We start from the raw sequence: 55985 nt of genomic DNA on the forward strand, positions 1-55985 counted from the left end.
CGTGCCGTCGTCCACGACCGCGATCCGGTCGGCGAGCCGGTCGGCCTCCTCCAGGTACGGCGTCGTCCGCAGCCCGCCTGTCCGGACAGGCGGGAGCGGCGCCGCCCTTTCCCGTGTGGGGCCTTGTCCCCTTACTACCGCTCCCGGTCGGCCTCACCACCGGCCCGGCCCGGTCCGGCCGACCGACCGCTGCTCGCCCTGCCCGCCGTCCGACGTCCTGCTCGCCCTGCCCGCCGTCCTGCTCGCCCTACGACGTCCCGCCCGCCGTCCGACGTCCCGCCCGCCGTCCGACGTCCCGCCCGCTGTCCGACCTCCGCCCCGACGGGAGCCCGCCCATGCCCCGCCGCCCCACCGGCTGGACCCTCGCCCTGGCCGTCGCGCTGCCCGTCGAGGCCGCCACCACGCTCGCCCTGCCCGCGACCCTCGCCGGAGCCGTCGACGCGGCGCTCGACCGGAGCGCCGGGCACACGGCACTCCTGCTGCTCGCGCTCGTCCTCGGCGCCGCCGCCGGCGCCAACGCGCTGGCCGCCGCGGCCGGACCGGCCTGCACGGCCGAGGCCACCGCCGCCCTGCGCGGGCGGCTGGTCCGTCACCTGCTCGCCCTCGGGCCCGGCGGACGCCTGCGATCCGGCGGCCCACCGCCCGGCGACCTGACCGCACGGCTGGCGGGCTCCGCGGCCGACGCCGGCGGCCGGCTGCCCGCCCTCCTCGGCGCGGCCACCGCGCTGCTCACCTCGCTCGGCGCGATCATCGGACTCGGCCTCCTGTCACCGTGGCTGGCGCTCGCCTTCTTCGGCGGCGTCGTGCCCGGGGTGGTGCTGATCCGGCTGTTCCTGCGGGAGGCCGGGCAGGTCTTCGTCCGCTACCAGGAGGTGCAGGCGGAGCTCGCCGCCCGGCTGACCGGCGCGCTGACCGGGCTGGACAGCATCCGGGCGGCCGGCGCCGAGCGGCCCGAGGCGGCCCGGATCCTGGAGCCGCTGCCCGCACTGTCGGCGGCCGGGCACGCGCTCTGGTCCGCACAGCGGCGGACGGCCTGGCAGGCGACGCTGCTGATCGCCGTGGTCGAGGTGGCGGTGCTGGCCACCGCGGGCACCCTGGTGGCGGCGGGCGCGCTGGCGCCCGGGGCGCTCGCCGCCGCGGCCGGCTGGGCGGCGCTCGGGGCGGGCCTCTTCGAACAGGTCGAGGCACTGGTCGGGGTCGCGCACGCGCGCGCCGGGCAGTCCCGGGTGGACGAGCTGCTGGCGCCGGCCCCCGCCCCGGCCGGCGCGTCCGCCCTCCCGGCGGGCGGTACCGGCGAACTCGCCTTCCGGGGTGTGCTGGTGCGGGACGGCGACCGCGTCCTGCTCGGGCCGCTCGACCTGACCGTGCCCGGCGGCAGCACGGTCGCCCTGGTCGGCCGCTCCGGCAGCGGCAAGTCGCTGCTGGCCGCCCTGCCCGGACGGCTGCGCGACCCGGACGAGGGCCGGGTGCTGGTGGACGGCGTCCCGGTGACCGAGCTGACCGCCTCCGAACTGCGCCACGCCGTCGGCTACGCCTTCGAGCGGCCGGCGCTGGTCGGGCGGACGGTCCGCGAGGCGCTCGACGGCGCCGGCCCCGACGAGGCGGCGTCCGCCCGGGCGGACGCCTTCCTCCGAGGGCTCCCCGCCGGCTGGGACACCCCCCTCGACGACCTGCGGCTCTCCGGTGGCGAGCTCCAACGACTCGGCCTGGCCAGGCTGTTGGCCAGACCGGCGCGCGTGGTGGTGCTGGACGACGCCACCTCGGGCCTCGATCTCGCCACCGAGTACCACGTCACCGAGGCGCTGGACCGGGCCGCCCGGGGGCGGACCCGACTGGTGGTCGCCCACCGCGAGGCCGCCGCCGCCCGCGCCGACCTGGTCGCCTGGCTCGACGCCGGCCGACTGCGGGCCCTCGCCCCGCACACCGACCTGCTCGCCGACCCCGACTACCGCGCCACCCTGGCCGGCGCCGCGCTCGAAGCGGCCGGTGCCTGATGGGCCGCCACAGCGCCCCGCGCGCCGCCCCGATCCCCGCGCCGGCCGGCGAGGACCGGCCCGCCGAGCCGCACGCACCGCACGCGCCGTACGCCGGAGCACCGCACGCCGGACACGCCGGACACGCCGGAGCGCCGCACGCCGGATCCGCCGAGGCGGCCGCTCCCCCGCCCCGCACGAAAAGTCGGCCCGGTCAACTTCCCACTCCGCGGTGGTCGCCCGGCTGGCTCCTGCTCGGACGCCGGCTCGGCGCCACCCGGGGGGCGTTGTGGCGGCTGCTGGCCTGGTCCGGAGTGGAGGCGCTGCCGGCCCTGCTGTCCGGGCTGCTGGTGTCGGCCGCCGTCGACCAGGGGTTCCTGGCCGGGCGGCCCGGGGTGGGAGTGGCCTGGCTGGCCGCCTTCGGGGCGGTGACCGCCGCGCGCGCCTACGCGGCGCGGGCCGGGTTCCCGTACCTGGCGGCCGTGGTGGAGCCGCTGCGCGACGCCCTGGTGGAGCGCGTCGTCCGGGGCGCGCTGGCCCGCCCGCACGCGGATCCGGCCGAGGTCGCGCGGCTGACCGAACAGGTCGAGTCCGCACGGCAGTTGACCGCCACGCTGTTGCGCACCCTGCGCGGGGTCGGGGTCACCCTGGCGGCCGCGCTGGTCGGCCTCGCCCTCCTCGCACCGGCCGCCCTGCCGCTGGTACTGCTCCCCCTGCTCGCCGCCGGCGTCCTCTTCGCCCGGCTGCTGGGCCCGCTGGTCGAGCGCCGCCGGGCCGTCGTCCTCGCCGAGGAACGGCTGACCGCCGAGGCCGGCCGGGCCCTCCACGGACTGCGCGACGTCCAGGCCACCGGGGCACAGCAGCGGACGGCCGAGGCGCTCGCCGCCACCGCGGAGGAGAGCGCCGCCGCCTCCCGCGCCCTCGGCCGCGCCGCCGCGCTCCGCTCGCTGGTCGTCGCGCTCGGCGGGCGGCTGCCCGTCCTGGCGGTGGTCGCGGCCGCGCCCCGGCTGCTCGGCGACGGCGGCCTCAGCGCGGGCGAACTGCTCGGTGTCGCCACCTATCTGCTGCAACAACTCGACCCGGCGGTCCGGACCTTGGCCGGCACCGTCGGTGGCTGGCTGCTGAACCTGACCGTCGTGCTGGACCGGCTCGCCACCAGCTACCCGGACCACGAAGCGGACCCGAAGCCGGCCCCTTACCCGAAGCCGGCCCCTTACTCGGAGCCGGCCCCGGAGCCCGCCGGCGCCGAGCGGCCGGGGCCCGCGCCCACCATCCGCCTCACCGCCCTCCGGCACGCCCACGGCCCGCACGCCGCCCCCGTCCTCGCCGGCCTCGACCTGACGACGGCCCCCGGCGAGCACCTGGCCGTGGTCGGTCCGAGCGGCACGGGCAAGTCCACCCTCGCCGCGTTGCTCGCCGGCCTGCTCGCCCCGCTCGACGGCGAGGTCACCGTCGACGGCCTCCACCCGCACCTCCTCCCCGGCCCCGAACGCGCCCGCCTGGTGGCCCTGCTCCCCCAGGAGGCGTACGTCTTCCCGGGCACCGTCCGTGCCAACCTGCGCTGGCCCGGCCCGCCCGAGACGACCGGCCCGCCTGCACCGACCGGTCCGCCTGCACCGGCCGGTCCGCCTGCCACGACCGGTCCGACCGACACCCGGCTCCTGGACACCGCGGCCCTGCTGGGCGCGGACGGGCTCGTCGCCCGGCTCGGCGGGCTCGACGGCGTGATCGCCGATCCGGGCAGGCTCTCGGCCGGCGAACGCCAACTGCTGGCGCTGGTCAGGACGTACCTCTGCACCGCGCCCCTCGTGGTGCTCGACGAGGCCACCTGCCGGCTGGACGCCGCCGCGGAGGAGCGGGTCGAGCGGGCCTTCGCCGCCCGCCCGGGAGCGCTCGTCGTGGTGGCGCACCGGATCAGTTCGGCGCTGCGGGCCGACCGCGTCCTGCTGCTCGACGGCGGCCGGGGCGTGCTCGCGCGCCACGGCGACCTCCAGGTCCTGTCGCCGCTCTACCGCGAACTGGTCGGCCACTGGCTGGGCTCGGCGGGACCGCGGGCAGCCGGGCCGTTCGCCGGGCACCCGTCATGATCTCGATAGGATCTCGCCCGTTCCGGCCATTAGGGTGGCCGGGGCACGGGCCGAGATCACCGGCTCCGGCGCAGCTCAGACGCCTGGTCACACACCTGATCACGCACCTGATCACCCGCCGGACCGCGCCCGCGGTGCCAGCCGGCGCCGAAACACCCGCACCCTCGCACGGAAGACGATTTTGATGTCCGACACCCTCACCGACACCACCGGACCCGCGATCACCGGGACCGCCACCGCCGGGACCACGGCCGAGGACACCGCGTCGCACGGTCGCCACCGGGGCCCCTCCGCCGCCGACGACAGGCCCGAGGCCGACCCGCACGGCCGGCACCGCCTCGGTCTGGGCGCCGAGCAGGGCTGACGCAGGCCTCGCAGCCGTTCGCGGCTGTTCGCCGCAGGGCCCGCCGGGTGCACCGGCGGGCCCTGCGGCGTCCCGGCCAGCTGCCACGGCAACCCCGCGGGCGGCCCCGGCGGCCGAACAGCCGCGCCGCCGCTCAGTCCAGCGTGACGACCGTCCGCAGCGCCTCGCCGCCCCGCATCTGCGCGATGGCCTCGTTGACGTCCGCCAGCCCGACCCGGTGCGTCACCATGCCCGCGAGGTCGATCCGCCCGGCCCGCCACAGCTCCACCACCAGCGCGATGGTCCGCGGCACCGGCGCGCCGCCGTACAGCGAGGGCAGCAGCCGCTTCTCGCTGAAGAAGAGCTCGCTCATGCTGAACTGCGCGAGGTCGTCCCGCGCCCCGGCCCCGATCACCACGACGGCGCCCCCGCGCCGGACCGCGTCGTACCCGGCCCGGACGGTGGCCGAGCGGCCGACCGCCTCGAAGACGTAGTCGAACCCGCCGCCCGGCAGGCCCTTCGCGACGGCCTTCAGCTCCTCGGGCGCGAGCGCCTCGGTGGCACCGAAGGCCAGCGCCCGCTCCCGGCGCGAGGCGACCGGGTCCACCACGGCGATCCGGCCGGCGCCGCAGACCCGCGCGCCCTGCACGGCCGCGACACCCACCCCGCCCGCGCCGATCACCGCGACGGAGGCCCCCGGCTCCACCCGGGCGGTGTGCACGGCGGCACCCACGCCGGTGGTCACCCCGCAGCCGATCAGCGCGGCCAGCTCGTACGGCAGGTCGGCGGGGACGGTGATGACGGCGGCGCGGTCGACCACCACCTCCTCGGCGAACGTGCCGGTGCCGTAGAAGCCGGAGGCCTCCACCGGCTCCGCGGGCCCGACCGCCGACTCCCCGCCGCCGAACCGGAAGCCCGGCGCGCCGAGCCGGCGCAGGCTCGCCACGCAGAGGTGGCCCCGCCCGCGCTCGCAGTGGACGCAGTGGCCGCAGGGCGCCATCCAGCAGAGCACCACGCGGTCCCCGACCGCGACGCCGGTCACGCCCTCGCCGACCTCCACCACGTCGCCGGCGCCCTCGTGGCCGGGGACGAACGGCGCGGGCTGCGGCAGGACGCCGCTCATCGCCGACAGGTCGGAGTGGCAGAGGCTGGCCGCCCGCAGACGGACCCTCACCTTTCCGGGGCCGAAGCCGACCGCCACCACGTCGTCGCGGACGTCGAGCGTGTCCTGGCCGGTCTTGTGCAGGATGGCTGCGCGCATGGAACTGCTCCGGGTTCGCCTCGGATCGGTGGTCGGGCCGATTCTGGCACGACGCGCGCGGGCGGAGTAGAACATGTTCCATTCGGCCCCGCCGCTTCCGGCCGGTGGAACGGCTGAGCGCCGGGACCCTCGCCCTGGCATGATCACCCGCCGTGCCCATACCCGCCGCCCCCGAGGCCACCACCAGCGAAGCCCCCGAGCCCGACGCCGCCACCGCCGACGCCACCGCCCCCGCGGTGTCCGCGCCGCAGGCCTGCCCGCACTGCACCGCCACGATCGACGCCGATCCCCGGTTCGCCGTCTGGTGCCCGCAGTGCGAGTGGAACCTGACCCCCGAACCGGCGGACGCCCCCGCCACCACCACCCGCCGGGCCGCCGCGGACGCCCGGCGCGAGGCGGTCGCGACCGCCCGCACCGACGAGCTCTTCGAGGACGTCGCGGCCGGCCGTACCGCCACCGGCGCGCAGCGGGCCTGGCTGGCCGCGTCGGCCATCGCCACCGCGGTCCACCTGACCACCGCGGCCCTGTGCGCCTGGGGGCTCTGGCTGCTCGTCACCGGCAACACCCCGCTGCGCTGCCTCGGCGCGGTCGTCCTCGCGGTGGTGGTCCTGCTCCGGCCGCGGCTCGGCCGGGCACCGCGCGACGAGGGCGTGCTGGAACGCACCGGGGCACCCGCCCTCTACGGGCTGGCGGACCGCGTCGCCGCCGAGGTGGGGGCCGGGCCGGTCGGGGTGATCCGGGTCGACGACGCGTTCAACGCGAGCATGTCGGTGGTCGGGCTGCGCCGGCGGTCGGTGCTCACCCTCGGTCTGCCGTTCTGGGAGGTGCTCGGCGAGCAGGAGCGGGTCGCCCTGCTCGGACACGAGTTCGGCCACCGGGTCAACGGCGACCACCGGCGCGGGCTCTGGCTCGGCTCAGCGATCAACGCGCTCGCCCACTGGTACGACCTCGCCCGCCCGCGCGGCCACTACCGGGACGTGGTGGAGCTGCGGCTGCTGTTCCAGATCACCGACCTCGTCGCCGGCATCCTGCTCGGCGGCCTCGCCCGGCTGCTGCTCGCGGTGGTCCTGCTGCTCGACCGGCTCACCTCGCGCGCCGGGCAGCAGGCCGAGTACCACGCGGACACGCTGGCCGCCCGCGTCGCGTCCACCGAGGCGACCCGGCACCTGCTGCGGACAGGGCTGCTCGACGAGACCGTCCGCACCGCGACGGCCCGGGTGCGCGCGGAGCTGCGGAGCCGGCCCCGCGCGGCCCGCCGCGGCCCGGCGACCGCCCCGGCGGAGCCGGTGATCACGCCCGAGGCGTTCTGGGAGCGGCTGCGCCAGCACCTCGCCACCGTCCCGCCGCTGGAGCACGAGCGCCTGCTGCGCCGCTCCGCCCTGGAACGCGGGGCCGTGGACAGCACCCACCCGCCGACGCACCTGCGGCTCGCGCTGCTCGACCGGCGCCCGGCCCTGCCGGCCACCCTCAGCACGACCCCCGCCGAGGCCGCCGCCATCGCCGCCGAGCTGGCCCCCCACCGCGTGCGCCTGGCGCGCACCCTCCTGGCCGGCTGAGGAACAGCGTGACCCCACCGAACGGGACGCCACGGCCTACCGTCCAGTAGGGTCCGACGGCGAGCACGAGCACCAGAACACCCGGCAAGGGAGCTGCACCATGTCCGACCTCCTGGAGAACACGCACCCCGCACCCGAGGTGCTGGCGGCCTTCGAGGGCGCGACCGGGTTCATGCCGGTGGACGAGGGCCTCGCGCTGTACGCGGCGGCGCTGACGGCGGCACGGCGGACGGGCCTGCCGGTGCTGGAGATCGGCACGTACTGCGGGCGGTCGGCGATCCTGCTGGCCGCGGCCGCCCGGGCGGCGGGCACGGTGGCCCTGACCGTCGACCACCACCGGGGCTCCGAGGAGCAGCAGCCCGGCTGGGAGTACCACGACCCGACCCTGGTGGACCAGGAGGTGGGCCGGATGGACACGCTCCCCCGGTTCCGCCGCACCCTGCACGCGGCCGGGCTGGAGGACCACGTGGTCGCGCTGGTCGGCCGCTCGCCGCAGATCGCGGCGCTCTGGGGCGGCCGGCTCGGCCTGGTCTTCATCGACGGCGGCCACACCGACGAGCACGCCACCGGCGACTACGAGGGCTGGGCGCCGCACCTGGCTCCCGAGGGCCTGCTGGTGGTGCACGACGTCTTCCCCGATCCGGCGGACGGCGGCCAGGCGCCCTACCGGGTGTACCTGCGGGCGCTCGCCGAGGGCTTCGAGGAGATCTCGGTCACCGGTTCGCTGCGCGTCCTGCGCCGGGCCGCCGGCTGACCCGACCGGTCGCGAAGCCCGACCGAACCCCGTCCCGGACCCCTTCCCGGACCGGTCGCGAACCCCGCCCGAACCCCGACCGAACCCCTTCCCGGGCCTCTTCCCGACGGCGTGCCGACCGGCGCGCCGGGCACCGTCCTCGAACGCCGGAATCGAACGCCAGCGCGGCCCGACGAGATCCCCGGACCGGCCCCACAGGCGATCACGGATGCTCTAACGTCGTGCCGGGGCTGTCGGGCGGGGGTTCGAACGGTACGGTGTCCGCGCGGCGCACGGGCGCCGGGGACAGCGGCACAGCACCAGGCAGAGCGACCGGGCAGACGGTGGGGGCCAGCACGATGACCGACCAGCAGAACACCGCTCCGGCGGTCTGGGACCCGACCGCGCGCGGCGGCGCCGGCGGCTGGGTGCGCGGGCCGCAGCAGCCCGCCCCGGGAACGGCCCAGCCCCCCACCGCCCAACCCCCCGCCGCCCAGCCGGTGCCGCCCGCGCCCGGCCGGCCCGGTGAGGCGCCGCAGGCGCCCGGCCGGGCGCCCCTGATGCAGCAGCCGCCCGCAGCGGGCGGCGTCGGCGACCAGGGCCCACCGCTGGCCGCCCGCCCGTACCTGGCCACCGGCGGCCAGGGGTACGACGCCCCGACCGCGCCCGCCTTCCCGGCCGCCGCCCCGCCGCCCGCCGGCCCGCCGACGGCGGCGCCGCCCGCACCGGGCTTCCCGGAGCACGCGGCCCCCCAGGGCCCGGCCGGCGGCTACGGCTACCCGCCGGCGCCCCAGCCCCAGAACCAGCCCCACCCCCCGCCCCAGCCCCCGTACGCCGAGGCCCCGTACCCCCAGCAGTACCCCGGGTACCCGGCCCAGCCCTACCAGCAGCCCTACCAGCAGCCGGACTACGCGGCGGGCTACGAGGACCTCGACGCCGAGGACCGCCCGGCCAACCGGCGCGCACCGCTGCTGATCGCCTTCGCGCTGCTGTTCGTGCTGGCCCTCGGCGGCGGCATCCTCTGGGCGGTCAAGGGCAAGGGCGACTCGGCCGACCGGGCCGCCGCCACCACCTCCTCGGCGGCCGCCACCGACCCCGGCACCACCGGGAACCCGCCGCCCGCCCCGGCCCCCGACGGATCGACCGGTGCCCCGAGCCCCACCGACACCGCGTCCGCGTCCGCCTCCGCGAGCCCGACCGCCGGTGCGGGCGGGCCCAACGCGCAGGCCCAGGCCAAGGCCCTGGACGAACTGCTGACCCAGGGCGAGAGCGCGAAGGCGCCGATCGGCAGCGCGGTCGCCAAGGTGAGCAGCTGCCCCGCGAAGGCCGACATCGACAGCGCCGCGCAGGTCTTCGACAGCGGCGCCAAGCAGCGCGACCAGCTGATCGCCAAGCTCGCCACCCTGGCCGTCACCGACCTGCCCGGCGGCGCGGACGCGGTGCAGTCGCTGAAGTCCGCCTGGCAGCTGTCCGCCGACATCGACCGGGCGTACGCGAGCTGGGCCCGCGCCGTCTCCGCCCAGGGCTGCTCGGGCTCGGCCCCGAACACCGCCGACAAGAAGCACGCGGACGAGCTCAACCCGCAGGCCACCCAGGCGAAGAAGGACTTCGTGGCGAAGTGGAAGGCGATCGCCGACCCGTACGGCCTGACCGCGCGCACCCAGGACAGGATCTGAACCACCCGTGACCCGCACCACCTCCGGTCCGCACGACGAACCGCCCCGCCGTTCCCGCCTGCTGCGCGCCTCCACCGTGGCCGCCGTCCTGGTACCGCTCTGCCTGGCCGGCTGGCTGGGCTGGCAGGCGGTCGCCGACCACGGCCGGGACGGCTCCGCGTCGCCCGCGGCATCGCCGTCGGCGCCGGCCCCGGCCCCGTTCGCGGCCCCGGTGGACGCCTCGCCGTCGCCCGGCGCCCCGGCAGCCTCCCCGGCCACCGGCCCGTCGGCCCCGGAGAGCGCCGCCACCGGCACGACGACCGGCACCCCGTCCTCCCCCGCGACCACCACCGCGTCCTCCACCGTGCTGGCCGGGCGCACCGTCCTGCTCGACCCCGGCCACAACCCCGGTAACGCCGCCCACACCACCGAGATCAACCGCCAGGTCGACATCGGCAACGCCCGCAAGGAGTGCGACACCACCGGCACCTCGACCAACGCCGGCTACAGCGAGGCCGAGTACTCCCTGGACGTCTCCCGCCGGGCCCGCGCGATCCTCACCGCCCGGGGCGCGACGGTGGTCCTGGTCCAGGACGGCGACCGGCCCTGGGGCCCGTGCGTGGACGAGCGCGCGAAGGCGGGCGCCGCCGCCCACGCCGACGCGGCGGTCTCCGTGCACGGGGACGGCGGCCCGGCCGGCGGCAGCGGCTTCCACGTGATCATGCCCGCCAAGGTGGTCGCCGGAAAGGCGGACAACACCGCGATCGTCGCGCCCTCGCACCGGCTCGGCCTGCTGCTGCGCGACAGCTTCCACGCCGCGACGGGCGAGCCGTACGCCGACTACATCGCCAGCCAGGGCCTGGACACCCGGTCCGACCTCGGCGGGCTGAACCTCTCGGCCGTGCCCAAGGTGTTCATCGAGTGCGGTAATATGCGCAATTCGACCGATGCCAAGCGGATGACGGACCCTCAGTGGCGCCAGCAGGCCGCCCAGGGGATCGCGGACGCACTGACCGCGTTTCTGACCACGCGGTAGGCGGCCGGGGCCGAACCGCCCGCCCCACCGAAAGGTGGACAGCAAGAGGCCGGGGCCGCGCAGTTTGCAACGACTTCGCCCCATTCCCGAGCCCGCTGTGCACCCGCGACGCGGTTGGCCCTAGGCTTCTGGTCCGTTCGGAGTTTTCCGGGCCGGTCAACCCGACCGCGAAGAACCGCCGTCCACGACACACCAACGAGGGGAACGTTAGTGAATCTGCGCGCTCTCACCAGGGGAGACGCCGCCGTCGCAGGTGCGGCCGTCCTGCTCTTCATCGCCTCCTTCCTGCCGTACTGGACCGTGGACTGCAGTGGCAGGTACTGCGGCGACACGTCGCAGAACGCCTGGGACAGCGTCCTGTTCCCCGTGCTGCCCTCGGTCTTCCTGCTCGGCATCCTCGCCGCCGTGCTGATCCTGGTGCAGCGCTTCCAGGGCGCCGCCGCCGCCACCCGCCAGGTGCTCGGCCTGCGGCTGGACCAGTGGGGCATCGCGTTCGCCGTGGCCGCGCTCTGGACCTCGATCTGGGCCCTGGGCGGTGGCCCGAAGGGCCTGGACCACGGCTTCGGCGCCTGGCTGGCCGTCATCTCCCTGCTGGTGCTCGCCGGTGCGGCCGCGGCCGGCCCGCTGGTGCCCGCGCTGAAGGCCCCGCTGGTCACCGACAAGCCGGCCGTCCCGCAGGGCTACCCCGGCGGCTACCCGGCCCCGCAGCCCGGCCAGCCCGGCCAGTACGGCTACCCGGCCCCCGGCCAGGACCCGCAGCAGGTGCAGTCCCCCGCGTTCGGCGGCCAGCCCGGCGGCTACGGCTACCCGGCCCCGCAGGCCGGCCAGCCGCAGGACGCCGCCCAGGCCGCGGCCCAGCAGGCCGCTCAGCACGCCGCCACCCAGCAGGCCGCCCACCAGGCGCCGGCTCCCGCCCAGGCCCAGCCGGCCCCGGCGCCCGACTTCGCGCCGTTCTGGTTCGCCGTCCCGGCGCCGCGTCAGCTGGCCCCGAAGGACAACCCGGCCGGCGCTCCGGTCGGCGACCTCGTCCCGGGCACCTGGTACCTGGCGGTCGAGCAGCGCGGCGCCGCGCTGGTCGCCCAGCTCCAGGACGGCACCCAGGGCGTGCTGAACGACACCACCGGTATCCAGCGCGGCTGACACACCGGCAGGCGACACCGAAGGGGCGGGACCGGATCACTCCGGTCCCGCCCCTTCGTCGTCGGTCCGCCCGGCCGCCCGGGCCGGACTCAGCAGCAGTCCTGGACCACCAGGCCGGTGGGCAGCTGGTCGCCGCCGAAGACCGTCACCGTGGCCGGATCGCCGCCGAGCGCGGCGACGGCCAGCAGCAGCGCCCCCGCCGTCCAGGTGGTGCGCTCCTCGGGCCAGATGGCGTCGTCCTCGAAGACGTAGCCGGTCCAGTACGAGCCGTCGCCGTGCCGCAGGTGCTTCTGGATCCAGCGCAGGATCTCGACCGCGCGGTCGGACTCGCCGACCGCCCAGAGCGCCATGGCCAGTTCGGCGCTCTCGCCGCCGGTCACCCAGGGGCGGTCGCTGACGCAGCGCACCCCGAGGCCGGGGACGACGAAGCGGTCCCAGTCCCGCTCGATCCGCTCCAGCGCGGCCGGGCCGCGCAGCGCGGTGCCGAGCACGGGGTAGTACCAGTCCATCGAGTAGCGGTCCTTGTCCAGGAACCGCTCGGGGTGGTGCGCGATGGCGTGCCGCAGCCGGCCGGCCGCCAGCTCCCAGTCGGGCTGCGGCTCCTCCAGGTAGTCGGCGACGGCCAGGCCGCAGCGGAGCGCGTGCAGGATGCTGGAGGAGCCGGTCAGCAGCGCCTCGTCGGGCGCCTCGCCGTGCTCGTCGACCCGCCAGGAGATCGGGCCGCCGGGCAGCCGCAGGCCGACGATGAAGTCGAGGGCGCGCCGCACGACCGGCCAGATCCACTCCAGGAAGGCGTCGTCCCCGGTGCTGAGGTGGTGGTGCCAGACGCCGACGGCCACGTAGGCGCAGAAGTTGGTCTCCTTGGCCGGGTTCGAGACCTCGCCGTCGGTGCCGCCCTGCCCGTACGCGTAAGCGGCGTACCAGGAGCCGTCGGGGTTCTGACGGGCCGCCAGCCAGCGGTAGGCGGCCTCGGCGGCGGCGTGCTCGCCGGCCGTGTCCAGGGCCATCGCGGCCTCGGTGTGGTCCCACGGGTCCAGGTGATGACCGGTGAACCACGGTATCGCGCCGTCGCTCTGCTGCTCGGCGAGGATGCTGCGGACGGTGCTGGCGGCCTGCTCGGCGTCGAGCACCCCGTCCAGCAGCAGCACCTCGGGGACGGCGGCGGTCACTCTCCGGCCCGCCCGGCGTCGGCCTGCCCGGCGTCGGTCCGCCCGGACCCGCTCCGGCCGCCCTCGACGCGGTCCGACGGGGCCCCGACGCGGTCCGGCGCGACCTCGACGCGGTTCGGCTTGGAGGCGTAGGCGACGAAGCTCTTGCCGATCACCGGGTTGAGGGCCTTCTCCGCGGCCTTGGTGAGCCTGCTGATCACCGGGGTGCCGACGATGTCCCAGACCAGCAGCTGGTGGTAGGCCTTGACCGGCAGCGCCTTGTCGTTGTCCACCCCGACCGCGCACTTGATCCACCAGTAGGGCGAGTGCAGCGCGTGCGCGTGGTGGGTGCCGTACGGCTCCAGGCCGGCGTCCTTGAGCTTGTCGAGCAGCTCGTCGCCCCGGTAGATCCGGATGTGGCCGCCCTCGACCTCGTGGTACTCGTCGGAGAGTGCCCAGCAGATCTTCTCGGGCAGCCAGCGCGGCACGGTGACGGCCAGCAGCCCGCCGGGCTTGAGCACCCGGAACATCTCGTTGAGCACGCCCTTGTCGTCCGGGATGTGCTCCATCACCTCAGAGATGATGATCTTGTCGAAGTACTCGTCCTCGAACGGCAGGGCCAGCGCGTTGCCCTCCATCGCGACCGCCGACGCGCCCTCGGGTGCCTCGCCGGCCTCCGCCATGGCGGCGAACCACTTCTTGACCTCGGCGATCTCCTCGGCGCTCTGGTCGAGGGCGGTCACCCGGGCCCCGCGCCGGTAGCACTCGAACGCGTGCCGCCCCCCGCCGCAGCCCAGGTCGAGCACCCGGTCGCCGGGGGCGAGCGGGAAGCGCGAGAAATCAACGGTCAGCACTGCGGGCTCCCATTCCTCTGGTACCAAACGTTTGTGACGCCGAGCCGGCCCGGCCGGGTCCGACGAAGCGTCGGACCCACCGGGGCGGATCCGACGAGAACGGGTCCGGCGACCCGTCAGGCCACGTACCGCCAGCCCGGACCGGACCGGGCCCGGCGCCCGACGCCGGTGGCGATCGCCGCCCGGTAGCTGTCGGCGGTCAGGGCGGCGGCCCGCTCCCAGGTGAACCGCGCGAGCACCCGCTCGCGCCCGGCCTCACCGAGCGTGGCGCGCAGCCGCGGGTCGTCCAGCAGCCGGCCGAGCGCCGCGGCCAGCGCACCCGCGTCGCCCGGCGGCACCGCGAGACAGGTCTCGCCGTCCGGCCCGGCCACCTCGGGGATCGCCCCGCCGGTGGTGGCCACCAGCGGGGTGCCGGTGGCCATCGCCTCGGCGGCGGGCAGCGAGAAGCCCTCGTACAGCGACGGCACGCAGGCCACCTCGGCCGAGCGGTACAGGTCGACCAGCTCGTCGTCGGTCAGGCCGTGGCGGAACTCGATGAACTGCTCCAGACCGAAGCGGCGCACGGCCTCGGCGACCGGACCGTGCTCCTTCTGCGGCTTGCCGACCACGACCAGGTGCGCGTCCCGCTCGGTGCGGACCTTGGCCAGCGCCTCGACCAGGTGCACCAGGCCCTTGAGCGGGACGTCGGCGCTGGAGGTGGTGACGATCCGGCCGGGCACCCGGGCCACGCGGTCGGACGGCGACCAGAGCCGGGTGTCGGCACCGATCGGCACCACCGAGATCGCGCCCGGCGCGGTGCCCAGGTGCTCGGCGATCTCGCGCTTCGAGGTGCCGGAGACGGTGATGATGCGGTCCAGCCGGGCGGCCACCCGGCGCTGCATCCGGGTGAAGGCGTACCAGCGGCGCAGCGAGAGGCGGCGGGGCAGGCTCGGGGCGGCGTCCAGTTCCAGCTGCCGGTCCACGGTGATCGGGTGGTGGATCGTGGTGACCAGCGGGAACCCGTGCCGCGCGAGGCCGAGGAGGCCGTACCCGAGGGTCTGGTTGTCGTGCACCACGTCGTAGCGGCCCTTGTGCAGGGCGAGGTACTGACGGGCGCGGAGCGAGAACGTCAGGGGCTCGGGGAAGCCGCCGGTGCGCATGGTGACGAACTCCAGCACGTCCACCGGGCCCCGGTACTCGGCCAGTCCCGGCGTGCGGAACGGGTCGTCGGCGCGGTAGAGGTCCAGGCTGGGCAGCTCGACCAGGCGGACCGAGCCGGGGCCCTCGACCTCGTCCAGCACCGGGTACGGCTGGGAGCCGATCACGTCCACGTGGTGGCCCAGGCGGGCCAGCTCGCGGGAGAGGTGCCGTACGTAGACGCCCTGGCCGCCGCAGAACGGGTCGCCGCGGTACGACAACAGGGCAATCCGCAGCGGCTGCGCGGTCATCGTCGGCTCCCGTCCTTGCTGAAGTCTGTGCTGCCGGTCGCTAAAGTAGATCAGGTTTCAGTGTGGTGTGGAGTTCGCCAGTGACCATGTGAACAATGAGAGACCTCGAAGATACCGGCCCGTAGCGACTCCTCAGGTGCCAGGGCTGGTGATTCACGCCACGCCGGGAACACCTGCCGGAGCAGCAGCCGGACCAGCCGGAGCACCCCGTCACTCTCGCGCCCCGGGAGCACCCTTGCCACCGCCCGCCCCGCCCGTACCCACCGCCGCCGCCGGCCCCGCCGGGCAGCCCGCCGACCCGCCGCTGACCGCCCGCCAGGCCGAACGGCGGCGGCGGATCCTGCGGGCCGCCACCGGGCTGGCCGCCCGCGGCGGGTACGAGGCGGTGCAGATGCGGGAGGTCGCGGAGGGCGCGCAGGTGGCGCTCGGCACCCTGTACCGGTACTTCCCCTCCAAGGTCCATCTGCTGGTCGCGGTCATGCTGGAGCAGTTGCAGGGCCTCCAGGAGCAGGTCCGGCGGCACCCGCCGGCCGAGCGGGACGCGGCGTCGAGGGTCGCCGAGACGCTCACCCGGGCGTTCCACGCGCTCCAGCGCGAGCCGCTGCTGGCCGAGGCGATGGTCCGTGCGCTCTCGTTCGCGGACCGCTCGGTGAGCGCCGAGGTGGACCGGGTGAGCTCGGCCACCGGGCAGCTGATCCTGGACGCGCTCGGCCAGTCCGGGCCGCCGACCGAGAGCCAGCGCGCCGCCGTCCGGGTGATCGAGCACACCTGGCACTCGGCCCTGGTCTCCTGGCTCTCCGGACGCGCCTCGATCGCCGAGGTCCGCGCCGACCTGCACACCGCCGCGCGGCTGCTCACCCTGCCCTGAGCGCCCTGCCGCGGGCGGGCCGGGGCGAAGTGGAACCTGTTCTCGACGGCTCGGGGTCCGGGCGGCTCGGGGTCCGGGCGGCTCGGGGGCGACCGGACCGCCCGGGCGCGGCGACCGCGGCTCGGCGGCTCGGCGGCCGGAGGGCTCGGCGGCCGGAGTCACGGAGGCCGCAGTCGCGGCGGCTAAAGTCGACGGGCAGGACAACTCCATCCCGCTTCTCCTCCGGGGAAAGCCGGTGCGAATCCGGCACTGACCCGCAACCGTGAGCCCGGCGCTGGACGGCCGGGGCAGTCGGAATGCCCGGGAGAGGCGAGCGGCCAGACCGGGCACACCCGTACCCGGCACCGTCGAGGTCTACGGAACGGCCCACCCGGGCCACCACACCGCTCATCGAAAGGCTCATCTCCACCATGCTCACCGCCGCCCGCCTGGGCGCCGCCGCCCTGTCCGCCGCCCTGCTGGCCGGCGCCGCCGCCGCACCGGCCCTCGCCGACAGCCCCTCGACCGGCGCCACCGCGCCCGTCCCCGAGGGCCTCTACGGCAAGGGCGACCCGACGTACGACGGCGTGTGGCGCCAGTCCCTCGCCCTCACCGCGCTGACGGGTGCCAAGGTGACCCCGGCCGACTCCGCCGTCTCCTGGCTGACCGGCCAGCAGTGCGCCGACGGCGGCTGGCCCTCGTACCGCGCGGACACCTCGGCCGCGTGCGACGCCAAGAACGAGGACAGCAACGCGACCGCCGTCGCCGTCCAGGCCCTGGTCGCGCTCGGCGGCCACCAGGACGCCGTCGACAAGGGCGTCCAGTGGCTCAAGGCCAACCAGAACGCGGACGGCAGCTGGGCCTACACCCCCGGCACCCCCGGTGACGCCAACTCCACGGGCCTGGCCGTGAACGCCCTGCTCGCCGCCAAGCTGGACCCGGCGGGCGTCGCCAAGTCGGGCCGCAGCGCCTTCGACGGGCTCGCGCTCTTCCAGCTCGGCTGCGCCGCCCCCGCCGACCAGCGCGGGGCCTTCGCCTACCAGCCCGACCCGACCGGCGCGCTCGCCCCGAACGCCCTGGCCAGCGGCCAGGCCTCGCTCGCCGCGGCGGGCGGGAAGCTGCCGGTCACCAACACCAACCGGACGGATGCCGCGCCCAAGGCGCTGCCCTGCGCGGACGGCGCCACCGAGCCGCTCGTGCCGCGCGCCGACTCCGCCGAGGCGGCCGGTGCCTACCTCACCGCCCAGCTCGCGGCCGGCGGCCAGCACCTGACCCTGAGCCTGCCCGGCGCCACCCCCACCCCCGACTACACCGCCACCGCCTGGGCGGCGCTCGGCCTGATCCAGGGCGGCCACCCGCAGCAGGCCGCCGGCGCGGTGGACTGGCTGGCCAAGGAGGGCGGCACCTGGACGAAGAGCGGCACCGACGCCTCCGCCACCGCCACCCTGCTGCTGGTCGCCCAGGCCGCCCAGCGCGACCCCGCCGCGTTCGGCGGCGACCTGGTCGCGCAGCTGACCGCGCTCGGCCCGGCGCCCAAGGCGACCGCCCCGGCTTCGGCTTCGGCCTCCGCCTCCTCGGCGCCTGCGAAGAAGAAGGACGACGGCCTCGGCCAGTGGTGGCCGATCGGCATCGGTCTGCTGATCGGCGTCGGCGGCGGCCTGGTGCTGAGCCTGCAGCGCAAGCGGGGCCTGAAGCGGTGACCGGCCCCGGCACCCCCCGGGCAGCCGTGCCCGGGCGGCCGGCCGACCCCGGGGGTCGGGCGGAGGACGCCGCCGGTCGTTCCGGTGTGGCCGATCGTTCCGGTGTGGCTGGTGGTTCCGGTGCCGCCGGTCGGCCCCCTGCGGCCGGTCGACTGTGCGTGGCCGGGCGGCTCTGCGCCGACCCGCAGCGGCGCCGGCGGGCAATGGCCGCGGCTGCCCGGTTCGTCGCCGGACTGATCGCCGGGGTGCTGATCCTGCTGGTGCTGGGAGCGGCGCCCGCACAGGCCGCCGGGTACCGGTACTGGTCGTTCTGGAAGTGGTCCGACGGCGCCTGGGCCTACCAGCAGCAGGGGCCCGCCGTGTTCGTGCCGCAGGACGGCAGCGTGGACGGCTGGCGCTTCGCCGTCAGCCCAGACGGCGGCCGGGACGCCGCGCGGCCCGGCGCCGCCGGGGACTTCGCCGCCGTCTGCGGCGGCACCGCCGAGCAGCCGGGGCGCAAGCGCGTCGCGGTGGTCCTGGACTTCGGCACCGCCGCCGACTCGCCCGGCGAGACTCCGCCCGCGCCCCGTACCGCCTGCGCGGTCGTGCCCGGCAACGCCAACTCGGCCGAGGTACTGGCCGCCGTCGCCCCGCCGCTGCGGTACGACACCAACGGCCTGCTCTGCGCCATCGCCGGTTACCCGAAGGCGGGTTGCGGTGACCAGCTCGGCGCGGCGAACCGGCCGGCCACGAGCGGCTCCGGCGACGGCGACGGCGGCGACCGCAGTAGCAGTCCCGACATCGGACTGATCGCGGGGGGCGCCCTGGTCGCCGTCCTGGCTGCGGGCGCCGTCTGGCAGGCCCGCCGTCGCCGCTGAGCCGAGCCGAATATGTAGACCGGTCCACCTATGTAGACCGGTCTGCATATTCCTGGCACGGGCCACGGGGCGGCCGACGGGCGGTGCACGGTTCCGTCCACAGTCCGCCGTCGGCCCCACCGCTGGCCCGGTCCACCGAGGGCCGAGCCCTCTATACCGACCGGTCTACTTATACAGATCGGTCTACTTATACCGACCGGTCTACAGAGAACGCGCCCTCGAAGCAGGAACAGAACGCAGGGCCGGGACCGGAACCAGGACCAGGACCGGGAGTGGGAAGTCGGCCCACCCGACTTCCCACTCCCGACCGCCCGCCTCCAGCCACCCACCCCGCACCTCTCGCCCCACCCCCGCACCTCCCAGCCCACCCCACCCCCACCCGCCCCGACCTGGACCCCCACCCCCGTGACCACACCCCGCGCCCCCGGCCCGCCCCGAACCCCGCGCTCCCGCCGCCCCCCGCTCGGCCCCCGCCAACTGCACCCCGGGGCCTGGTGGCTGTGGGCGCTCGGCCTCGGCGCGGCAGCGACCCGCACCACCAACCCGTTGCTGCTGCTCCTGCTCGCCGCCGTCGCCGGCTACGTGGTGGCCGCCCGCCGGGGCGACGCGCCGTGGTCACGCTCGTACGGCGCGTTCCTCCGCCTCGGCCTGCTGGTGCTCGGCATCCGCCTGGTCTTCGCGGTGCTGCTCGGTTCGCCGATCCCCGGCACCCACGTCCTCTTCACCCTCCCCGAAGTACCGCTGCCCGCCTGGGCGCAGGGCGTACGGATCGGCGGCCGGGTCACCGTCGAGGGCCTGCTCGCCGCGTTCTACGACGGGCTTCGGCTGGCCACCCTGCTGGTCTGCGTCGGCGCCGCGAACGCCCTCGCCAGCCCGTCCCGCCTGCTGCGCGCGCTGCCCGGCGCGCTCTACGAGGCGGGCGTGGCCGTGGTGGTGGCGATGACCTTCGCGCCCAACCTGGTCGCCGACGTGCAGCGGCTGCGCGCCGCCCGCCGTCTGCGCGGGCGCACCGACCGGGGCGTGGCCGCCGTGCTGAGCGTCGGACTGCCGGTCCTGGAGGGCGCGTTGGAGCGTTCGGTGGCGCTCGCCGCCGCGATGGACACCCGCGGCTTCGGCCGCACCGCCGACGTCCCGCCGCGGCTCGCCCGCACCACCGCCGCGCTCACCCTGGCCGGCCTGCTCGGGATCTGCCTCGCCGCGTACGGGCTGCTCACCGCGGGCGGCGCCGGCTGGGCCCTGCCGGTCCTGCTGCTCGGTCTGGCCGCGGCCTTCGCCGGCCTGCTGCTCGGCGGCCGGCGCTCCCCCCGGACGCGCTACCGCCCCGACCCGTGGGCCCTGCCCGAGTGGCTGACCGCAGGATCGGGCGCCGCCGTGGCCGCGTTGACGATCTGGCTCTCCGCCCGCGATCCCGCCGCCTTCGCCCCGACCGTCGTCCCGCCGACCGCCCCCGCCCTGCCGCTGACCGCCGTCCTCGCGGTGCTGATCGGCCTGGTACCGGCGTTCGCCACCCCGCTCCCGCCCCGGAGGGCCTCGTGATCACCTTCGAGCAGGTCTCCGTCCAGTACGCCGACACCGAGGCCCCGGCGCTCAGCGGCGTCGACCTGACCGTCCCCGAGGGGGAACTCTGCCTGCTGGTGGGCCCGTCCGGCTCCGGCAAGTCCACCCTGCTCGGCACCGTCAGCGGCCTCGTCCCGCACTTCACCGGCGGCGTGCTGCACGGCCGGGTCACCGTCGGCGGGCGGGACACCCGGGAGCACCGCCCGCGCGAACTCGCCGACCTGGTCGGCACGGTGGGCCAGGACCCGCTCGCCCACTTCGTCACCGACACGGTCGAGGACGAACTCGCCTACGGCATGGAGTCGCTGGGCCTGGCGCCGGACGTGATGCGGCGCCGGGTCGAGGAGACGCTCGACCTGCTCGGCCTCGCCGACCTGCGGGACCGCGCGCTCGGCTCGCTCTCCGGCGGCCAGCAGCAGCGCGTCGCCATCGGCTCCGTGCTCACCGTCCACCCGCGCGTACTCGTCCTGGACGAGCCCACCTCGGCACTCGACCCGGGCGCCGCCGAAGAGGTGCTGGCCGTCCTGCAACGCCTGGTCCACGACCTGGGCACCACCGTGCTGATGGCGGAGCACCGGCTGGAGCGGGTGGTCCAGTACGCCGACCAGGTCCTGCTGCTGACGCCGGGCGCGCCACCGGTCCTGGGCGAGCCCGCCGAGGTGATGGCGCACTCGCCGGTCCACCCGCCCGTGGTCGGGCTCGGCCGGCTCGCCGGCTGGCAGCCGCTGCCGCTCTCCGTCCGCGACGCCCGCCGCAAGGCCGCGCCGCTGCGCACCCGGCTGGACGGCCTCCGGCCCCCCGCCACCCCCAGCAGCACCGGCGCCCCGATCGCCACCGTCGACCGCCTCGCCGTGAAGCGCGGGCCCGTCCCGGCACTGCGCGGCGTGGACCTCGCCCTCCACCCCGGCGAGATCACCGCGCTGATGGGCCGCAACGGCGCCGGCAAGTCCACCCTGCTCGGCGCCCTGGTGGGCCTGCACGCACCCGCCGCCGGCAGCGTCCGGGTCGGCGGGCGGACCCCGCACCGCACCCGTCCCGCCGAGCTGATCCGCCAGGTCGGCCTCGTCCCGCAGGACCCGCGCGACCTGCTGTACGGGGAGAGCGTCACCGCCGAGTGCGCCGCCGCCGACGGCGACGCGGCCGCCGAACCCGGCACCTGCCGCGCCCTGGTGGAGCGACTCCTGCCCGGCATCGCCGGGGCCACCCACCCCCGCGACCTCTCCGAGGGCCAGCGGCTCACCCTGGCACTGGCCGTGGTGCTCAGCGCCCGGCCGCCGCTGGTGCTGCTCGACGAGCCCACCCGCGGCCTGGACTACGCCGCCAAGGCCCGCCTGGTGGAGATCCTGCGCGCGCTCGCCGCCGAGGGGCACGCCGTCCTGCTCGCCACCCACGACGTCGAGCTCGCCGCCGAACTCGCGCACCGCACGGTGATCCTGGCCGACGGCGAGATCGTCGCGGACGGCCCGACCCCGGAGGTGGTGGTCTCCTCCCCCGCCTTCGCCCCGCAGGTCTCCAAGATCCTCGCGCCCGGGCCCTGGCTCACCGTCCACCAGGTCGAGCGGGCCCTCGACGGGGGCGCCGGATGAGCCGCGCCCCACGGCAGGACAGCAGCCCCGCCGCCCCCGACCACCGCGCCCTCCTCGACCGCGGACCGTCCCTCGGCCGCCCCGTCTCCCTCGGCCGCCGCTCGATCGCGGCCCTGCTGCTCACCTCGTTCGTCGGCGTGGCCGCGTTCGGCTGGCCGCTGCTCGCCTCGACCGAGTCCGCCCTGGTCGGCCACTCCACCGACGCCCCCTGGCTGTTCGCCCTGCTCCTGCCGCTCCTGCTCGCCGTGGTGATCGCCCAGATCTCCGAGGGCCGCACGGCCGGCGGCGGCGCACCCGGCCTGGACGCCAAGGCGGTCGCCCTGCTCGGCGTCCTGGCCGCGGCGGGCGCGGCACTGCGCCCGCTCGGCGCGGGCACGGCCGGGCTGGAGCCGATGTTCTTCCTGATGGTGCTCGCCGGGCGGGTCCTCGGCCCGGGCTTCGGCTTCGTCCTCGGCTCGCTCTCGATGTTCGCCTCCGCGCTGCTGACCGGCGGGGTCGGCCCCTGGCTGCCGTTCCAGATGCTCGCCATGGGCTGGGTCTGCCTGGGCGCCGGCCTGCTCCCGGGCGCGGCCACCCTGCGCGGCCGCCGCGAACTCGTGCTGCTCGCCGGCTACGGCGCCGTCGCCTCACTGCTCTACGGCACGATCATGAACCTCCAGGGCTGGCCCTACATCGCCGGCCTGTCCGGCTCGATCTCCTTCGTCCCGGGGGACGACGTGAGCGCCAACCTGGTCCGCTTCGCCGCCTACTGCCTCACCACCTCCCTCGGCTGGGACCTCCCCCGCGCGGCCCTCACCGTCGTCCTCTGCCTGACGCTGGGCACCACCGTGCTGCGCGCCCTGCGCCGCGCCACCCGCCGCGCCGCCTTCGCCGCCCCGGTGGAGTTCAACCCGCCGAAGGACTGACCCCGGCGCGCCCCCGGGACGGTTCCGGGGGCGCGCCGGGCATCGACCATGCGGCGGCGAACGCCGTCATTCCGGGTGAACCGCGCGCCTGCGGGCGTGACCGCCGCCCTCCACCGTCCGTCCGTACACAAAGATCTCGACCGCACACCCACCGTGCCTTCCAGGAAGTGGAGTCGAGTTCGTGAGTTCCCTCAAGCGAGGCCTTGCCCGCGCGGCCACCGTGGCCGTCGCGTCCCTGACGCTCGCCGGCGCGTTCGCCTCGCCGGCCGCCGCCGTGACCTTCATCGGACGCGACGCACCGACCACCGTGACGATCGCCCCCGGCGCGACGGCGGCAGTGCCGTGGACGTACCAGAACACCGGCGGCCCCGGCCTCCTTCCCCCCTCCGGCATGACCGCCGTGTTCACCGCACCGGGCAACACCACCTTCGCCCCGCAGAGCACCGTCCCCACCGAGTACAGCAGCAACGGCTCGGCCTGGACCGGCAACAACGTGGGCCTGCGGAACTGCACGCTCGGCAACGCCAACCGGACCCTGACCTGCGAGGGGTACGGACTCAACGGCGGCCGCAGCGGCTGGCCGTCCAACGGGTACTTCCGCTTCTCCCCGCAGGTCACCGTGGACGCCGACGCGCCCGCCGACACCACCCTCCCGCGCGGCAACGGCAGCTTCCGCTACCGCAACCCCAACAACGGCACGGAGTACACGATCACGGACGGCACCCTGAACGTCGCCACCCCGCCCCGGGTCCCGACCGGGATGTGCCTGGACATCGGCAACACCCGCTTCAACGCCGACAACGCCAGGATCTGGCAGTGCCTCGACCACACCAACCAGCGCTTCGTCCTCGACGAGGGCCGGGTCAAGGTCGCCGACACCGTCGGCGCCGACCCGCAGATGTGCCTCGACGCCGACAACACCGGCTTCGACGGCGACAACGTCCGCATCTGGGCCTGCGAGTACTCCGAGGCGGCCACCGCCAACCAGACCTGGCAGCTGCGCCGGGGCGCATTCGTCCTGGAGTCGACCCTCGGCACCGCCCACGAGAAGTGCCTGGACATCGGCGGAACCCGCAACAACGGCGACAACGCCGTCATCCACCGCTGCGGGGCGGGCAACCCCAACCAGCAGTTCCTCGTCGAGGCGGGCTACATCAAGGTCCGCGACACCGTCTGACCCACCCCGGTACCGACCCCGCCCGCACTACGCCGCCCCGCGAAGGGCGGGCGGTCCACTCAGCCACATCCGCCGATCGAGGCCGCCCCGCCGCAATCAGGCGGTGCGCTGCTTGGGCGCGTACCGCAGAAGGACGACGTCTCCGACCGTCGTGGCGTCGAGCAGCTTCATCCGGCTGGAGCTGCCGCCGGGGTACTCGGCGGAATGGATGAAGCGCGGAGCCTGGGCCTGACCGACCAGCAGCGGAGCGATGGCGAGGTGCACCTCGTCGGCAAGGTCCTGGGCGAGGAACTGCGTGTGGATCTGTCCGCCGCCCTCGACCATGAGGCGCTCGACGCCACGGCCGCCGAGGTCGTCGAGCACAGCCCCGAAGTCGACGGTAGTGCCGGTGCTCACCACGTCGGCCAGGCCATCGAGTTCCTCCCGGAGCTTCGCGACCGCACCGTCGGTGGTGTAGACGACCATTTGGTCCCCGAAGTGCCAGAACTTGAGGTCCCGACCGAGGTCACCGCTGGCGGTGATCGTCACCTTGAGCGGGTACTCCGACTTGCCGGCGGCGACACGGTCGGCACGGCGCTTCTCACTGTTGACGAGAAGCCGCGGGTTGTCACTGCGGAGCGTGTTGCCGCCGATCAGGATGGCGTCGGACTCCGCCCGAACCTGGTCGACCCGGTCGAAGTCCTCGGCGTTCGACAACAGCAGCCGCTGGGGTGACGCATCGTCAATGTGACCGTCCACGGAGGTGGCGACACTCAGGAGGACATACGGGCGCTCGGCCATCTCAGGTTCCTTCTCAATGGTGGGACGGGTGGGACGTCTGCCTGATGTGATCAGACGTCATGGAGCATGACGTTGTCGCAAACTTCCCGAATCTCCGCGAGCTCGGCAAAGATCCGAGCCGAGCCGGTTGCCGCTATCCGATGAGGCGGGCCGGGCTGTCCAGCCACGGACGGTGCTCCCCAGCGGCGGTCACGGTCATGCCGAACCGCGTGAGATCCGGCCTGCCTTGGCGGACCCACCAGGCGTGAGCAGCCGTCACCTCGCCCCACAGGGAACGCGGGCCGGATTGCGACACCGCGTGCTTGCCATCCCAATCGGCAAAGCGGCAATGGGCGTACGACACCCCGTCCCAGACCTCGAAGCGGCCCGTGCCGTACCGGTCATAGCCGGCCAACACCTCCTGTCGGAACAGGTCCGGCAGCCGCAGGCCGATGGCGAATGCGGCGTGCGACTGCTCGGCCACCTCGACGGGGTCGATGCCGGAGGCGCTGTACCGCACGTCCTCGATGTCGAACTCGCCGCTCTCGGGTCGCTGGTCGCGCACCCACATGAACGACACGTCCTCGACGAACGGGCCGCTCGCCGACCGGCCGTCCTCGGCCACGGTGAGTCGCAACAGCCCCCCGTTGCAGAACGGAGTGCCGTACGGCGCCACGATCACGCCACCGGGCCCCACCTGTTCGATCACCGCAGAGGGCACCCGCTGCACAGCCGCAGTGAGGTGGGCCCGCTGGAACGGCGCACCCTCGGGGTGACCGAGCGTGCCGTCTCCCGCGATGACCTCAGGGCGCAACCCGGTAGCGTCCAGCCGAGCCCGGGCCAACCTGGCAAGCTCGGGGTCCAACTCGATGCTGGTCACGTTGTCGGCGCCGAGCCGGCGCGACAGCAGCCCAGCCGTCCATCCTGTGCCGGTGCCCAGCTCCAGGACCCGCACGCCGTCGGTGACGTCCAGGTGCCGGAGCATCTGCGCGACGACGGTCGGCATGGAGCTGGACGACGACGGGGTCTCCCCGTCGTCGTAGACCTGTGTCACGAGCGCCAGGTCCGTGGCGACCAACTCTGCCCAGCGATCAGGCTGTTCCGCCCGGTCGATCCACCCGCCGGCGTGAAGGATCCGGTTCGGGGTGAACAAGTCACGCGGGGTACTGCGGAACGTCTTCTCCCAGTCGGCCGACAGCGCCCCGGACTCCCGGAGCGCGTCGACCAGCTTGTCCCAGTCCATGGTGTCCTTTACCGCTCGTCGGGCTTGGGCAGGTTGGTCGGCGGCGCATCGCGCTTGCCGTCGAGTGGGGCGGTGTCCGGCTTCCCCGAGTGGCCGCCACCCTGGCCGCCTCCCGCAGTCCCCTTCCCGTCGTCGCCCGATCCTCCGCCGTGCTTCCCCACGGGTGTTCCCTTCTACGAATTCAGTCCTGGCGATGAGTCCGAGGGCCTGCCGCCACACGCGGGACCTGCCCTCGGGGTGGCGCTGAATGGCCCCCGGCATGGAGGGTCAGCTACTTGACCGACAGAGCGTCAGCAGCATCGCGGCGACGACCACGAGTCCCGCCAGCGACACCGCGAAAGCGGCCGTGAGATGCCGCGGATCCCGGATCTCCTGACGGCGCCGCTCGGCAGCATCCCGGTAGTCGCCGAGGCCGTCATCCGTCACGGATGGGCCTGGTGGTGGTGACGACGCATCCGTACGCGGGCGTCCACGGCGGCCGAGTGGTCGAAGGCGTCCTCCGCTTCGCGGGCCAGCGTCGTGAACCGCGCGCACTCGGCGCACTCCGCGACCGGATCCGGTACGGGCGAGGGCTCGTGGAACAGCGGGCTCGCCCGGTGGTGTGCGGTAGCCATCAGTTCGGCTCCTCCTCGGGCTCCATCACCCACGGCGTCACCATGACATGTTCGTAACTCCGGTGGTCCTGATGCTCGCGCAGGTGTGCGGCGGGCCAGCGCTGCGCGGTCTCGAAGTCCGCAACCAACTGCCCCTCCGCTCCGCACGGTCGACCGTCCTCGTACTCCCCGGCGCACCGGTAGCGGTGCAGCGCCGGCGGCCGGTCGCACGCGAGGTCGATCCGGAGGGTCCAATTCAGGAACTTGAACAATCCTCTGGCAGGTCGAACCGGAGGGGGTTCACTGCTGGCCCGCTGCACATCAAGACCGAGCTTGACAGCCCGCGCCAGACCGCGACGGGGAGTTTGGAGGAGACGGTCCCACGGATCCACGGGCTCCAACTTGTCGGCCGCGCTCACTCCGTCGCCTCCAGCGCTCTCCGCGACCGACAGTCGCCGCACGCGCAATGCGCGAGGATCGCCGCTTTGCTCAGCGTCTCGACGGCGCTCGGGGGCCCAGGGGTCGACTTGGCGGCCAGGTAGTCGCTCAGGGGGCTACCTGCGGGCGGCGGCTTCTCGGCGCCGGCCATTGAGCGAGCAGTGGGTCCCCCGGGGCCGATGTGCGCGGGCAATGACGCCACGGGTCACCCCCTTTCGATCCGAGTGGTCTCTGGATGGGCAGGACAAATCCTCCTCTGCCGAACGATGGCTACGTAATGTCACTAAGGCGTCACTCTGGCCAGTTGCGAGGCGTCATTTCGGTGTCATATGGCCGCGTCGCGTCCTACATTTGGAGACATGACGACACCGAACGAGGCATTCCGCGCCATGCGCATCGGTCTGCGCCTCAGTCAGGACGAGATGGCCCGTCGTCTGCGGGATGCGGGCGATGCCCTGGGCGAGCCCAATGACGCGAACAAGCGGCTCGTGCAGCGCTGGGAGTCGGGGGAGGTCCGCGCACCGCGCCCCGTGTACCTTCGGGCATTGGAAGTCGTGACTCAAGTCCCCGCTGACCGCCTGGGGTTCCAGTCCATCCTGCCGCCTCATGTCACGAACGACGGAACCGGAGGGCACGACATGACCGTTCACCGATCGATCCCATCCACGCAGCCCGCTCCGGCCCCGTCAGGCGACGACTACAGCGGAGTATGGGTGAGTCACTACGAGTTCTTCAGCAGCAGTCGCGAGAACACGTACTCCGGGCTGCACCACGTCGTTCTGACGCACCACGGCAACCGCATTTCCGCAGAGTCGCTCCCGGGGGCCTCGTCCAACCCCGACTCTCCGTTGACGCTTGACCTCACCGTGGACCGCAACGTCGTCACGGGCACGTGGACCGAACAGACGGCAGAGAACGGCTACTACCAGGGGGCCCGCTACCACGGCGCAATTCAGCTTCTCGTAGACCCCACAGGCCGGCGCATGTCCGGAAAGTGGGTTGGCTTCGGGAAGGAGTTCGACGTCAACACGGGCCCCTGGGAGCTGAGGCTGCTGGACCGGTCGACGGCTGCCGACGTGCTGCGCAGGTACAGCACGGTGCCGCGTGAGCCAGAGGCTGAGCGTCAGTCCTGACTCTGACGCCAGGCCTTCAGTGCTGCGATTCCTCGGACACCGCCGTCGGCACCCTCACCCTCCGCATTCCGACACTTCCGGCACACCCCGGGCCGCGTCTTGCCCGGGGCCCGGCAGACGTCGCAGTCGTAGGTGACGTGGGGAGTCGGAGCAGGATCAGCTGCTTCGACCTGCCGCCGGGCGGGCGGGAACGGCGGCACCGTCGACAGCCGGCCCGCGAGGATCGCGCCCACGCTTCGGGTGATCGTCGACGGGAGCGGGGCAGCGAGGATGCCCGTCAGCGCCTCCCACGTCCAGCCACCGGCCAGCAGGCCCTCCACGCGGGCGGCCTGGTCCGTCAGCGGCTTGCCGGCGAGGGCCATGCGCGGGTCATGGCGGCCCAGTTCGAGCAGGAGCGCCATGCCTTCGGTCATGCGCGTCGGGCTCAGCGCCTGAGCCTGCGCAGCCGGCTCCCCGGACGGATGGACGGAAGGTCCTTCAACTTCCTTCTCCATCACACTCCTTACCCTCAGGGAGGGGCTTCCCGCCTTCCCGGCGCCTGCCGCTCCGACTCCAGGGCGACCGGCGGCCGGGGATACGGGAAGCGGCGGCAGTGTGTGAACCGCCTTGGCCGCCACGGGGACTTCGTGGACCGAGACCGCCGTCTGGACCTGGCCGGTGATCGGGTCGCGGGTGGTCCGGCGGACGTAGTGACCGGCCTCCTCCAGCTCGCGGAGCGCGCGGGCCACCGTGGTGCGCCCCTCAATGCTCTTCGCCGCCAAGGTCCGTACGTCCTCCCGAGCGCCGTCGGGCAGGCTCAGCAGGTAACTCAGCAACCCTCGGGCGGCCCACGACAGCGCGTGCTTCCGGATGACGTGGCCGTTGTCCAGGATCGTGTACCCGGGCCCGTGCTTGGGGATACGATGGATCTGCATTTGGAGTTTCTGTCTCCCAGTGCCAAACCCCGGGGTGTTTGCCGCACCGCCGGGGATCATCTTTTCTTCGGTACATGCACCAACAGGACAGCACTGCCATCCAGTTGATCGCAGGATCACCGTAGGTGCGGTCGGCGGGCCGACAAGCCCGAACCCCATCAGGATCACCCGAACAGGGGGCGCGCGAGCGCACAAGCGAGCGCAACACACAGCGGCGCGCCCCGGACGAATCCGGGGCGCGCCGTGCCGAAGTGAACGGCCCTCAGGCCTTCGGGCCCGTCGACTGCACGACCTCGAAGGACCACAGGGTCGAGCCGGACGCCGCCGGGCGCTTGGGCGCCTCGCCCTCGGCGGCCGGCGGGCCCTGACGGTGGGCGGCCTGCATCGGGCCCTCCATCCAGGCCTTGAACGCGTCCTCGTTGGCCCACCGCGTGTAGACGAGGTACTGGTCGGTCCCCTCGACCGGGCGCAGCAGCTCGAACCACTCGAAGCCGTCCGAGTTCTCCACGGACCCGGCCCGCGAGGCGAACCGCTTCTCCAGCTCCGCCCGCTGCTCGGCCGGAACCGTCAGCACATTGATCTTCACGACGGCCACGCCGCACCTCCTCGTCCGCCGGGGCCCGCCGAGGGCCCCGGCCCTGTTCGTTGCGAGCAGTCTGCTACACCTGACGCCCCGTACCCGCCCGAGGTCAGGCGATCCACGGCGGAACGATGCGGTCGGCGTCCCTCGGCGCCAGGCCGCAAGCGCCCTCCGGGGTGACGGCGTCCGGGTTGTAGGCCACCGAAGGGGTGGGCGAGGCCACCACGGCGGTGAATCCGGCGGCGGTGCGCACCTGGCGGGCCGTGTCCGCCGGCAGGACGAGGGTGTCGCCCGCCGCCACGGTGAGCACCTCGCCGGCGAGGTCGACGGTGGCGTCACCGGTCAGGAAGGTCCAGATCTGCTCGGTGCTCATGGCGTGCAGCGGGCCCTCGCGCCCCGGCACCATGTCGACGTGCCACATCGCGAGTCCGGTACCGCCCTGGGTGGGTGAGGCGAGGGTGGTCATGGCGGCGTTGGGCGTGTCGGTGCGACGGGCTTCGGTGCTGCGGATGACTGACATGTGCGGTGGCCCCCTAGAATGGTCAACGACGTTGTCTATATGGTCAATGAGGTTGTCTATCGTGTCAAGCGACTCCGCTCCCCCCGGCTTCGAGCTGCCCCTGCGCCTGCTGCTCGCCTTCCGCTTGATCATCGACGAGCTGCACGAGCGGATCGCCCGCGAGGGCCACCCCGACCTGCGGCCGATGCACGGCTTCGTCTTCCAGGCGATCGGCCCGGACGGCACCACCGCCGTCGAACTCGGCCGCCGCCTCGGCGTCTCCAAGCAGGCCGCGGGCAAGACCGTCGAACAGCTCGAACAGCTGGGCTACGTCGAGCGCGGCAGCGACCCCGCCGACGCCCGCCGCAAGGTCGTCCGGCTCACCGCGCGCGGCGTCGACTGCCTGGTGCGCTCCGCCCGGATCTTCGACGAGCTGCGCGCCCAGTGGTCCGACACCCTCGGCGAGGAGCGGCTGCGCGCCCTGGAGACGGACCTGCGCACGCTGGCGCCCGGCGACCCGTTCCGCCTCGACACCCCGCGCTGGTTCGGCACCCCCTGAGGGGGGCGCGGCACCAATGGGTTCGCCGGCCAGGACGGCTACACCGGCCGGCGCTCCCCGTACCGCTCCTGCTCCTCCGGCCCGGCCCGGTCCGGTCGGTCGCGCTCGTCCGCGCAGAGTGCGCCGGAGAGCTTGGTCAGCAGCTCGGCGAGGTCGGCGAACTGCTTCTCGTCCCAGTCGCCGAGCAGTTCGGACAGTTGCTCACGACGGGCGGCCACCAGCCGCAGCGCCGCCGCCTCCCCCGGTTCGGTGAGCCGCAGCGGGAGTCCGCCGGTGCGCGAGGCCAGGCCCCGACTCTCCACCTCCCGGGCGGCCTCCTCGATGACGGCGAGCGGCACGACCCGGCGCTCGGCCAGGTCGGCGGGCTCGGCCGAGCCGTGGTGGTGCATCTGCAGCAGCAGCCAGCTGGAGGCCGGCTTGAGGTCCAGCCCGGCCCCGGCGGTGATCCTGCGGAACAGGTCGCGCCGGGCCTCCCGGGTGCTCAGCACCGACAGGGCGCGGGCGATCTCGTCCAGCGAGGACCGCTCCACCGGGTTGACGCCGATCGACTCGCTCAGGTCGGGCGCGGTCACCGTCGAACGCAGCTTCTGCTCGCGCAGGAAGAGCGACAGCACGAAGGCGACCACCACCACCGGCACCGCGTACAGGAAGACCCGGGTGATCGACTCGGAGTACGCGTGGTGGACCGCGTCCTGCGTGACGGCCGGCAGCCCGGCGATCATGCGCGGGTCGGAGCTGATCGCCCCGAGGTCGAAGCCGGGCGGCACCGGCACCCCGGAGGCCAGGGCGTCGGCCAGCCGGCTGTTGAGCCCGGAGGCGAAGACGGTGCCGAAGATGGAGACGCCGAACGACGCCCCGATGGACCGGAAGAAGGTGGCGCCGGCGGTGGCCACCCCCAGGTCCTGGTAGCCGACGGAGTTCTGCACGATCAGCACCAGCACCTGCATCACCAGGCCCAGGCCGAGGCCGAAGACGAGGAAGTAGCAGCTCATCTCGAAGGTGCTGCTGTGCTCGTCCAGCCTGGAGAGCAGCAGCAGGCCCACCGTGGTGACGGCCGTCCCGGCGATCGGGAAGATCCGGTAGTGGCCGGTGCGGGCGACGATCTGGCCGGAGCCGATCGAGGTGAGCAGCATCCCGAGCACCATCGGCAGCATGTGGATGCCGGACATGGTCGGCGAGACCCCCATGACCACCTGGAGGAAGGTCGGCAGGTAGGTGAGCGCGCCGAACATCGCGAAGCCGACCACGAAGGAGATGACGGCGACCAGGCTGAACGTCTGCGAGCGGAACAGCCGCAGCGGCAGGACCGGTTCGGCCGCGGTCCGCTCGACCAGCACGAAGGCGACCAGCAGGACGAGGCCCAGCACGCCCAGTCCGACGATCTGCCAGGAGCTCCAGCCCCAGGTCGTCCCGCCGAGCGAGGTCATCAGCACCAGGCAGGTGGCCACCGAGGCGATCAGCACGGTGCCCAGGTAGTCGATCCGGTGCCGGCGCTTGACCTCCGACCCGTGCAGCACCGCGGCGATCACCACCAGGGCGACCACGCCGATCGGCAGGTTGATGTAGAAGACCCAGCGCCAGCTGAGGTTGTCCACGAAGAGGCCGCCGAGCAGCGGTCCGAGCACGCTGGTGACGCCGAAGACCGCACCGAACAGGCCCTGGTACTTGCCGCGGTCCCGGGGTGAGACCAGGTCACCGACGATGGCCTGGGAGAGCACCATCAACCCGCCGCCGCCGAGGCCCTGGAGGGCCCGGAAGGCGATCAGCTGGCCCATGTTCTGGGCGATGCCGCAGAGCACCGAACCCACCAGGAAGATCACGATCGAGGCCTGGAAGAAGCGCTTCCGGCCGTACATGTCGCCGAGCTTGCCCCAGAGCGGGGTGGCCGCCGTGGAGGCCAGCAGGTAGGCGGTGACCACCCAGGAGAGGTGCTCCAGGCCGCCGAGGTCGCTGACGATGGTGGGCAGCGCGGTGGAGACGATGGTCTGGTCGAGCGCGGCCAGCAGCATCGCCAGCAGCAGGGCGCCGATCGGCACCCAGAGGTTGGGGACGGTGACCTCCGGCGGGCCGGGCTCGCTCGCCGGGCTGCGGTCGGACGCGGCGATCGGATCCGTCATCGGGTCTCCGTAGGGGTCGCGGGCCCCGGTCGGCGGGGTCCGTGCGGATGATCACTCCCAGCTCACCATGCTGTCAGAAATGCCCTGGTTTGCGCCGTTCAGTTGAGCCGAACGTAAGAACGGCGGCCATTCGGGGGATCCCACCGGCCCGCCGACCGTTCACCGGGTCACAACCACCACCAACCGTCACAACACCCCCGCAGGCGTCCGGACCCCCCTGTCCACCCCTGGGACCGTCCTGCATAATCAGGCGCGTTCGCCCCCGGGAACACCCGTCCGGGGGGCACGCGAGAAACGATCCGAGACCGAGGAGGACCGGCCGATGCCGGACCAGCACTGCCCGACGTGCGGCACCGCACGCTCCGCCGGGTGCAGGTGCCTCCCGGATCCGAGCCTGACCGAGACCACCGTCCTCCCGCACCTCGAAGGCCCGCCGCTGGTCCGCCCGTACGTGCCGCAGGCCGTCGGCCGGATCGTGGACATGCCGCCGGCGGACGCTCCCGCGGACCCGTTCGCCACCACCGTGCTGCCGCCCGCCCAGGCACCCGGTGCGCCGCCGGCCGGGCCGGACGCGGACGCCTACGCGACCACCGTGCTGCCGCCGGTGATGTCGGTGCCGCCGCCGGGGCCCCGGCCGACGGTGGAACAGCCCCCGGCCGGGGGCACGGAGATCGGCTACTTCCCGTTCGACGGGGCGGCGCCCGGCGGCACCGGCGGCCGGGCCGCCCGCCGCGCGGCGGAACAGGCCGGGGAGGGCATGCCGGCCCGGCGCAAGGGCCTGCTGGTGGCGGCCGGCGCCGCCCTGCTGGCGTTCACCGTCGGCCTGGCGTACGCGGTGACGCCCTCCGCCGAGCCCGCCGACCGGGCGCAGCCCGCGCCCTCCACGACCCTGGCCCCCGCACCGGTCGACCCGACCACCCCGGCGGAGCCGAGCCCGAGCGCGCCGCCGTCCACCAGCGGGGCCCCGAGCCCGTCCCCGAGCAGAACGGCCAAGCCGAGCCCGAGCAGAACGGCGCCCCCGAGCGCCACGGCCACGACGCCCGCCCCGGCCGCGCCCGCTCCCCCGGCGCCGGCCACCACGCCGCCCGCGCCCACTCCGACGCCGACGCCGAGCGCGCCCCCCAGCCCGACGGCGACCACCCCGACGCCGACACCCACCTTCCAGGTGCTGCAGTACGGGATGAAGGGCCCGAACGTCATGGCCATGCAGCAGAAGCTGGCCGACATCCTGTGCTGGATGAGTGTCCCGACGAACGGCAACTTCGACCGCCGCACCGAGAGCTCGGTCGCGTACTTCCAGGTGGTGCAGGGGGTCCAGGGCGACGAGAGTGGCGTCTACGGCCCCAATACCGCCGCCGCCCTGGCGAAGCGCACCACCTGCTGACGGCTCACCAGCTGCTGGCCGCACGCCGGCCGGTGGTCGTGCACCACCGGCCGTCCGTACGGCGGGCGCTGACCCGGCGTCAGCCGGTGATCGCCTGGAAGATGCTGAACCCGGCCATCAGCACCATGATGCCGGCCGCCACCCGGATGATCATCTTCATCGGGACGTGCTTCAGCAGCTTCTGCCCGCCGAGGATCGCGATCCCGGCGACGGCGCACAGCGCCAGCCAGGCGCCGATGCCGACGGCGAGCGGGTCGGCGTACTTGGCGGCCAGGTTGGCGGTCATGATCTGGGTGAGGTCGCCGAACTCGGCGATCGCGACGACCACGAAGCTGGCCCCGGCGACCTTCCAGAAGCTGTTCGCGGACGGCTCCTTGGCCGCGTGGCCGTCCTCGTCGTCACCGCCGTGGAAGAGCAGCATCGCGGCCCCGGCCAGGAACAGCAGGCCGGTGACGCCCTCCACCCAGCGGTGCGGGAGCAGCGAGAGCAGGTGCCCGGCGACCAGGGCGATGCCGACCTGGAGGGCGAAGGCGGCGGCGATGCCCGCGAAGACATAGCTCGCCCGGTACTTGGCGCCGAGCATCAGGCTGGCCAGGGCGGTCTTGTCCGGCAGTTCGGACAGGAAGACGATGCCGAAGGTGATCGCGGCTACGGTCAGGCTCATCGGGGGTTCGGTATCCCTCGGGTCGGGCTGCCCGGCCTCGGCAGCTCCGTGAGGGGTCGCTCCGGCCCGACAGCGCTGGTCAGAACATCACAGCACTGCGGCCGAAGGTCTCGCCGGCACCCGCTTGCGGATGCCCCGGGCGCCGGGCCCCGAGGGGCCAGTATGTCGACGGTCCGGTGGAGGGCTACTCCCCTTCAACGCGCCAAGCCTACCCGATCCCGCCGGGCGCCGCGGTGCCCACCAGCCCCCGGGCGACCAGTTCCAGCACCGCCACGACCGCCACCGACTCCACCGCCAGCAGCCCGATCAGCACGAACAGCTGCACCGCGCCCGCCTGTACCGGGGAGGCGCCGCCGAGCAGCATGCCGACGAACGCGCCGGGCAGCGTGACCAGGCCCACCGTCCGGGTCTGGTCGAGGGCCGGGACGAGCGAGGTCGCGGCGGCCTTCCGGCAGATCTCCAGCCGGGCGTCGCGCTCCTCGAAGCCCAGCGCGAGCGCCGCCTCCACCTCGCCGTGCCGCTGGCGCAGCTCGTCCAGGGCGCGCCGGCCGGCCAGCGAGGTGGCGGTGAGCGCGCCGCCGATCAGGATGCCCGCCACCGGGATGATCGAGAGGCCCTTCGGCGGCAGCAGCCCGACGCCCAGCAGCAGCGCGAGCACCGGCAGCACCCCGGCGCCGATCGGCACGGCCGCCCGGATCCACTGCGGTCCGGTGGTCATCCGCCGGCCGGCCGTGCGCACCGCGACCGTGAACATCAGCAGGACGAACAGCGCGGACCACCAGAGCGAGCCGACCACCCAGGTGATCACCAGCGCGACGGCGGCCAGCTGCACCACCGCGCGCAGCCCGGCCCGCAGCACCGCGTGCCCCTGCCCGAGCAGGCCCCACCCGGCCACCGCCACGGCGGCGGCCAGCAGCACGGCGGTGATCACCCCCAGGACGGGGGTGACCGGCAGCAGCTGGTTCTGCGCGGCCGCCGCGAGCGCCACGCCTCAGATCCAGCTGGTGAACCACATCCGGTCCTGCCAGGACGTCATGGGGATCACCTCCGCCGTGTAGAGCGGGTAGAAGAAGGCGAAGCAGGCCACGATCGCCAGCACGATCAGTCCGGCCCCGGCCGCACCGATCCGGCGCCGCTCGGGCGAGCAGCCCGGCGGTCCGACCATCGCGCCGAGCATCTGCGCGACGGCCAGGCAGAGGAACGGCACCAGCACCACCATGTAGAAGGAGAAGACCGTCCGCTCCTGGTACTGGAACCAGGGCAGGTAGACGCCGGCGACGCCGCACAGCACCGCGCCCGAGCGCCAGTCCCGGCGGAAGAACCAGCGCCAGAGCAGGTAGACCAGGGCGAAGCAGGCCGTCCACCAGAGCAGCGGGGTGCCGAGGCCGAGGATCTGCGCGGCGCAGCCGCCGGAGGCCGTGCAGCCGTGCTGCCCGTTCGGCACCTGCTCCCAGTACATGGAGACCGGGCGGCCCTGGACCAGCCAGCTGAACGGGTTCGACTGGTAGGTGTGCGGGGTGCTCAGGCCGGTATTGAAGTCGTACATCTGCGCGTGGTAGTGCCAGAGGCTGCGCAGCGGGGCCGGCACCCAGCCCATCGGGACCTGCGGCAGCGGGACGCCGAGGAAGCTGTCGGCGGAGAGGCCGGCCCGGTTGTCGGCCCAGTGCCGGTCGTACCCCCCGGCGTTCCGGCCGCCGGCGGCGAGCCAGCCGGCCCAGGAGCCGACGTACACCACGAGGGCCGAGCCGACCATGGCGAGCAGGGCGGGCAGCGCGTCCCGGCGCAGCATCGAGCGCCAGGGGCGGCGGGCGCCGGCCCAGCGGCGTCCGGACTGGTCCCAGAGCACGGTGAGCAGGCCGAAGGCGGCGAGCACCATGACGCCGTTCCACTTGACCGCGCAGGCGGCGCCGAGGGCGACACCGGCGGCGATCCGCCAGGGGCGCAGGCCCAGGCGGATCCGGTCACCGTCCGGCTCTCCCCCCTCGCGGGCGGACGCCAGCCGGGCGCGGGTGCGGTCGCGGTCGATCAGCAGGCTGCCGAAGGCGGCGAGGACGAAGAACATCTGGACGCCGTCCAGCAGGCCGACCCGGCTCATCACCAGCTGGAGGCCGTCGACGGCCATCAGCAGGGCGGCGGTGCAGCCGATCAGGGTGGAGCCGAAGAGCCGGCGGCCGATCCGGGCCAGCATCAGCACGGTGACGGTGCCGAGCAGCGCGGTCATGAACCGCCAGCCGAAGGGGTGCAGGCCGAAGCCCCACTCGCCCAGCGAGATGACCCACTTGCCGAGCGGCGGGTGGGCGATGAACTCGGGCGCGGAGGTGAGCGGGATGCGCTGCGGCACGCCCAGGATGTCGGCGTTGGCGCTGTCCGGCCAGGTGCCCTCGTAGCCCTGCTCCAGCAGCGACCAGGCGTCCTTGGGGTAGTACGTCTCGTCGAAGACGAAGGCGTTGGGGTAGCCGAGGTTCCAGAACCTGAGCAGTCCGGCGAAGAGCGCCACGCCGATCGGCCCGAGCCAGCCGGCCCGTTCGGCCACCCACCGCGGCAGCCCCCGACGGGCCGGTGCGGGGGCTGCGGGGGCCGCTGGTGCGGGTGGGTGCGTGAGCGCCGCTTGCGTCATTGCCTCGCCGATTCGCCTGTCTCGCCTGTGCCGGCCGGGGCCGGGCAGTCAACAGCCACTGACACTATGTGCCGGTGGTCGCGAATCCAAGCGCGACGGGCGCCGTCCAGGTGACCTGGACGGCGCCCGTCGCCGCATGTCAGGGCGGGCGTCACGCGGCGGTCTGCAGCTCCCGGACCGGGAGCGGCGTGCGGACGACCGCCGGGGCGGCGTTGTCCTGGACGGCCGTGAGGTACGGCCGCAGCCGCAGCGCGAGGACCACGATCAGCACGGTGGACCCGGCCATCGCCGCCAGGTAGAGCGGCCAGGTGCCGGAGCCGACCAGCAGCACGCCGACCGCCGGGCCGACCGCGATCGCGACCTGCTTCACCAGGGCGTACCCGGAGTTGTAGGTGCCGAGCAGCCGGGCCGGGGCGAGATCGGCGACGATCGGGCCCAGGGTGGGGGCGAGCAGCGACTCGCCGACGCCGAACAGGGCGTAGATCGAGACGATCGCGACCGTGGCGGCCATGGTCTCGGTCCGGATCAGACCGGCCACCAGGGCCATCGCCCAGGCGCCGAGCCAGACCACGCCGGCCGCGGCCATCGCGGTGGTGCGCCGGCGGCGGGCGGTGATCCGCACCATGAACATCTGCAGCACCACGATGGTCAGCGCGTTGGCGCCGATGGCGATGCCCAGGGTGGAGGGCGCGGTGCCGACGGTGTCGGTGGCGAAGGCGGCGACGCCGGACTCGAACTGGCCGTAGCAGGTGAAGAAGATCAGCCCGGCGAGCACGCAGAGCCGCAGCATCGCCTTGTCGGCGACCAGCGCGCGCAGGCCCTGGGGCCCCTGCGCCGCACCCTGGAGCAGGACCGGGGCGGCGTTCGGGATCCGGGCGCTGCCGGTGACCAGGGCCAGGCCCAGGAAGGTGACGGCCTCGATGGTGAACAGCCGGGTCAGGCTGGCCGGGTCGGCGACGTTCACGATCTGGCCGCCGACCAGCGCGCCGATGCCCATGCCCAGGTTGATCAGGGTGAACTGCAGCGCGAAGGCGTGCGACCTGGTCGCGGCGGTCGAGCAGCGGACGATCATCGTGGCGAGCGCCGGCTGGCAGGTGGTGACACCCGCGCCGAACAGGAAGGAGGAGACCAGCAGCGCCGGGGTGCCGGTGGCGTGGCCGAAGGCGAACGCGCCGGTAGCGGCGAGCGCGGCGCCGGCGAGCAGCACCGGGCGCGGGCCGTACCGGTCGATGCCGCGGCCGGTGAAGGGGAGCACGGCGAGCGCGGCCAGCGCGAAGACGGTGAACACCATCCCGGCGGCCAGCGAGCCCAGGCCCCGCACCTGGTCCACGTACACGAACATGTACGGCATCGTGAATCCGCTGCCGAACGCACTGAGCGCGTTGCCGATCTGGACGCGGCGCAGCGGGCCGCCCGCCCCATGACGCCGCTGCCTCTGCTGCTTCACCGTGCCGGTCACCGTGCACACCCCTTCGCTGGTTTTCGCTGGATACTCTTAAGTCCAGAAGATTTAAGGCCTAAAGTCTGCCGATATAAAGTCTTAGCACCGGAAGAGTGTGGAGTCAAAGGCTTAAGGCGTGCACCCCACGTGCGACACTGGTCGGCATGACAGCAGACAAGCCCGCGACGGCCGCCCCCGACGAGCTGGGCATCGCCGAGCAGGTGGCCGTCTACCAGCGGGAATTCCCCACCGTGGACCCGCAGGTGGAGACCATCGTGCAGACCCTGTCCCGGGTCGCCCGGCGGATGGGGGTCGCCTACAGCCGGCAGCTGACTGTGCTCGGAATCACCTCCGCCGAGTGGGAGGTGCTGAAGGCCCTGGTGGTCGCCGGCAGCCCGTACCGGCTCGGACCGGGCGAGCTGGCCAAGCGGCTCGGGCTCACCCCGGCCGCGATGACGCACCGGATCGACCGGATGGTCGCCGAGGACCTCGTCACCCGGGAGCGGGACGAGACCAACCGGGTCCGGGTGATCATCGAGCTGACCGAGACCGGCCGCGACAAGTGGCTGGAGTCGATGCGGATGGCCGCCGTCTTCGAGGAGGAGCTGCTCCAGGACGTCGTCGGCGAGGACCGCACCGTGCTGTCCGCGATGCTGGCCCGCATGCTGCGCCGGATCGAGGAGAGCCAGCCCGACGCGCTCGGGCGCACCGACGACCTGGCCTGAGGCCGATCCGGGTCGGGCGGCCCGCAGACGTGGAAAGTCCGGCCTGCCGGGGGGTCGTCCCCCGGCAGGCCGGACTCGTCTGGCGCGAGGGTCCGTCAGGCCCTCGGATGGTTCAGGTGCTCAGGTGCTCGGGCACTCAGGTGCTCGGGTGCCGTGGTGTTCTGGTGTTCTGGTGCTCGGGTGTTCGAGCGGTACGGCCTCAGCAGGGGCCGTTGTCGGTCCAGACGCCCCACTGACCGGTGGTGGTGGGGTCCTCGCCCTTGGTCCACCACTTGTTGGTGTAGTAGTGGCCCTTCCAGGACACCTTGGTCGAGGTGGCGTAGGTGGTGGCCGCGTCCCAGCTCGGGGCGGCGGAGCAGCCGGCCGGAGTGGTCGGGGTGGCGGTCGCCGTCGGGGTGGCGGTCGGGGTCGCGGTGGCGGTGGCCGTCGCGGTCGGGGTCGGCGTGGGGGTCACCGTCTGGGTCGGGGTCGGGGTGGGGCTCGGCGCGGCCGGGCAGGCGGCGGCGGAGCCGTTGGTGGCCTCGACCATCTTGTCGAACAGCGCGGTCTTGGTGCCCAGGTCGTACAGCGAGAAGGCGAAGGAGCCGCCGAGGCCGTTGCAGTGGGCGTAGTCGACCTTGGCCTGGATCGACCGGGCGTCCTCGCCGCTCCAGAAGGTGGTGCCGTCGTAGAAGTACGTGGTCTTCGCCGTGTCGTCCCAGAAGGTCCTGGCCGGGTTGTCGACGAAGCCCGCGAGCTCCTTGTACATCTGGATGCCGGGGACGTTGCCGGACATCGCCGCGCCGGCGGCCGCGCCGGTGGCGGGCTGGAAGAGGCCGTTCTTGCCGTTGTTCTGGACGCCGGTCCAGCCGCGGTAGTAGAACGGGACGCCCACGTTGATCTTCTTGGCGGGGAAGCCGCCCGGGATGCCGTAGTCGGTGTCACCGGCGGTGTACGCCTTGATCGCGGCATCGACCGAGTACTTGCCGTTGCCCGGCTTGGCCGGGGTCATCGGGTCGTCCGGGCCGGAGTAGATCGGGGCCTGGTGGTTGGTCGGGCCCTTGGCGTCCCACGCACCGTGCATGTCGTAGGTCATGATGTCCAGGAACGTGAGGTACTGACCGATCTTGTCGGTCTCCACGTTGCGGATCTTGTCCTGGCCGGCGCCGACGGCCGCCGCGGTGGCGTAGGTCTTGCCGTCGATCTTGCCCTGGGCGTCCAGCTGCTCGCGCAGCTCCTTCAGCAGCAGGGTGAAGTTCTGCTTGTCGTTCGGGCTCTCCAGGTTGCCGGTGTGGCCACCGCCGCCCGGGTACTCCCAGTCGATGTCGACGCCGTCGAAGATGCCGGCCGCCGAGCCCGGGCCGCCGTAGCCGGCGTCCGTCGGCAGGTTGCCCTTGATGAACATGTCGATGCAGGACGAGACCAGCTTCTTGCGCGAGGCGTCCGTGGCGGCCGCCGCCGAGAAGTACTTGGAGTACGTCCAACCACCCAGCGAGATCAGGATCTTGAGGTTGGGGTTCTTCGCCTTCAGCTTCTTCAGCTGGTTGAAGTTGCCCGCGATCGGCTGGCCCCAGACGTCGCCGACGCCGTCGACCGAGATGTCCGGACCGAAGCTCTTCTGGTAGTCGGCGAACGCGTCACCCGCACCGTCACCCGCGTTCGGGTTGTTGTCGTCCTGGCTCGCGGCCTTGGTGGCCTCGAAACAGTTCAGGTTGGTGGGGTGGATGTTGGCGAACGAGTAGATCAGGTAGTCCAGCTTCCCGGCGACGCCGGTGTCCTGGATCGTCTTCGGGTAGTACGCGTTCGCGTAGATCGACCACTGGTCGAAGTAGGCGACCTTGATGCCACCGCTGGTGGCGGGCGCGCCGGTGGAGTTGGTGACGGCCGCGCTGGCCGAGGCGCCACCGGTGAGGGCGAGGCCCGCGCCGAGCAGCAGGGAGGCGGTCGTGCCGACCGCGAGGGCGGCCAGGCTCTTCGGGCGCCGGCGGCGGCCGCCCTCCTGAGCCGGGGTCCCGGCCCTTTCGATACGTGAACGGAGCATGGGTGCGTGACTCCTGGTTGTGGGGGATCCGCCGTGCCTGGCGGGCTCGCACGGGGTGGGGCCGCGCGACCAGGGCATGACAGAACGGGGGAAGGGAATCGAGCGGGAACATGCCTTTGACGGACACCGGGATATGCCGAACCGGCGCCCGCGGCCACAGACCGCTGACGCCGGTTCAGGGGCTCCCTGCACCTGTGGATTAAAATGGACTAGACCAACTCCCCCGTCAAGGGGTGATGTTGAGCCTTGAGTCGCCCTTAAGGTTGCGCCCCCGCCGCACCGACCCCGCTGACCTGCGGATCAGTACCGGACCGCGTTGGCCACCACGACCTTGACCGTGCCGGAGAGGTCGCGGTTGCTGCGCGCGGTGGCCTGCGCACTCTGCCCGGCGGCCACGTCCGGGACGGTCACCGCCGTCGCGTCCAGCACGTTGCCGGAGTCGTCGGTGAAGTTGACCTGGATCACGTACTTGTTGGACTGCTGCTCGTGGTTGCTGACGGTGAGCGTCGCCTCGGCCTTGCCGTCCGAGGCGATCGTCACCGAGCCCGCGGTGACGTCCCCCTTGGCGTCCAGCCCGCCCTTGACGCCCGCGATCGCGGAGGAGGCCGCCGCCTCCGCGGAGGAGGCCGCCGAGGCCACGGCCGAGGACGCCGCCGAGGCGAGCCCGCCCGCGGCGGAGGACACCGCCGAGACGGCGGCGGAGGCGGCGGCCGACACTCCCGACTGCACCGCGCCGGCGGCCGAGGAGACGGCCTTGCTCGCCGTGCTGTCGGAGGAGCAGCCGGCCAGCGCCGTCGCACCCAGGACGGCCGCGGCCAGCGCGCCGGCCACGGCCCGGCGCGGGCGGCGGACCACCGGGGCGGTGACGTCCCGGGCGGTGGTACGGGTGGGGCGGCTCGCCCCGGTCGACGGCTGGCGGTCCATGGTGTCCTCGTTTCTGCGCATCGTCTCCGCGCTCCGTTCCCGCGCTTCGGCGGCTCCGCGCTCCGGCTCGGCGCCGGGCTGCCCGGCACACCTCACGCCCACCCTCCGAGGCCCCGGCCGGGGCCGCCAACAGGGCTGATGCATCCGGGTGAGGACCGGCCCCGGGCCACGTCGCGGCGGTGCGGGCACCGGCTCCCGGTGCCCGCACCGCCGCAGGGCGGTTTCAGGACAGCCCCGAGCCCTCCTGCGTCTGCGCCTCCACGGCGGCCCGCTCCTCGCGCAGCCGCACCACGTGCCGGCGGCGGGCCACCACCCCGTACGCCGAGGCCGCGCTGGCGGCGAACGCCGCCAGGCCCACCCACGGCTGGTCGAAGGCGTGGCCGGTCAGGTGGTCGAGCGAGTACCGCCCCGGGCCCGCCAGGCCCAGGGCCAGCCCGGTCGCCCCCAGGAACGCCGGGTACTCGTAGCCGCCCGAGGTGACGAAGAAACCGGCCGGGGCGTGCACCGCGACCGCGCCCGCCATGGTGCCGGCCACCACCGCGCCGGCCGCCGGGGTGGCCAGCCCGGCCACCAGCAGGGCGCCGCCGCCCGCCTCGCCGATGCCCGCCGCCAGGGCGCTCCGGCGGGCCGGGTGGAAGCCCATGTGCTCCATCGCCTTGGTGGTGCCCTCCAGGCCGCCGCCACCGAACCAGCCGAACAGCTTCTGGGTGCCGTGCGCGATCAGCACCCCGCCGACGGCGCCGCGCAGGGCCAGCAGGCCGAGATCCTTACGGTTCAGACACATGTCGAGTCCTCGTTCCAGCGGAGGTGATCCGGCTTCCATAGGAGCCGAAAGGGCGACCCGGTTCGACCCGGGACCGCCAACCGGGCGAACCTCGGACCACCGAGGAATAAGGGCCCGACGGCCACCGCGATCCTCGACACGCCGCCGCACCGAGGGCGTGGCGGCCGAACCGCGCCGATCGCCCCGACCATGCTTGGCCCATGTTCGTCTTCAACCTGAGCAGCGCGTTCATCGCCTTCTTCGCCGTGGTCGGCCCGCCGAAGGTCCTGCTGTCCTTCGCCCGGCTCGCCGCCACCCGCAGCACCCACGAGCTGCGGCGGCTGGCGGCCTGGAGCTCGCTGATCTCCGCCCTCATCGGCCTGGTGCTCGCCTACAGCGCGGACTTCGTGACCTCGCTGTTCCACATCAGCGACCAGTCGCTGCAACTGGCCGGCGGGACGATCTTCTTCGTCTACGCCGTCGCGCTGGTCCTGGGCATCCACCTCGGCACCGGCTCCGGCGAGGACGACGACCACCTGCCGAACCCGATGGTGGACGGCCTCCGCGAACTGCTGCTCCCGTACGTCGCGAGCCCGCTCGCGGTCACGGCGGTGCTGGTGGGCTCGCTCAGCAAGGACGACTGGGGCTGGCGGACCACCATCGTCGGGGCGTACGTCGCCGTGGTGGTGATCAACTACATCTGTGTGGCGCTGCTCGCCCCGCTGATGCAGCGCACCCACCGGACGTCACTGGAGGTGCTCTCCCGGCTGCTCGGGCTGCTGCTGGCGGCGGTCGGCGTGGAGCTGTTCCTGAACGGTCTGGCGGAGCTGGGCCTGCACCTGCCCGAGGCGCACTGAGCCGGCGCGCCGCAGGAGGCGGGCGCGGGCATCAGGGGGCCGGGATCAGGAGGCCGGGGTCAGGAGGCCGGGGTCAGAGGGTCGGGCTCAGGGCGCCGGGGTCAGGGCGCGACCACCGGCCGCCAGGGCACCGGGCTGGAGAGGATCATCGAGCTGGCCGGCTGCCCGTACCCGCCGAGGCGGTCGATCAGCTCCTCGAAGGCGGCCATCGCGGGCACCGCGACCAGCAGCACGCAGCAGGCCCCGCCGGTCACCCGGTGCAGCTGGAGCACCTCCGGCCACCGGGCCACCTCCGGATCGCGCAGCACGCAGCGCGGGCCGTAGCACTGGAGCTGGACCAGCGCGGTGATCGGCAGCCCGGCCCGGGCGGGGTCGACATGGGCGTGGTAGCCGCTGATCACCCCGTCGGCCTCCAGTCGGCGCACCCGTTCGGCGACGGCGGGTGCGGAGAGGCTCACCCGGCGGGAGAGTTCGTTGTACGAGAGCCGGGCGTCGGCCTGCAGCTCGGCCAGCAGGCGGCGGTCCACTGCGTCCATGAGGGCTCCCGGCGGGGTTGATCGACTGGCTGGATCCCGCTCTTTTGCGATCGTAAAGAGATCGGCGGGAAGACCTCTCGATCGACAGGCCCGGATGCGGTTGCCGTGCCCGGTGCCCATTCAACCGGGGCCGGTGACCGCCGCACAATGGGGCCCCGGCCGCGACGATCCAGCAGACAGCCGGGTCATCGGGCGGGCGGGGCACCCGCCGTCCGGGTCTTCAGGAGGTAGCGGGATGGGGCACGACACGGTGGAGACACCCAACCTGTCGTTCGGTCGGGGCGGTGAGCCGGGCCGGGGCACCCCCTACGCCCGGTACGCGCGCCTGGAGGAGCTGCACAGCCTGCAGCAGCCGCTCAGCAAGGTGCCGGCCGAGCTGTCGTTCATCGTCACCACCCAGGTCATGGAGCTGCTCTTCGACCTGCTGCGGCAGGAGTGGACGCTGGCCCAGCAGGCGCTGCGCGAGGACGACCTGCCGGCCGCGCTGGCCGCGCTGCGGCGCGGCACCCACGTGCAGAACGTCCTGGTGGAGTCCTGGGACCTGCTGGCGACCATGACCCCGCAGGAGTTCAACGCCTTCCGCTCGGTGTTCGGCGAGGCCTCCGGGTTCCAGTCCTCGGCCTTCCTGCACCTGGAGTTCCTGCTGGGCAACAAGAACGCCGCCCTGCTGCGGATGTACGACGAGGCGCCGGACACGCGGGCCGAGCTGAGCGAGGCGCTGCGCGCCCCCGGCCTGTACGACGACGCCCTGGCGCTGCTCGCCCGCCGCGGGCTGGCGGTGCCGCACGAGCCCTCCGAGCAGCGGCACCGGGCCGATCCGGCGGTGGAGGCGGCCTGGCGGCAGGTCTACACCGACCCCGCGTACGCGGCCCTGCAGCCGCTCGCCGAGACGCTGCTGGACGTCGCCGAGCGGGTCACCCGCTGGCGCCAGCGACACCTGGCCTCGGTCAAGCGCGCGATGGGCGCCAAGCCCGGCTCGGGCGGCTCCAGCGGCCTCACCTGGCTGCGCAAGGCCGCCGAGCAGGACGTGTTCCCCGAGCTGTGGACCGTACGGGACGAAATGTGAGCGAGAGAGTGGGCAGGACGTTGGGCATGATCACGCGCGAGGACTGCGCGGCGCTGGACGCCGTCGACCCGCTGGCGGGTTTCCGCAAGGAGTTCACCCTGCCCGAGGGCGTCGTCTACCTGGACGGGAACTCGCTCGGCGCGCTCCCGGCCCGCACCCCGGAGCGGGTGCGGCAGGTGGTCGAGGAGGAGTGGGGCCGCGAGCTGATCCGCAGCTGGAACGAGGCCGGCTGGTTCGAGCAGCCGTACCGGCTGGGCCGGCGGATCGCGCCGCTGATCGGGGCCGGCCCGGACGAGGTCGTGGTCTGCGACACCACCTCGGTCAACCTGTTCAAGGTGCTGACGGCCGCGCTGCGGCTGCGCCCCGGGCGGCGCACGGTGCTCGGCGACGGCGCGGCCTTCCCGACCGACCTCTACATCGCCGAGGGCGTGACCGAGCTGTTCGAGGGCGCGCGCAGCGTGCTGGTCGCGCCCGAGGAGCTGGACCGGCACCTGGACGCGGACGTCGCCGTCGTCGTCCTCTCGCACGTCGACTACCGCACCGGCGAGCTGCTGGACATGCCCGGGATCACCGCCCGGGTGCAGGCCGCGGGCGCGCTGATGATCTGGGACGTCTGCCACTCGGTGGGCGCGCTGCCGGTCGAACTCGGCGCGAGCAACGCGGACTTCGCGGTCGGCTGCACCTACAAGTACCTCAACGGCGGCCCCGGCTCGCCGGCCTTCCTGTACGTGGCGCAGCGTCACCTCGCGGCCGGCCCGCGGCAGCCGCTGAGCGGCTGGTTCGGTCACGCCCGCCCGTTCGCCTTCGAGCCCGGGTACGACCCCAAGGGGGGCATCGGGCGGTTCCTGACCAGCTCGCCCTCGCTGCTCGGCCAGGCCGCGCTGGGCGCGAGCCTGGACGTCTGGGAGCGCGCCGACCTCGGCGCGGTACGGGCGAAGAGCCTGGCGCTGACCGACCTCTTCGTCTCGCTGGTGGAGGGGCTGGAGGGGATCGAGGTGGTCACCCCGCGCGAGCACGCCCGGCGCGGCAGCCAGGTCGCCCTGCGGCACGCCGACGGCTACCCGGTGGTGCAGGCGCTGATCGAGCGCGGGGTGATCGGGGACTTCCGGGCACCGGACCTCATGCGCTTCGGCTTCACCCCGCTGTACCTGTCCCACGTGGAGGTCTGGGACGCGGCGCGGCAGCTGGCCGAGGTGCTGGAGACCGGCGAGTGGCGGGCCGAGCGGTTCGGCCGGCGCGGCGAGGTCACCTGAGCTCCCCGCCACCGGGTGGTCACCGCGGCGCGGCTTGCCGTTAATAATGCCCAGCATTAAAGTCGTCGGTATGGCAAGGACGTCGGCGGGCCACGAGACCCGCGAGAAGCTGCTCCGGGCGGCGGAGGAACTCTTCGCCGCCCGAGGCGTGGAAGCCGCCCTGACCAGGGACATCACCCGGCTCGCCGGGCAGAGCAACCCCTCCGCCGTGCAGTACCACTTCGGCTCCCGCGAGGGCCTGCTCGACGCGATCATGGCCGGCCGCCAGGAGCGCACCGAGCAGGCCCTCGCGCCGTTGCTGCCCGGGCTCGACTCCGCCGGCCCGGCCGGACTGCTCGGCGCGCTGGTCGCGGCCGAGGCCACCGAGCTGCGCACCGAGCGGGGCCGGCACTGCCTGCGGATCTCCGCCCAGGTCAGCCACAGCAGCGGCGTCCGCACCCGGACGCCGCACCCGACGCTGGCCGGCGGCGGCTACTGGCGGCTGATCGAGCTGATCGAGGACCGGATCCGGTCCGTGCCGGAGCCGATCCGGCTGGAGCGGATCGACCTGACGCTCACCCTGATCGGAGCGGCCCTGGCCGACCGCGCCCGGCAGTACCTCACCGGGACCACCCCGCTGACCGACGAGGAGACCTTCCTCGCCGACCTGGTGACGATGTCCGCCGCCATGCTCTGCGCACCGATCCCCCCGAGGAGCACGTCATGAACGACCTGACCGGCAAGACCGTCATCATCACGGGCGGCGCCCGCGGCCTGGGCGCCGAGGCCGCCCGGCTCGCCGTCGCGGCCGGCGCCCAGGTGGTGATCACCGACGTGCTGGAGGCGGACGGCAAGGCCACCGCCGCCGCGCTCGGCGACCGGGCCAGGTTCGTGCGCCACGACGTGACCTCGGAGGAGGACTGGCAGCACGTGGTCGACTTCGCCGAGGCGGAGTTCGGCGCGGTGCACGGCCTGGTCAACAACGCCGGGATCGCCACCGGTTCGCTGCTCGTGGACGAGAGCGTCGACCACTTCCGCAAGGTGGTGGACATCAATCTGACCGGTGTCTTCATCGGGATGAAGACGATCGTCCCGGCGCTGCGTTCGGCCGGCGGCGGCTCGATCGTCAACATCTCCTCGGCGGCCGGCCTGATGGGCCTGGCCCTGACCGCCGGCTACGGCGCCTCCAAGTGGGGCGTCCGCGGCCTGTCCAAGATCGGCGCCGTGGAGCTGGGGGCCGAGCGGATCCGGGTCAACTCGGTCCACCCCGGCATGACCTACACCCCGATGACCGCCTCCGTCGGCATCCGCAGCGGCGAGGGCAACTACCCCAACACCCCGATGGCCCGGGTCGGGGAGGCCCCCGAGATCGCCACCGCCGTCGTCTACCTGCTCTCGGACGACGCCTCCTACGTCAACGGCGCCGAACTCGCCGTCGACGGCGGCTGGACCACCGGCCCGACGGTCAAGTACGTCATGGGGCAGTAGCCCCCCGGTGGTGGGCGCAGTAGCCCCGGTGGTGGGCGCAGTAGCCCCCGACGGCGGGCGCAGTGGCCCGGCGCCGAGCGGCCCCGCACCCGGCGGGCGGGCGCGGGCCGTTCGGCGCCGGCGGTCACCGCACGGGTCACCGCACGGTCAGCTCCCCGACCAGCCGCCGGTAGACCTCGAAGGCCGGCTTGCGGGTGTAGTCGTCCCGGAGCAGGCCGAACCCGTCGAAGGCGCCGGTGCCCGCGCTGTCCGCGTCGCGCAGGCTGAAGAAGGCATAGCCGTCGATGGCCAGTTCGCCCGCGAGCCCGACCACCGTCCGGACCACCTCCTCGACCACCTCGGCCTGCCGCGCCTCCGTCCGGTCCGGCCCGGTGGGCCAGCCGTGCTCGCAGATCCTGATCGGCACACCGGGGCCGATGCCCGCCTTCGCGACGCTCTCCCGCCGGAAGCCGGTGAGCACCGCGCCGACCACCTCGGCGAGGCGGTCCGGCGGGACGGGCCGGAAGACGTCGGGGAAGAAGTCCAGGCCGACGTAGTCGAGCGCCCGGTGGAAGCGCTCGTCCGCGAGCGCGCCGAGCTCCGCCCAGAAGGTGTCGGCGGGATCGAAGCTCAGCACCGCGTTGAACCCGACCGCGAGGTCGAGGCCACGGGCGAGCGCCTCCTCCTTGGCCGCCACCACCCCCTGGACCAGCGCCCGGCGGACGTTGGGCGTACTGCCGTCGAGCGCCGGGCGGTCGGCGTTGGGCTCCTCGCAGATCTGCAGGGTCGCCACCCGGTGCCCCTCCTCCCGCACGGTCCGCCGGACGAAGTCCAGCCAGCCGTCGAGGCTCCCGGTCGGGTCGCGGAACTGGAGCACCAGGTCGAGCCGGCGGCCCTCGACGGCGTAGCGCTCCGGTTCGGCCGGGGTGCCGGGACCCTCGGGGTACGGGCGGTAGGCCCGCACCAGCAAGGTGGGTGCCTCGCCCTGGAGTTCACGCAGGGCCGCCTCGATCAGCGCCGGGTCGTCGGGGCTGACGGGTTCGATCACGCCGATGTCGTCGCCGAGCAGACCGCCGGGATAGATGCCGAAGGTGAAAGTCATGCGGTTACCGTAGCCCAGATTTTTGGTGTCACTGCAAATTTGGTGCGGCACTATGATTCCCTCATGGGACTTCGCGAAGCCAAGAAGCAGCAGACCCGGACCCTGCTGGCCGACACGGCGATGGGGCTGTTCGTCGACCGCGGGTTCGAGCAGGTCACCGTCGCCGAGGTGGCCAGGGCCGCCGGGGTCTCGGCCAACACGGTGTTCAACTACTTCCCGACCAAGGAGGACCTCTTCTTCGACCGGCAGGACGCGGTGATCGCCCACCTGGCGACGGTGGTACGGGAACGGCCGGCGGGGGTCTCGGCCGTCGAGGCGGTCCGGGCCGACCTGCTGGCCGGGCTCGCGGTGGGCGAGCCCACCTTCGGGCTGAGCGCCGAGGCGGCGGTGTTCTGGCGGGTGGTCGCGGAGAGCCCCGCGCTCCGGGCCCGGCTGCTGGAGCTGGGCGAACGCGCCGAGGCGGCGCTCGCGGCGGCCCTGGCCGAGGAGTCGGGAGCCGGCCCGGACGACCCGCTGCCCCGGATCCTGGCGGGCGCCGTCGCGGGGGCGCACCGGGCGGTCATGGCGGAGATCCGGCGGGGCATCGTGGCGGGCGTGCCGGCCGAGACCGTCCGGGCCCGCGTCGAGGCGGCGGCCGAGGAGGCCTTCGGCCTGCTGGGGTCGGGGCTGGACCGGCTCCCGGCCGGGCCGGCGACGCGCTGAGCGCACCCGACCGGGGCGGCGGCTCGCGGGCGGCGAGGCGCCGGCAGCGGCGGGCGGACACGACGGCGGCGCGCGGCGAGCGGGAACGGCGGCTGGACGGCTGCCGGACACGGGCAGGCCGCCCGGTCGGGTGACCGGGCGGCCTGACGGAGGTTCGGCGCCAGGGCGCCGCCCGCCCGGGCTAGCTGTGGCGTCCGCGACGGCGGGCGGCCAGGACCGCGAGACCGCCGAGACCGAGCAGGCCGACACCGGCCAGGCCGAGCACGACCGGCCCGTTGCCCGCGCCGGTCGACGGCAGCGAACCGCCGCCGCCGGTCGACGAGCCGGGGGCCGGCAGGTGGCTGGTGGGCCGGTGACTGGTGGGCCGGTGGCTGGTCGGGTGCTTGGTCGGCCCGGTCGGCGCGGGGCTCGACGAACTGGGGGCCGGGGTGCTGGGCGACGCGGTCGGCGACGGGGAGGTCGGCGACGGTGAGGTCGGCGACGGGGACGTGGGCGTCGGGGACGGCGAGGTCGGCGTGGGGCTCGGCGAGGTCGGCGACGGCGACGTGGGCGTCGGGCTGGGCGTCACGGCGCAGTCCGGCAGGTCCCCGTCGAACGGGTAGCTGTGGATCTCGTAGCCGCCGCTGCCGGTCTGGATCAGGTTGCCCGCGAGGTACACCCGGCCGTTCATGCCGGGCTGGGCGATGGTCGTGGTGCCGCCCACGTTGCCCGCCATGACCGAGCCCTGGAACTGCGCGCTCCCGAGGATCCGCGCGTCGGTCGACGTGGGGAAGTTCCACATCAGCTTGGAGCGCATCTCGGTGGTCTGGTCCCCCGGCAGTCCGGTACCGGTGTAGGTGTTGATGATCGGGGCGGCCCCCAGCATGTTGACAACCACGGTGGCGCCGGCCGGGATGTTGGCGAAGACCAGTCCGATCTGCTGGGTGGCCGAGCCCAGGTTCCGGTCGACGTTGAAGACCTGCTTCATGCTGGTCCCGTCGCCGGTGAAGGTGGCCTCGCTGTTGGTCACCGCGACGGTGCCGGTGGCGGTCGCCGTGGCGACGCAGGCGGAGACCTCCTCGATCTGGGTCAGCACCGACTGGTAGGGAGCGGCGGCGTCGGGATCCTTGATCGCCTGACCGGTGGGGTCGATGTTGACGGTGCCGGTGAGCGTGCCCGCGTAGCGCAGGTTGCCGAAGGCCGGGCCCTTGGAGTCGCTGCCGCCGATGAGGATCTGGTCCCCGGTCTTCACGTCCACGTTGCCGCCGACGGTGACGAAGTCGCTCCCGTTGGGCGGCACCACCCGCGAACCGACCCCGACCACGCCCATGTTGAAGGCGCCGCCCCCGTTCTTGTCCACCGTGAGGTCGCCCAGGGTGACGACCTTGCCCTCCACCTCGGCGGCCCGGCCGTTCACGGTGTAGTCGCCGCCGGTGAAGACGTTGATCGAGGCGTCCCGCCCGGGAAAGTCCCCGTTGTGCGGCGGCGACGGCCAGACGGCCGGGCAGTCGGGCCCGGAGCAGGCGCCCAGCGGCGGAGCCAGCGGTGCGGCCGAACCCACCGTCAGCACCGCGGCCATCGGGAGCGCCGCGACCGCGGTCGCCACCGCCAGCCGGACGGCCCGGCGCCCGCGGACGGACGGCGGCCTCTTCATGGCGGTTGTTCTGCGACCCGGCGAACCCATGCCCTGATCCATCGACACATTCCTCCGCACAGAGAGAACGCGGCAGGTCGCACAACCTGCCGCGTTTCAGTTGATCCCAGCCGATATCCGATACATCCGGTACATCCAACACCAAATCGGACGATCCATACCCTACAGACCATCAGGACCGATCCCAAGCAGTCCGGGCGGCCGAGCGACCACGGCTCCCGCCGGCCCCCGCTAGGTTGGGTCCATGACTTCCGAGGACCAGGACCCGCACGCTCCGCTCGCCGCCGTCTCGGCCAGCGCCGACGTCCTGCGGCACCCCGAGGCCGGCGAACACCTGCTCACCGTCGTCGAGCGCGAGCGCGCCGCGCGGTTCCGGCACGCGTCGGGGCGGGTCGACTTCACCGCCGCGCACATCCTGGTCCGGCTCTGCGCCGCCCGCCTGCTCGGCGTGCCCGCCACCGAGATCACGCTGGCCCAGAACTGCCCCGACTGCGGCAAGGGCGACCACGGCCGGCCCTACCTGCCGGACCACCCGGACGTCCAGGTGAGCCTCTCGCACACCCGGGGGGTCGTCGCGGCCGCCGCCGGGCTCGTACCGGTCGGCGTCGACGTCGAGCTGACGGCCCGCAGCGGCTCGCTCCTCGACGTCGCCCCGCGCGTGCTCAGCCCGGCCGAGCTGCGGCAGGTCGAGGCGCACCCGGAGCCCGGGCGGGCCTTCCTGCGGCTCTGGGTGCGGAAGGAGTCGCTGATCAAGCTCGGGCGGGCCAGCCTGGACACCCTCGCCGGCGTCGACCTCTCCGCGCTGCCGCTCGACGTGCCGCCGGGGCAGCCGCTGCGCAGCCGCTACCAGGACCTGTACCTGCTCGACTGGGCGGACGTCCGGCAGGGGGCGGCCGTCTCGGTGGCGAGCACCGCCGCGCCGCGGGTCGTGGTGCTGACGCCGCCGGCCGGCTGAGCGCTCGGTCGGGGCCGCGGGTGGGACGGTCGTGGCCGCGGGTGGGACGGTCGTGGCCGCGCGCGGGTCGGTCGCGGGTCGGGCGGGCGGGCCGGTGAAGGCGGTGTCTCACCCGCGCGGCAGGGGCCCGGATAAGCGGTGTTAGCGTGCCTGCTCGGGGCTCGGAAACCGGACGCCCCGGCTGCCCGCGCCGCGTCCCCGGCGCGCAGCCCCCGTTGGATCAAAGGGTGTCCCCGCCATGGCCAAGTTCCTGCTGAGCCTGCACGTCCTCGCCTCGGTGCTGTTCATCGGCCCGGTGGCGGTGGCCGTGAGCATGTTCCCGCGCCGGGCGCAGGCCGCGCTGGCCGGCGGGCCGGACCGGGCCGCCGAGGCCGGCACCCTGCGCCTGCTGCACCGGATCACCCAGGTCTACGCGCTGCTCGGGATAGCCGTCCCGGTGATGGGCATCGGCGTCGCCCAGGTGATGGACGTGCTGGGGCAGTCCTGGCTGATCGTCTCGATGGTGCTCACCGCGCTCGCGGCGCTCTCGCTGCTGCTGTTCGTCCTGCCCGCGCAGCAGGCCGCGGTGGACGCGCTCGACCTCGACGCCGAGGCGCCCGAGCACGGCAAGGCCGTCCAGGGCCTGCGGCTGCTGCCGATGACGGCCGGGGTGTTCAACCTGCTCTGGGCCGTGGTCGTCGTCCTGATGATCATCCGACCCGGTTCCACCACCGGCGCCTGACCGGCCGGCCGCGCCCGGAGTACCGTCCAGTCATGACGACAGCGGGGATCGACACCGGTACGGGAACGGGCGTGGGGGCGCTGCTGCGCGGCTGGCGCGAGCGGCGACAGCTCAGCCAGCTGCAACTGGCGCTGCGGGCCGACTCCTCCGCCCGGCACATCAGCTTCGTCGAGACCGGGCGCTCCCGGCCCAGTCAGGAGATGGTGCTGCGGCTCGCCGAGCAGCTGGACATCCCCGTCCGCGAACGCAACTCCCTGCTGCTGGCCGCCGGTTACGCCCCGCACTACCCCGAGACGCCGCTGGACGACCCGGCGATGGACGCGCTGCGGGCCGGGATGGAACGGCTGCTGGCCTCGCACGACCCGTACCCGGCCGTGGTGGTCGACGGCACCTTCCGGGTGCTGGCGGCCAACCGCTCGCTCGGCCTGCTGCTCTCCGGCGTGGCCCCGCACCTGCTGGAGCCGCCGCTCAACGCGATGCGGATCACCCTGCACCCGGAGGGGCTGGCGCCGCGCATCGTCAACTTCCGGCAGTGGCGGCGGCACCTGCTGGAGCGGATGGGCCATCAGATCTCGCTGGTCCGCTCGGAGCCGCTGCGGGAGCTGTTCGACGAGGTCAGCGCCTACCCCGAGCCGGAGTCGGCCTTCGACGAGCCCGAGGAGGACATCACCGAGCTGTTCCCGTTCGCCCTGCCCATGCGGGTGGCGGTCGACGGGCAGGTGCTGTCCTTCCTCTCCACCATCGCGACCTTCAACACACCCATGGACGTGACCGTCTCCGAGCTGGCCATGGAGACCTTCCTCCCGGCCGACGCGCAGACGGTCGCGTTCCTGCAGGCGGCGGTACCCGCCGATCGTTAGCGGCTCACCCGGGCCGGGCGCCCGGCCCGGGCGCCCGGTCCGAGCGCCGGCGGGTCGCCCCGGTCCGCCGTCAGCGGTCCGCCCGGCCGAGCCCGCGCAGGGCGGTGAACTGGAGGGCGGCGAACAGCAGCACGGTGCCGGCCTGCAGCGGGATCCAGACCAGCCCGGCGGTGCTCGGCTCCAGCCAGACCTCCATCGCCACCAGGCTGAGCACCGCCCAGGCCACGTTGACGTCGATCACCACCTGTACGGCGAGGCGGGCCGGGCGGCGGCGGGCGGCCAGGAGGCCGACCGCGAGGCCGAACACCGCGAGGACGGCGCCCAGCTCGACCAGGGTGGCACCGCCGACACCGAGCAGGTCGCCGAGCGGGCCGGAGAAGGCCAGGTAGGCGAGGCCGTTGCCGCCGCTCACCAGCCCGTCGAGGGCGAGGAAACGGCGCAGGTTCTGCTGGGCCTTCCGGTCGGCGGCGGCGGTGGGGCGGGCGGCGGTGAGGGTGTTCGCGGACATGGCGGATCAGCCTCCGGAAGAGTGGTCGGATCCCGGTGCGGTCGGCGCGACCGGGTGCTCCACACTCTGCCCGGCGGGGCCCGGGGCGTCGATTACCTCCGAGGTCATGGCCCAGGTCAGGGGCACTGTCGGGGCAGGGCCGGGGGCTGATCAGGCCGGATCAGGCCGGACCAGGCCGGACCAGGGCCGTGGTCGCGGGCGCTGCAACGGGGCTCGCCGGTGCAGCGCCCGCGCGGGTACGGAGGTGCTGCTGGAGGTGTTGCGACCGGCCGGGGCGGTGGTCAGCCCGCCGGGTCGAGCCCGAAGAGCGCGGCGGCATTGTCGTGGCAGACCGCCCGCAGCCAGTCCTCCCCCAGCCCCAGAGCGGCCAGCGCCTCCAGCTGATGGAGGTACGGGTAGGGGATGTTGGGGAAGTCGCTGCCGAGCAGGACACGGTCCTGGAGCGCGCGCAGGCGCGGCAGTTCGGTGCGCGGGAACGGGTCGTCGGCCTCGACGAAGTCGGTGAACGCCATGGTGGTGTCCAGCCGGACGGACGGGTGGCGCTCGGCGAGGTCGAGGAAGTCGCGGTACTCGGACATGCCGAGATGGGCGACCACCAGGGGAAGCCCCGGGTGCCGGTCCAGCACCTCGCCGATCGGGCCGGGACCGGTGAACTTGCCCGCCACCGGCCCCGATCCGCAGTGGACGACCACCGGGGTGCCGGTCTGCGCGAGCAGCCCCCAGACCTCGTCCAGCCGAGCGTCCGTCGGGTCGTAGCCGCCGACCTGGAGGTGCGCCTTGAACACCCGGGCGCCGTCCTCGATCGCCCGCGCCACGTAGGCGGGCGCCTCCGCCTCGGCGAAGAAGGTCGCGGTGTGCAGGCAGTCCGGGGTGCGGGCGGCGAAGTCGGCGGCCCAGGCGTTCAGCCAGGAGGCCATCCCGGCCTTGTGCGGGTACAGCATGGACGTGAACGCCCGGACGCCGAACTCCCGCAGCCGACCGACGCGTTCGTCCTCGGTGACGCGGTAGGTGATCGGCCAGGGGCGGTTGACCAGCGGGCCGGCCACGTCGAAGTACGCCCACACCTTGTCCAGGACGTTCTTCGGCATGAAGTGGGTGTGCACGTCGATCAGGCCGGGCAGGCCGAGGGCC

Annotated in this window: 53 protein-coding genes and 1 riboswitch (1 of these 54 running past the window's edge); of the genes, 28 read left to right on the forward strand and 25 right to left on the reverse strand. The window is 74.0% G+C overall.

Going from position 1 to position 55985, the window contains the following annotated elements:
- The first annotated feature begins 335 nt into the window (after positions 1-335).
- The 3 genes from ACWDRR_RS32345 to ACWDRR_RS32355 all read left to right on the forward strand — a co-directional run bounded on the left by ACWDRR_RS32345 (position 336) and on the right by ACWDRR_RS32355 (position 4424).
- Positions 336-1994 carry an ATP-binding cassette domain-containing protein gene (locus tag ACWDRR_RS32345; RefSeq protein ID WP_449775814.1) on the forward strand — a complete coding sequence of 553 codons (1659 nt, stop codon included), beginning with the start codon at positions 336-338 and terminating at the stop codon, positions 1992-1994.
- On the forward strand, positions 1994-4060 hold the full coding sequence (locus tag ACWDRR_RS32350; RefSeq protein WP_449775815.1) for an ATP-binding cassette domain-containing protein: 2067 nt from the start codon (positions 1994-1996) through the stop codon (positions 4058-4060). The genes ACWDRR_RS32345 and ACWDRR_RS32350 overlap by 1 nt, the downstream gene beginning before the upstream one ends.
- Positions 4061-4244: 184 nt before the next feature.
- The gene (locus ACWDRR_RS32355) at positions 4245-4424 is read left to right on the forward strand and encodes a hypothetical protein (RefSeq protein ID WP_449775816.1); all 180 of its coding nucleotides are present in this window, start codon (positions 4245-4247) and stop codon (positions 4422-4424) included.
- Positions 4425-4557: 133 nt separating this feature from the next.
- Here the strand turns inward: ACWDRR_RS32355 and ACWDRR_RS32360 are convergent, their stop codons facing one another.
- Positions 4558-5664: an alcohol dehydrogenase catalytic domain-containing protein gene (locus ACWDRR_RS32360; RefSeq protein ID WP_449775817.1), complete on the reverse strand. Its 1107-nt coding sequence runs from the start codon at positions 5662-5664 to the stop codon at positions 4558-4560.
- A gap of 152 nt (positions 5665-5816) precedes the next feature.
- Here ACWDRR_RS32360 and ACWDRR_RS32365 point away from each other — a divergent pair, with 152 nt between their 5' ends.
- From ACWDRR_RS32365 to ACWDRR_RS32385, 5 genes are all read left to right on the forward strand, one after another.
- Positions 5817-7220, forward strand: coding sequence for a M48 family metallopeptidase (locus ACWDRR_RS32365; RefSeq protein ID WP_449775818.1), 1404 nt, complete (start codon positions 5817-5819; stop codon positions 7218-7220).
- A 100-nt stretch (positions 7221-7320) separates the two neighbouring features.
- On the forward strand, positions 7321-7974 hold the full coding sequence (locus ACWDRR_RS32370; protein WP_449775819.1) for a class I SAM-dependent methyltransferase: 654 nt from the start codon (positions 7321-7323) through the stop codon (positions 7972-7974).
- A 338-nt stretch (positions 7975-8312) separates the two neighbouring features.
- Positions 8313-9629, forward strand: coding sequence for a hypothetical protein (locus ACWDRR_RS32375; RefSeq protein ID WP_449775820.1), 1317 nt, complete (start codon positions 8313-8315; stop codon positions 9627-9629).
- A 7-nt stretch (positions 9630-9636) separates the two neighbouring features.
- On the forward strand, positions 9637-10644 hold the full coding sequence (locus ACWDRR_RS32380; protein ID WP_449775821.1) for an N-acetylmuramoyl-L-alanine amidase: 1008 nt from the start codon (positions 9637-9639) through the stop codon (positions 10642-10644).
- A gap of 210 nt (positions 10645-10854) precedes the next feature.
- On the forward strand, positions 10855-11784 hold the full coding sequence (locus tag ACWDRR_RS32385; protein ID WP_449775822.1) for a hypothetical protein: 930 nt from the start codon (positions 10855-10857) through the stop codon (positions 11782-11784).
- 89 nt (positions 11785-11873) lie between these two features.
- Here the strand turns inward: ACWDRR_RS32385 and ACWDRR_RS32390 are convergent, their stop codons facing one another.
- The 3 genes from ACWDRR_RS32390 to ACWDRR_RS32400 form a co-directional block, all read right to left on the reverse strand.
- Positions 11874-12953 carry a prenyltransferase gene (locus ACWDRR_RS32390; RefSeq protein ID WP_449775823.1) on the reverse strand — a complete coding sequence of 360 codons (1080 nt, stop codon included), beginning with the start codon at positions 12951-12953 and terminating at the stop codon, positions 11874-11876.
- The gene (locus tag ACWDRR_RS32395; RefSeq protein ID WP_449775824.1) at positions 12950-13786 is read right to left on the reverse strand and encodes a class I SAM-dependent methyltransferase; all 837 of its coding nucleotides are present in this window, start codon (positions 13784-13786) and stop codon (positions 12950-12952) included. Before ACWDRR_RS32395 ends, ACWDRR_RS32390 begins: the two co-directional genes overlap by 4 nt.
- Positions 13787-13902: 116 nt before the next feature.
- Positions 13903-15213: a glycosyltransferase family 4 protein gene (locus ACWDRR_RS32400; protein ID WP_449775825.1), complete on the reverse strand. Its 1311-nt coding sequence runs from the start codon at positions 15211-15213 to the stop codon at positions 13903-13905.
- 235 nt (positions 15214-15448) lie between these two features.
- Between ACWDRR_RS32400 and ACWDRR_RS32405 the strand changes: the two genes are divergently transcribed.
- The 7 genes from ACWDRR_RS32405 to ACWDRR_RS32435 all read left to right on the forward strand — a co-directional run bounded on the left by ACWDRR_RS32405 (position 15449) and on the right by ACWDRR_RS32435 (position 23842).
- On the forward strand, positions 15449-16081 hold the full coding sequence (locus tag ACWDRR_RS32405; protein ID WP_449775826.1) for a TetR family transcriptional regulator: 633 nt from the start codon (positions 15449-15451) through the stop codon (positions 16079-16081).
- Positions 16082-16282: 201 nt separating this feature from the next.
- Positions 16283-16403: riboswitch (cobalamin riboswitch) on the forward strand.
- A gap of 88 nt (positions 16404-16491) precedes the next feature.
- The gene (locus ACWDRR_RS32410; RefSeq protein ID WP_449775827.1) at positions 16492-17760 is read left to right on the forward strand and encodes a prenyltransferase/squalene oxidase repeat-containing protein; all 1269 of its coding nucleotides are present in this window, start codon (positions 16492-16494) and stop codon (positions 17758-17760) included.
- A gap of 203 nt (positions 17761-17963) precedes the next feature.
- Positions 17964-18617: an SCO2322 family protein gene (locus ACWDRR_RS32415; RefSeq protein WP_449775828.1), complete on the forward strand. Its 654-nt coding sequence runs from the start codon at positions 17964-17966 to the stop codon at positions 18615-18617.
- 405 nt (positions 18618-19022) lie between these two features.
- A complete protein-coding gene (locus tag ACWDRR_RS32420; RefSeq protein ID WP_449775829.1) occupies positions 19023-20153 on the forward strand; it encodes an energy-coupling factor transporter transmembrane protein EcfT in 1131 nt (376 codons plus the stop codon).
- Entirely contained in the window at positions 20150-21760 is a 1611-nt protein-coding gene (locus tag ACWDRR_RS32425) for an ABC transporter ATP-binding protein (RefSeq protein WP_449775830.1), read from the forward strand. Before ACWDRR_RS32420 ends, ACWDRR_RS32425 begins: the two co-directional genes overlap by 4 nt.
- On the forward strand, positions 21757-22665 hold the full coding sequence (locus tag ACWDRR_RS32430; RefSeq protein ID WP_449775831.1) for an ECF transporter S component: 909 nt from the start codon (positions 21757-21759) through the stop codon (positions 22663-22665). Before ACWDRR_RS32425 ends, ACWDRR_RS32430 begins: the two co-directional genes overlap by 4 nt.
- Positions 22666-22846: 181 nt before the next feature.
- Positions 22847-23842 (forward strand): RICIN domain-containing protein, encoded by a 996-nt coding sequence (locus tag ACWDRR_RS32435; RefSeq protein WP_449775832.1) that lies wholly within the window; start codon positions 22847-22849, stop codon positions 23840-23842.
- Between the two features lie 96 nt (positions 23843-23938).
- Here ACWDRR_RS32435 and ACWDRR_RS32440 read toward each other — a convergent pair whose 3' ends face one another.
- The 5 genes from ACWDRR_RS32440 to ACWDRR_RS32460 form a co-directional block, all read right to left on the reverse strand.
- Positions 23939-24622, reverse strand: a complete 684-nt coding sequence (locus tag ACWDRR_RS32440) for a RibD family protein (protein WP_449775833.1) — start codon at positions 24620-24622, stop codon at positions 23939-23941.
- Positions 24623-24755: 133 nt separating this feature from the next.
- A complete protein-coding gene (locus ACWDRR_RS32445; protein ID WP_449775834.1) occupies positions 24756-25844 on the reverse strand; it encodes a protein-L-isoaspartate O-methyltransferase family protein in 1089 nt (362 codons plus the stop codon).
- A 267-nt stretch (positions 25845-26111) separates the two neighbouring features.
- Positions 26112-26270 carry a hypothetical protein gene (locus ACWDRR_RS32450; protein WP_449775835.1) on the reverse strand — a complete coding sequence of 53 codons (159 nt, stop codon included), beginning with the start codon at positions 26268-26270 and terminating at the stop codon, positions 26112-26114.
- Entirely contained in the window at positions 26267-26458 is a 192-nt protein-coding gene (locus ACWDRR_RS32455; protein WP_449775836.1) for a hypothetical protein, read from the reverse strand. Before ACWDRR_RS32455 ends, ACWDRR_RS32450 begins: the two co-directional genes overlap by 4 nt.
- Positions 26458-26856 carry a DUF7848 domain-containing protein gene (locus ACWDRR_RS32460; protein ID WP_449775837.1) on the reverse strand — a complete coding sequence of 133 codons (399 nt, stop codon included), beginning with the start codon at positions 26854-26856 and terminating at the stop codon, positions 26458-26460. The genes ACWDRR_RS32455 and ACWDRR_RS32460 overlap by 1 nt, the downstream gene beginning before the upstream one ends.
- A 378-nt stretch (positions 26857-27234) precedes the next feature.
- On the opposite strand from ACWDRR_RS32460, the gene ACWDRR_RS32465 reads away from it, so the two are divergent.
- Complete coding sequence (locus tag ACWDRR_RS32465; RefSeq protein ID WP_449775838.1) at positions 27235-28008, forward strand: helix-turn-helix domain-containing protein; 774 nt, start codon at positions 27235-27237, stop codon at positions 28006-28008.
- Here ACWDRR_RS32465 and ACWDRR_RS32470 read toward each other — a convergent pair.
- The 3 genes from ACWDRR_RS32470 to ACWDRR_RS32480 form a co-directional block, all read right to left on the reverse strand.
- Complete coding sequence (locus ACWDRR_RS32470; protein WP_449775839.1) at positions 27999-28922, reverse strand: helix-turn-helix domain-containing protein; 924 nt, start codon at positions 28920-28922, stop codon at positions 27999-28001. The two genes, ACWDRR_RS32465 and ACWDRR_RS32470, sit on opposite strands and share 10 nt — an antisense overlap.
- A 262-nt stretch (positions 28923-29184) precedes the next feature.
- Positions 29185-29517 carry an antibiotic biosynthesis monooxygenase family protein gene (locus ACWDRR_RS32475; RefSeq protein ID WP_387893483.1) on the reverse strand — a complete coding sequence of 111 codons (333 nt, stop codon included), beginning with the start codon at positions 29515-29517 and terminating at the stop codon, positions 29185-29187.
- Between the two features lie 94 nt (positions 29518-29611).
- On the reverse strand, positions 29612-30022 hold the full coding sequence (locus tag ACWDRR_RS32480; protein ID WP_449775840.1) for a cupin domain-containing protein: 411 nt from the start codon (positions 30020-30022) through the stop codon (positions 29612-29614).
- Positions 30023-30083: 61 nt separating this feature from the next.
- Between ACWDRR_RS32480 and ACWDRR_RS32485 the strand changes: the two genes are divergently transcribed.
- Complete coding sequence (locus tag ACWDRR_RS32485) at positions 30084-30560, forward strand: MarR family winged helix-turn-helix transcriptional regulator (RefSeq protein ID WP_396486959.1); 477 nt, start codon at positions 30084-30086, stop codon at positions 30558-30560.
- 38 nt (positions 30561-30598) lie between these two features.
- Here the strand turns inward: ACWDRR_RS32485 and ACWDRR_RS32490 are convergent, their stop codons facing one another.
- Complete coding sequence (locus ACWDRR_RS32490; RefSeq protein ID WP_449775841.1) at positions 30599-32677, reverse strand: DHA2 family efflux MFS transporter permease subunit; 2079 nt, start codon at positions 32675-32677, stop codon at positions 30599-30601.
- A 322-nt stretch (positions 32678-32999) separates the two neighbouring features.
- Between ACWDRR_RS32490 and ACWDRR_RS32495 the strand changes: the two genes are divergently transcribed.
- On the forward strand, positions 33000-34061 hold the full coding sequence (locus ACWDRR_RS32495) for a peptidoglycan-binding domain-containing protein (RefSeq protein ID WP_449775842.1): 1062 nt from the start codon (positions 33000-33002) through the stop codon (positions 34059-34061).
- 79 nt (positions 34062-34140) lie between these two features.
- Here the strand turns inward: ACWDRR_RS32495 and ACWDRR_RS32500 are convergent, their stop codons facing one another.
- The 4 genes from ACWDRR_RS32500 to ACWDRR_RS32515 form a co-directional block, all read right to left on the reverse strand.
- Positions 34141-34725, reverse strand: a complete 585-nt coding sequence (locus ACWDRR_RS32500; protein WP_449775843.1) for a TMEM165/GDT1 family protein — start codon at positions 34723-34725, stop codon at positions 34141-34143.
- 208 nt (positions 34726-34933) lie between these two features.
- Positions 34934-35713 carry an ABC transporter permease gene (locus ACWDRR_RS32505; RefSeq protein WP_449775844.1) on the reverse strand — a complete coding sequence of 260 codons (780 nt, stop codon included), beginning with the start codon at positions 35711-35713 and terminating at the stop codon, positions 34934-34936.
- Positions 35714-35716: 3 nt separating this feature from the next.
- Positions 35717-37342 carry a dolichyl-phosphate-mannose--protein mannosyltransferase gene (locus ACWDRR_RS32510; RefSeq protein WP_449775845.1) on the reverse strand — a complete coding sequence of 542 codons (1626 nt, stop codon included), beginning with the start codon at positions 37340-37342 and terminating at the stop codon, positions 35717-35719.
- 151 nt (positions 37343-37493) lie between these two features.
- Complete coding sequence (locus tag ACWDRR_RS32515; RefSeq protein WP_449775846.1) at positions 37494-38789, reverse strand: MFS transporter; 1296 nt, start codon at positions 38787-38789, stop codon at positions 37494-37496.
- Positions 38790-38947: 158 nt separating this feature from the next.
- On the opposite strand from ACWDRR_RS32515, the gene ACWDRR_RS32520 reads away from it, so the two are divergent.
- A complete protein-coding gene (locus ACWDRR_RS32520; protein WP_449775847.1) occupies positions 38948-39508 on the forward strand; it encodes a MarR family winged helix-turn-helix transcriptional regulator in 561 nt (186 codons plus the stop codon).
- 199 nt (positions 39509-39707) lie between these two features.
- Here the strand turns inward: ACWDRR_RS32520 and ACWDRR_RS32525 are convergent, their stop codons facing one another.
- The 3 genes from ACWDRR_RS32525 to ACWDRR_RS32535 form a co-directional block, all read right to left on the reverse strand.
- On the reverse strand, positions 39708-41528 hold the full coding sequence (locus ACWDRR_RS32525; RefSeq protein WP_449775848.1) for a glycosyl hydrolase family 18 protein: 1821 nt from the start codon (positions 41526-41528) through the stop codon (positions 39708-39710).
- A 300-nt stretch (positions 41529-41828) separates the two neighbouring features.
- Positions 41829-42473, reverse strand: coding sequence for a hypothetical protein (locus ACWDRR_RS32530; protein ID WP_449775849.1), 645 nt, complete (start codon positions 42471-42473; stop codon positions 41829-41831).
- Between the two features lie 202 nt (positions 42474-42675).
- A complete protein-coding gene (locus tag ACWDRR_RS32535; RefSeq protein WP_449775850.1) occupies positions 42676-43236 on the reverse strand; it encodes a DoxX family protein in 561 nt (186 codons plus the stop codon).
- Between the two features lie 200 nt (positions 43237-43436).
- Here ACWDRR_RS32535 and ACWDRR_RS32540 point away from each other — a divergent pair, with 200 nt between their 5' ends.
- A complete protein-coding gene (locus ACWDRR_RS32540; RefSeq protein ID WP_449775851.1) occupies positions 43437-44072 on the forward strand; it encodes a MarC family protein in 636 nt (211 codons plus the stop codon).
- A 101-nt stretch (positions 44073-44173) separates the two neighbouring features.
- Here the strand turns inward: ACWDRR_RS32540 and ACWDRR_RS32545 are convergent, their stop codons facing one another.
- Positions 44174-44608: an Lrp/AsnC family transcriptional regulator gene (locus ACWDRR_RS32545; RefSeq protein WP_449775852.1), complete on the reverse strand. Its 435-nt coding sequence runs from the start codon at positions 44606-44608 to the stop codon at positions 44174-44176.
- 235 nt (positions 44609-44843) lie between these two features.
- Here ACWDRR_RS32545 and ACWDRR_RS32550 point away from each other — a divergent pair, with 235 nt between their 5' ends.
- The 4 genes from ACWDRR_RS32550 to ACWDRR_RS32565 all read left to right on the forward strand — a co-directional run bounded on the left by ACWDRR_RS32550 (position 44844) and on the right by ACWDRR_RS32565 (position 48394).
- Entirely contained in the window at positions 44844-45674 is an 831-nt protein-coding gene (locus ACWDRR_RS32550) for a tryptophan 2,3-dioxygenase (RefSeq protein ID WP_449775853.1), read from the forward strand.
- A gap of 26 nt (positions 45675-45700) precedes the next feature.
- Entirely contained in the window at positions 45701-46927 is a 1227-nt protein-coding gene (kynU, locus tag ACWDRR_RS32555) for a kynureninase (RefSeq protein ID WP_449775854.1), read from the forward strand.
- A 70-nt stretch (positions 46928-46997) separates the two neighbouring features.
- A complete protein-coding gene (locus ACWDRR_RS32560) occupies positions 46998-47633 on the forward strand; it encodes a TetR family transcriptional regulator (RefSeq protein ID WP_449775855.1) in 636 nt (211 codons plus the stop codon).
- Entirely contained in the window at positions 47630-48394 is a 765-nt protein-coding gene (locus ACWDRR_RS32565) for a glucose 1-dehydrogenase (RefSeq protein ID WP_449775856.1), read from the forward strand. Before ACWDRR_RS32560 ends, ACWDRR_RS32565 begins: the two co-directional genes overlap by 4 nt.
- Positions 48395-48530: 136 nt before the next feature.
- Here the strand turns inward: ACWDRR_RS32565 and ACWDRR_RS32570 are convergent, their stop codons facing one another.
- Complete coding sequence (locus tag ACWDRR_RS32570) at positions 48531-49475, reverse strand: hypothetical protein (protein WP_449775857.1); 945 nt, start codon at positions 49473-49475, stop codon at positions 48531-48533.
- 63 nt (positions 49476-49538) lie between these two features.
- Between ACWDRR_RS32570 and ACWDRR_RS32575 the strand changes: the two genes are divergently transcribed.
- Positions 49539-50177, forward strand: coding sequence for a TetR/AcrR family transcriptional regulator (locus ACWDRR_RS32575; protein ID WP_449775858.1), 639 nt, complete (start codon positions 49539-49541; stop codon positions 50175-50177).
- A gap of 181 nt (positions 50178-50358) precedes the next feature.
- Here ACWDRR_RS32575 and ACWDRR_RS32580 read toward each other — a convergent pair whose 3' ends face one another.
- A complete protein-coding gene (locus ACWDRR_RS32580; protein ID WP_449775859.1) occupies positions 50359-51810 on the reverse strand; it encodes a choice-of-anchor A family protein in 1452 nt (483 codons plus the stop codon).
- Positions 51811-52054: 244 nt separating this feature from the next.
- Here ACWDRR_RS32580 and ACWDRR_RS32585 point away from each other — a divergent pair, with 244 nt between their 5' ends.
- The 3 genes from ACWDRR_RS32585 to ACWDRR_RS32595 all read left to right on the forward strand — a co-directional run bounded on the left by ACWDRR_RS32585 (position 52055) and on the right by ACWDRR_RS32595 (position 54346).
- Positions 52055-52765, forward strand: coding sequence for a 4'-phosphopantetheinyl transferase family protein (locus ACWDRR_RS32585; protein ID WP_449775860.1), 711 nt, complete (start codon positions 52055-52057; stop codon positions 52763-52765).
- A gap of 238 nt (positions 52766-53003) precedes the next feature.
- Positions 53004-53486 carry a DUF2269 family protein gene (locus ACWDRR_RS32590; protein WP_449775861.1) on the forward strand — a complete coding sequence of 161 codons (483 nt, stop codon included), beginning with the start codon at positions 53004-53006 and terminating at the stop codon, positions 53484-53486.
- A gap of 32 nt (positions 53487-53518) precedes the next feature.
- Positions 53519-54346, forward strand: coding sequence for a helix-turn-helix domain-containing protein (locus ACWDRR_RS32595; RefSeq protein ID WP_449775862.1), 828 nt, complete (start codon positions 53519-53521; stop codon positions 54344-54346).
- Positions 54347-54416: 70 nt separating this feature from the next.
- On the opposite strand, the gene ACWDRR_RS32600 is transcribed toward ACWDRR_RS32595, so the two are convergent.
- Both ACWDRR_RS32600 and ACWDRR_RS32605 read right to left on the reverse strand, forming a co-directional pair.
- Positions 54417-54854, reverse strand: coding sequence for a hypothetical protein (locus tag ACWDRR_RS32600; RefSeq protein ID WP_449775863.1), 438 nt, complete (start codon positions 54852-54854; stop codon positions 54417-54419).
- Between the two features lie 281 nt (positions 54855-55135).
- Positions 55136-55985, reverse strand: partial view of an amidohydrolase family protein gene (locus tag ACWDRR_RS32605; protein ID WP_449775864.1) — the 3' portion only. 41 nt of this gene lie beyond the right edge of the window; the window shows 850 of its 891 coding nt (coding positions 42-891); its start codon lies off the right edge, out of view — the gene reads right to left on this strand; the stop codon is at positions 55136-55138.

This window comes from Kitasatospora sp. NPDC003701 (assembly GCF_053587085.1).

Coding starts and splice junctions, on each gene's coding strand:
- ACWDRR_RS32345 (WP_449775814.1), top strand. CDS start 336: ATGCCCCGCCGCCCCACCGGCTGGACCCTCGCCCTGGCCGTCGCGCTG.
- ACWDRR_RS32350 (WP_449775815.1), top strand. CDS start 1,994: ATGGGCCGCCACAGCGCCCCGCGCGCCGCCCCGATCCCCGCGCCGGCC.
- ACWDRR_RS32355 (WP_449775816.1), top strand. CDS start 4,245: ATGTCCGACACCCTCACCGACACCACCGGACCCGCGATCACCGGGACC.
- ACWDRR_RS32360 (WP_449775817.1), bottom strand. CDS start 5,664: ATGCGCGCAGCCATCCTGCACAAGACCGGCCAGGACACGCTCGACGTC.
- ACWDRR_RS32370 (WP_449775819.1), top strand. CDS start 7,321: ATGTCCGACCTCCTGGAGAACACGCACCCCGCACCCGAGGTGCTGGCG.
- ACWDRR_RS32375 (WP_449775820.1), top strand. CDS start 8,313: ATGACCGACCAGCAGAACACCGCTCCGGCGGTCTGGGACCCGACCGCG.
- ACWDRR_RS32400 (WP_449775825.1), bottom strand. CDS start 15,213: ATGACCGCGCAGCCGCTGCGGATTGCCCTGTTGTCGTACCGCGGCGAC.
- ACWDRR_RS32410 (WP_449775827.1), top strand. CDS start 16,492: ATGCTCACCGCCGCCCGCCTGGGCGCCGCCGCCCTGTCCGCCGCCCTG.
- ACWDRR_RS32415 (WP_449775828.1), top strand. CDS start 17,964: ATGGCCGCGGCTGCCCGGTTCGTCGCCGGACTGATCGCCGGGGTGCTG.
- ACWDRR_RS32430 (WP_449775831.1), top strand. CDS start 21,757: ATGAGCCGCGCCCCACGGCAGGACAGCAGCCCCGCCGCCCCCGACCAC.
- ACWDRR_RS32440 (WP_449775833.1), bottom strand. CDS start 24,622: ATGGCCGAGCGCCCGTATGTCCTCCTGAGTGTCGCCACCTCCGTGGAC.
- ACWDRR_RS32445 (WP_449775834.1), bottom strand. CDS start 25,844: ATGGACTGGGACAAGCTGGTCGACGCGCTCCGGGAGTCCGGGGCGCTG.
- ACWDRR_RS32455 (WP_449775836.1), bottom strand. CDS start 26,458: ATGGCTACCGCACACCACCGGGCGAGCCCGCTGTTCCACGAGCCCTCG.
- ACWDRR_RS32465 (WP_449775838.1), top strand. CDS start 27,235: ATGACGACACCGAACGAGGCATTCCGCGCCATGCGCATCGGTCTGCGC.
- ACWDRR_RS32470 (WP_449775839.1), bottom strand. CDS start 28,922: ATGCAGATCCATCGTATCCCCAAGCACGGGCCCGGGTACACGATCCTG.
- ACWDRR_RS32480 (WP_449775840.1), bottom strand. CDS start 30,022: ATGTCAGTCATCCGCAGCACCGAAGCCCGTCGCACCGACACGCCCAAC.
- ACWDRR_RS32490 (WP_449775841.1), bottom strand. CDS start 32,677: ATGACGGATCCGATCGCCGCGTCCGACCGCAGCCCGGCGAGCGAGCCC.
- ACWDRR_RS32495 (WP_449775842.1), top strand. CDS start 33,000: ATGCCGGACCAGCACTGCCCGACGTGCGGCACCGCACGCTCCGCCGGG.
- ACWDRR_RS32500 (WP_449775843.1), bottom strand. CDS start 34,725: ATGAGCCTGACCGTAGCCGCGATCACCTTCGGCATCGTCTTCCTGTCC.
- ACWDRR_RS32510 (WP_449775845.1), bottom strand. CDS start 37,342: ATGACGCAAGCGGCGCTCACGCACCCACCCGCACCAGCGGCCCCCGCA.
- ACWDRR_RS32520 (WP_449775847.1), top strand. CDS start 38,948: ATGACAGCAGACAAGCCCGCGACGGCCGCCCCCGACGAGCTGGGCATC.
- ACWDRR_RS32525 (WP_449775848.1), bottom strand. CDS start 41,528: ATGCTCCGTTCACGTATCGAAAGGGCCGGGACCCCGGCTCAGGAGGGC.
- ACWDRR_RS32530 (WP_449775849.1), bottom strand. CDS start 42,473: ATGCGCAGAAACGAGGACACCATGGACCGCCAGCCGTCGACCGGGGCG.
- ACWDRR_RS32535 (WP_449775850.1), bottom strand. CDS start 43,236: ATGTGTCTGAACCGTAAGGATCTCGGCCTGCTGGCCCTGCGCGGCGCC.
- ACWDRR_RS32540 (WP_449775851.1), top strand. CDS start 43,437: ATGTTCGTCTTCAACCTGAGCAGCGCGTTCATCGCCTTCTTCGCCGTG.
- ACWDRR_RS32545 (WP_449775852.1), bottom strand. CDS start 44,608: ATGGACGCAGTGGACCGCCGCCTGCTGGCCGAGCTGCAGGCCGACGCC.
- ACWDRR_RS32550 (WP_449775853.1), top strand. CDS start 44,844: ATGGGGCACGACACGGTGGAGACACCCAACCTGTCGTTCGGTCGGGGC.
- kynU (WP_449775854.1), top strand. CDS start 45,701: ATGATCACGCGCGAGGACTGCGCGGCGCTGGACGCCGTCGACCCGCTG.
- ACWDRR_RS32560 (WP_449775855.1), top strand. CDS start 46,998: ATGGCAAGGACGTCGGCGGGCCACGAGACCCGCGAGAAGCTGCTCCGG.
- ACWDRR_RS32565 (WP_449775856.1), top strand. CDS start 47,630: ATGAACGACCTGACCGGCAAGACCGTCATCATCACGGGCGGCGCCCGC.
- ACWDRR_RS32570 (WP_449775857.1), bottom strand. CDS start 49,475: ATGACTTTCACCTTCGGCATCTATCCCGGCGGTCTGCTCGGCGACGAC.
- ACWDRR_RS32575 (WP_449775858.1), top strand. CDS start 49,539: ATGGGACTTCGCGAAGCCAAGAAGCAGCAGACCCGGACCCTGCTGGCC.
- ACWDRR_RS32580 (WP_449775859.1), bottom strand. CDS start 51,810: ATGAAGAGGCCGCCGTCCGTCCGCGGGCGCCGGGCCGTCCGGCTGGCG.
- ACWDRR_RS32585 (WP_449775860.1), top strand. CDS start 52,055: ATGACTTCCGAGGACCAGGACCCGCACGCTCCGCTCGCCGCCGTCTCG.
- ACWDRR_RS32590 (WP_449775861.1), top strand. CDS start 53,004: ATGGCCAAGTTCCTGCTGAGCCTGCACGTCCTCGCCTCGGTGCTGTTC.
- ACWDRR_RS32595 (WP_449775862.1), top strand. CDS start 53,519: ATGACGACAGCGGGGATCGACACCGGTACGGGAACGGGCGTGGGGGCG.
- ACWDRR_RS32600 (WP_449775863.1), bottom strand. CDS start 54,854: ATGTCCGCGAACACCCTCACCGCCGCCCGCCCCACCGCCGCCGCCGAC.